We start from the raw sequence: 57,069 nt of genomic DNA on the forward strand, positions 1-57,069 counted from the left end.
CCCTGGTTCTTCGACGTGCTGCACGTCGACGGACGCGACCTCATCGACGAACCGTTGCGCGCGCGCCTCGCCGAACTCGAACGCGTGGCGGGCGAATGGCGCATGCCCGGCGTCGTGACCGCCGATGCGGACGAGGCCGAACAGCTCTCGCGGGAGGCGCTGGCAGCGGGGCATGAAGGGGTGCTCGTGAAGGCGATTGATTCGCCCTACACCGCCGGCCGCCGCGGCAAGTCGTGGATCAAGGTCAAGCCCGTGCTCACCTTCGACCTCGTGGTGCTCGGCGCCGAATGGGGCTCGGGGCGACGCAGCGGCATGCTGTCGAATCTGCATCTGGGGGCGCGCGACCCCGAGGGCGAGTTCGGCGACCCCGGCGGGCTGGTGATGGTGGGCAAGACCTTCAAGGGGCTCACCGATCAGCTCCTCCGCTGGCAGACCGACACCTTCCCGGGCGCCGAGACCCGGCGCACGCAGTCGACCGTGTTCGTGCGCCCCGAGTTCGTGGTCGAGATCGCGATCGACGGGGTGCAGCAGTCGCCGCGCTACCCGGGCGGGGTGGCGCTGCGGTTCGCCCGGGTGAAGGGCTACCGGCCCGACAAGACCCCGGCCGAGGCCGACACGATCCAGACCCTCCGCGGGTTGCTCCGAGGGTGACGGCACGGGGCGGATCGGCGGCGTTAGGCCGTCTCCGCACGCGCCGGGTCAGCGCATCCGCTCAGGCCGAGGGCGCGAGCCCGAGGTCCTCCTCGCGCACGGTGCCCTGGAACGACCACGGGAAGTTGATCCAGAGGTCGGTGTCCTTCCAGGCGTAGTCGGGCTGGATGATCGTCGACGGCTTGGTGTAGATCGTCACCGAGCGCACGTCGGCGCCCTTCTCCTTCAACATCTGCACGGCGAGGGCCAGGGTGCGCCCCGAGTCGGCGACGTCGTCGACCAGCAGCACCCGCCGACCGTCGAGGTAGGCCATGTCGAGCTCGGGAGGAAGCACCTCCGGGGCGTCGAGCACGGTGCCGATGCCGGTGTAGAACTCGACATTGATCGCGCCGCAGTTCTTCGCGCCCAGGCCGTAGGCGATGGCGCCCGCCGGCAGCAGTCCGCCGCGCGCGATCGCCACGACGACCTCCGGCTCGAAGCCGGAGTCGAGGATGTTCCGGGCCAGGTCGCGGGTGGCGGCACCGAAGCCGTCCCAGGTGAGCGTCTCGCGCTCGTTCGCTGCATCAGTCACCGCTCCATTGTGCGCCACGCCGGGCGATAGACTGCACTCGTCCGGTCCTCTGACGATCGGTGCCTGAAAAAGGGGCACGAAGCACCGCGCGACGACGCGGGTGCGAGACACATACGGAACGCATCTCTCCGTCCCTGTCTCGAAAGGCTTCGCCATGCCCTCCGTGTCCGCTCACGTCGCCCTCACGCTCGCCCAGCACATCGATGCCGTCTTCGGGGTGATGGGCAACGGCAACGCGTACTTCCTCGACGCGCTCGAGACGCAGACCGACGCCGTGTTCACAGCCGTGCGCCATGAGCAGGGAGCAGTGGTCGCCGCTGACGCGCACTACCGCGCCTCCGGCCGCATCGCCGCGGGCACGTCGACCTACGGCGCCGGGTTCACGAACACGCTCACGGCTCTGGCCGAGGCGGTCCAGGCGCACGTCCCCCTCGTGCTGGTGGTCGGCGACGAACCGACGTCGGGCCCGCGCCCCTGGGACGTCGATCAAATCGCGCTCGCCTCGGCCGTGGGCGCGCGCACGTACACGGTGGGCCGTGCGGATGCCGCCGCCACCACGGTCATCGCGATCGAGCACGCGCTGACGTACCGCGTCCCCGTGGTGCTCGCGATCCCCTACGACGTGGCGTCGCTCGACGCGGGTCCGGTGCCCGACGCCCCGGAGCCGCGGGTGCCCGCGCCTCTGGCCCCGCGCGGCGAGTTCGCCGAGGGCATGCTCGACGAGATCGCCGCGGCGCTGCGCGACGCCGAGCGCCCGTTCCTGCTCGCCGGCCGGGGTGCCTGGCTCGCCGGTGCGAGCGAGGCCCTGGGCGCGCTGGCGGAGGCGACCGGGGCTCTCACGGCGTCGACGGCGCTGGGACGCGGGGTGTTCCCCGACGCGCGATACGACCTGGGGGTGACCGGCGGGTTCGGCGCCGAGGGGGCGATGGAGGTGATCCGCGAGGCCGACGTCGCCGTCGTGTTCGGGGCGGGACTCAATCAGTTCACGATGCGTTTCGGCGCACTGTTCGCGCCGGGCACACGGGTGTTCCAGGTCGACATCTCCCCTGCCGCCACCCACGCCCACGTCGGCGGCTTCGTGCGCGCCGACGCCCGCCTCGCCGCCGAGGCCCTCGTCGCACGCCTCGCCCCTGCATCCGCCCCCGAAACGCGGCCGTGGCGAGAGGCCGTCGACGTGGTGGCCGCCCGCGCGTACGAGGCGGGCGACGAGCTCGCGCCCGACGGGCGGCTCGACCCGCGGTCCGCCGCGCGACGCATCGGCGAACTGCTGCCAGACGACCGCGTCGTCGTCTCCGACGGCGGCCACTTCATCGGCTGGGCGAACATGTACTGGCCGGTTGCCGCGCCCGATCGCATGATGATGGTCGGCACCGCGTTCCAGTCGATCGGTCAGGGGTGGCCGAGCATCGTGGGCGCAGCCCTCGCCCGGCGAGAGGCGACCATCGTGCTCACGTCGGGCGACGGTGGAGGGCTCATGGCCATCGCCGACCTCGAGTCGGCCGTCCGCGCGGCCGCAGGGCGGGGTATGGCCGTGATCTGGAACGACGCCGCCTATGGTGCGGAGGTCAACCTCTACGGTCTCAAGGGACTCGCCGAGGGCCCGATGCGCATCCCCGAGGTCGACTTCGCGGCGTTCGGCGCCGCGGTCGGCGCGGAGGGAGTCGTGGTGCGCACCCTCGCCGATCTCGACCGCCTCGCCGCGTGGGCGCAGGAAGACGCCCGCACTCGGCGTTTCCTGCTGCTCGACCTGCGCATCTCGGGCGACGTGATCGCGCCGTACCAGCAGGAGATCATCCGCGTGAACTCGTGACCGGAGCAGGCGATAGGCTCCGACTCATGACGGATTCGCCCGAGATCCTGCGCTACAGCGCGTTCGCCGCCGCACCGGACGGCGGCAACCCCGCCGGTGTCGTGCTCGACGCGTCGGGTCTCGACGAGGAGCGGATGCTCGCGATCGCGGCCGCGGTCGGATACTCCGAGACGGCCTTCGTGACGGCACGTTCCGCCGCCGATGGTGTGTCCCGCGCGCGCGTGCGGTACTTCTCCCCCGGCGCCGAGGTTCCGTTCTGCGGGCACGCCACCGTCGCGACCGCCGTCGCACTCGCCGAGCGCGACGGTGCGGGTGACGTGGTCTTCGACACTCCGGCCGGCGAGGTCGCTCTGCGTTCCACCGTGTCCCCCGACGGACGGATCACCGTCGCGTTCACGAGCATCGAACCGGAGGTGCGCGACCTCGACCCCGATGTGCGCGACCGGCTCCTGGCGCTGCTCGGACTCGACGGCTCCGACCTCGATCCGCGCTTCCCGGCGAAGGAGTCGTTCGCCGGCAACCGGCATCCGATCCTGGTGATCGCCGACCGTGAGCTCTTCCACCAGTTCCGCTTCGCACCGGCCGAGCTCGCCGCGCTCATGCGCGCGCAGGGGTGGCCCGGCACGGTGACGGTGCTGTTCGCCCACGAGGCGGCGCTCTTCGAGGCGCGCAACCTCTTCCCGGTGGGCCGCATCACCGAAGACCCGGCGACGGGGTCGGCGGCCGCGGCGACGGGCGCGTACCTGCGAGCGATCGGTTGGCCCGAGCGACGGCTCGTGATCCGGCAGGGCGCGCACGTGGGCCGGCCCAGCGAGCTGCACGTGCAGATCCCGGAGACCGGCGGCATCGTCGTCTCCGGCAGCGCGACGGCGATCGGCTGAGTCGTCCGATGGCCGGATTGCATCACGTCGAACTCTGGGTCTCTGACCAGGGCAGCGCACGAGACGACTGGGCCTGGCTGCTGGCGCGCGTGGGCTTCGAACGGACCGACCAGTGGGATCGCGGCGAGTCGTGGCATGCCGACGGCGCGTACCTCACCGTGACCACCTCACCGAACCTCGCGCACGACGAGCACGACCGCCGCCGCCCGGGCGTCAACCATCTCGCCTTCGAGGTGGCCACCGCCGACGACGTCGACGTCCTCATGGCCGAGGCACCGTCACACGGATGGTCCCCCCTGTACCACGACCGGTACCCGCACGCCGGTGACCCCGACCACTACGCCGGGTGGCTCGAGAACGCCGCCGGCTTCAAGGCCGAGGTCGTCGCCGCCCGCCGCGCCTGAGACAGCGACCGCGCCTCATCCCTGCGCGCCGTAGTCCGGTAGCTGTTGCAGCGTCCAGGTGTTGCCGTCTGGATCGGAGAATCGCACGAAGCGCCCCCAGTCCTGATCGTCGACCCCCTCGGCCTCGACGCCGAGACCCCGCAGATGCGCGAGCGCCTCGTCGGCATCGGGCACCACCACCTGGATGGTGTTCTGCTGCCCGGGCTCGAGGCCGATCCCCAGGCCGGTGCCGAAGGCGATCGAGCACGCGGAACCGGGCGGCGTCATCTGCACGAAGCGCAGGCCCTCGGTCACCGTGTGGTCGTGGTCGGCGTGGAATCCGACCCTCTGGTAGAACTCCTTGGCCCGGTCGACATCCGACACGGGCACGAAGATGAGTTCGATCTTCCAATCCATGACGTGCTCCTCCTGACGAGTGCGCGGCGGGCGTCGTCGCGCGTCCGCGTCCACGGTAGGACCGGCCACCGACATCCGCCAGACCGACGATCCATCGGGCTGCACGTCGCGCTCACGCCGCCGGCAGGAACGCCCCCGCCAGGAACTCCGCGAGCTCCGCCACCCCGTCCGCGTCCAACGGCAGCACCGCGGCCACGTACTGGTCCGGCCGCACCAGCACCACCGCACCGTCGTCCGAGATCTCCCGCGCCGCGAAGATGTCGACCTCCGTCCACTTGCTCGGCCCGGCAGCGTAGACCTTCTCCCAGTCCACGAGCCCCAGCGGTCCGCTCCGCGGCCGGAAGAGCGCCGGGGCCGTGGTCACCTCCAGCTCCTCGAACGGCTGGCGGAAGACGACCTTCGCATCGAACACGGCGTCCTGCGCGGCCTCCCCCGGCGTGAAGCGCGCCAGCACCGGCGCGACCGCTTCCGCCCAGGCATGCAGCCGCGCGCCGTCCGCGTCGCCGAACGCATACACCCGCCACCGGCCGTCCGCCCGCGCATGGTGCCCCAGATGCACGACGTTCCCGTCGCTCACCCGCACCACCTCGGCCGACTTGAATCGTTTGCCCACCGGGTAGCCGGCGGCGAGCGCCTGATGCTGCTCCGATGCGATGATCATCGACGGTGTGTACCGGGTCATGAACCCCGACGGAAACTCGGCGGTCGCGAGGTAATATGTCGCGAGGTCGTTCGGGTCGGAGATCTCCTCGGGCTTGCGGGCCATGAGGCTCGACCACTCGCGGTCGAAGTCGATGAGTTGCTGTGCGACCGGCTGCCGTTCGGCGCCGTAGGTGGCGAGCAGGCTCTCGGGCGCACGGCCGGTGAGCACCGACCCGAGCTTCCATCCGAGGTTGAACCCGTCCTGCATCGACACGTTCATGCCCTGTCCCGCTTTGGCGCTGTGGGTGTGACAGGCATCGCCGGTGAGGAACACGCGCGGCGACCGTCCCTCCTCGCCCGTCGCATCGTCGAAGCCGTCGGTCACCCGGTGCCCGACCTCGTACACGCTGTGCCAGGCCACCTCGCGCACGTCGAGCGTGTAGGGGTGGAGGATGTCGTTCGCGCGGCGGATGATCTCGTCGATCGGCGTCTGCCGCACGCGGTGGTCGTCGTCGTGAGCGACCTCGCCGAGGTCGATGTACATGCGGCTCAGGTAGCCGCCCTCGCGCGGGATGTGCAGGATGTTCCCCGCCCGCGAGTTGATCGCGCACTTGGTGCGCCAGTCGGGGAAGTCGGTGTCGACCAGCACGTCCATCACGCCCCAGGCGTGGGCGGCGCTCGCCCCGACGTGCGTGCGACCGATGGCCTGACGCACGCCGCTGCGCGCTCCGTCGCACCCGGCGACGTACTTCGCGTGCACGGTGCGCTCCTCCCCCGAGCGCGGCCCGGCGACGTGCCGCAATCGCACCTCGACGGGGTACTCGCCGTCGTCGTGCACGGTGAGCCCCACGAACTCGATGCCGTAGTCCGGCACGATGCGCGCGGGGCCGTCGACCGCCGCTTCGGCGAAGTAGTCGAGCACGCGCGCCTGGTTGACGATCAGATGCGGGAACTCGCAGATGTCGTAGGCGTAGTCGGCGGTGCGGGTCGTGCGCACGATCCCGGCGGGGTCGGCGGGGTCCGGTCCCCAGAAGTTCATCCACCCGATGTTGTAGGCCTCGGCCGTGATGCGCTCGGCGAACCCGAACGCCTGGAAGGTCTCGACGCTGCGCGGCTGAATGCCGTCGGCCTGCCCGAGCGCCAACCGCCCCTCGCGCTTCTCGACGAGGCGCGTGACGACGTCGGGGTACTGCGACATCTGCGCCGCGAGCAGCATGCCGGCGGGGCCGGACCCGACGATCAGCACGTCGATCTCGTCGGGGAGATCGGCGGGCCGGTCGAGGCCGGTGCCCGCGGCGTCCTGCACCCGCGGGTCTCCCGACACGTAGCCGTGGTGGTGGAACTGCATCGTCGTCGATCCCTTCCGAGATTCTCATTCTGCGCTCCCGTCGCACTTTCTGTCGCCGCGCCGAGGTGGAAGCGACAGAAAGTGCGACGGGAGCAGGCCGGCCGGGGCCGACCGAGGGGTCAGGCCTTGGCGAGGCCGTAGATGGGGCTCACAGACTGCTCGTCCTCGTGGTCCGGACCGAGGGGGATGCCGGAGCGGTCGCGCAGCAGCAGCGTGGCGACGAGGCCCAGCACGGTCATCCCGGAGAGGTACCAGGTCACGGCGCCCGTGGAACCCGTGGCCTTCACGATCGCCGCGGCGATGGTGGGCGCGAAGGCCCCGCCGGCGATCGCACCGATCGCGTACGAGATCGAGACGCCCGAGAAGCGGATGCTCGCCGGGAACAGCTCCGTGTACAGCGCTGCCTGCGGCCCGTAGGTGAAGCCGAGGCCGATCGTGAGGATCGCGAGGCCGGCGAACACGAGGCCGATCTCGCCCGTGTTGACGAGCGGGAACAGTGCGAACACGCCGCCGAGCTGCAGCACCCAGCCGATGATGTACGTGGTGCGACGGCCGATGCGGTCGCAGACCCATCCGGCGAGCAGCGTCGTGAGCAGCCAGGTGACCGCCGAACCGGCCACGGCCCACAGCACCGGTCCGCGCTCGAGACCGATCGGCCCCTCGGGGTCGGTGGTGTAGTTCTGGATGTACCCGCCGGTCGTCATGTAGCCGACCGCGTTGTTGCCGGCGAACACGAACGCCGCGATGATCACCAGCAGCAGGTGCTTGCGGAAGAGCTGCAGGATGGGCATCTTGGCCCGTTCCTTGCGCTCCGCCAGTTCGGCGAAGACGGGGCTCTCCTCGACCTTGCGGCGCACGTAGTAGCCCACGAGGATCAGCACGACGCTGAGCAGGAACGGCACGCGCCACCCCCAGGCGAGGAACTGGTCGCCGGGGGCGAGCGCGGTCATGAGCGCCATCACGCCCGAGGCGAGCAGCAGGCCGAGGGGCACGCCGATCTGCGGCGATGCGCCGAAGATGCCGCGACGGGTGCGGGGCGCGTGCTCGACGGCCATGAGCACCGCTCCTCCCCACTCGCCGCCGGCCGAGATGCCCTGCAGGATGCGCAGCAGCACGAGCAGGATGGGCGCCGTGACGCCGATCGTCTCGTAGGTCGGCAGCACGCCGATGAGTGCGGTGGCGAGCCCCATGAGGATCAGCGTCCACATGAGCACGGTCTTGCGGCCGAGCTTGTCACCGAAGTGTCCGGCCAGGAACGCCCCCAGCGGACGGAAGAGGAAGCTGACGCCGACGGTGGCGAACGCGATGATGGCGCTGTCGGCGCCGAGCGGCGCGAAGAACAGCTGGCCGAACACGAGTCCGACCGCCGTGGCGTAGATGAAGAAGTCGTACCACTCGACGGTGGTGCCGACCACCGTGGCGAAGACGACGCGACGGCGGTCCGCCGCGGTCGCGATGGTTCCCGTGGGTGTGAACCCTGTCTGTGACTGACCGCTCATGCGGTGTCTCCTTTGTTCGTGACTGCGTTGTCACGGCGTGCGTCCGAGTATCGGGTCGGGCTGCTTGCCGGGGGTAGTCAGGATGATATATGATTTCGGATACGACGCACAAGACGTCGTGACGACGACGAGCGCGAGGAGGCGCCCCCGTGACGGACACCACCCCCCGCCCCGGCAAGATCATCGCCATCCACCTCAGCTACGCCTCGCGCGCCGACCAGCGCGGCCGGCGCCCCGCCGCCCCCTCCTACTTCTTCAAGCCCGCGAGTTCCGTCGCGGCATCCGGCGGCACCGTCGAACGACCGGCGGGTACCGAGCTGCTCGCGTTCGAGGGCGAGATCGCCCTCGTCATCGGCACCGCCGCGCGGCGCGTGGGACTCGCGGATGCCTGGTCGCACGTCGCGGCGGTGACCGCGTCGAACGACCTGGGCCTCTACGACCTCCGCGCGAACGACAAGGGATCGAACGTACGCTCCAAGGGCGGCGACGGGTTCACCCCCCTCGGACCGCAGCTCATCGACGCGCGCACCGTCGACCCGACCGACCTGCGCGTGCGCGCATGGGTCAACGGCGAGCTCAGGCAGGACGACACGTCGGCCGGCATGATCTTCCCGCTGGCGCAGCTGGTCGCCGACCTGTCGCAGCACTTCACGCTCGAACCCGGAGACGTCATCCTGACCGGCACCCCGGCGGGTTCGTCGGTCATCGCGCCGGGCGACGTGGTCGAGGTCGAGGTCGATGCCCCGAACGCCCCCGGCTCCCCCACCTCCGGCCGACTGGTGACGACCGTCACGCAGGGCGAGATCCCGTTCGACGAGACGCTCGGGTCGCTTCCCGCCGTCGACGACCTCCAGCGCACCGAGGCGTGGGGGTCCCCCGAGGCTGCCGGACTCCCGGCCGCACCGGCGACGGCATCCGCCACCGCTCCCTCCACCTCGGCCGTCCTCTCTTCCGAGCTCCGCGCTCTGCTCGTCGAGGCGCCCACCGCCGGCCTCTCGGCGCAGTTGCGCAAGCGCGGCCACCTCGCCTGCTTCATCGACGGCGTCTCGGTCAACATCCCCGGAACGAAACTCGTCGGCACGGCCCGCACGCTCCGCTTCGTCCCCTTCCGTGAAGACCTGTTCGCGAGCCACGGCGGCGGGTTCAACGCACAGAAGCGCCTGTTCGACGCCGTGGGCGACGGCGAGGTCATCGTGATCGAGGCACGCGGCGACGCGACCAGCGGCACGCTCGGCGACATCCTCGCACTCCGCGCACGCACCCGCGGCGCGGCCGGCGTCGTCACCGACGGCGGCGTGCGCGACTTCGCTGCCGTCGCCGAGATCGGACTCCCCGTCTTCTCGCAGGGCGCGCACCCTTCCGTGCTCGGTCGCCGGCACGTGCCGTGGGAGGTCGATACGACCATCGCGTGCGGCGGGGCGACCGTCCAACCGGGAGACATCATCGTCGGCGACGACGACGGGGTGCTCGTCATCCCGCCCTCCCTCGCCGCCGAGGTGGCGGAGGCGACCCTCGCCCAGGAGCGCGAGGACGCTTGGATCGCGACGCAGGTCGCGGCCGGGCACGCGGTCGACGGACTGTTCCCGATGAACGCCGAATGGCGCGCACGCTACGACGCCGCCATCGGCGACGGCGAGCACGGGGGCGACGCGCGATGACCACGTCCGCTGCGAGCAAGTCCGAGGTCGCGTACGAGTGGATCCGCTCGCGCATCACCGGGCACATCTTCAGCCCCGGCTACCGCCTGGTGCTCGGCTCGATCGCCGACGACCTGCGCATGAGCGTCGTGCCGGTGCGGGAGGCCATCCGACGGCTCGAGGCCGAGGGCCTGGTCACGTTCGAGCGCAACGTCGGCGCGCGGGTCACGCTCGTCGACGAGAGCGAGTACGCCCACACCATGCAGACGCTGGGCATCGTCGAAGGGGCGGCCACGGCGCTCTCCGCCCCGCTGCTCGACGACGCGGCGCTCGATGAGGCCGCGCGCATCAACGACCGCATGGCGCGGATGCTCGACCACTTCGACGCCCACGCTTTCACCGAGCTCAACCGCCAGTTCCACTCGGTGCTGTTCGAACCCTGCCCGAACCCTCATCTGCTCGACCTCGTCCACCGCGGATGGTCGAGACTGGCCGGCATCCGCGACTCGACGTTCGCGTCGGTGCCCGGCCGCGCCCATCACTCCGTCGAGGAGCACGCCGAGATCCTGCGCCTGATCCGCGCGGGCGCCGATCCCCTCGAGATCGAGCTCGCCGCCCGCGACCACCGCTGGCGCACGATGGACGCGTTCCTCGACGCCCTGCACGCCCGTTCCGCACCCACGACCGGAGACCCGTCATGACCGATTCGCGCATCCCCGCAGACCTGCCCGACCACATCCAGCACTACATCGACGGCGCGTTCGTCGATTCCCTCGACGGCGGCACGTTCGACGTGCTCGACCCCGTCACCAACGAGACCTACACCACGGCATCCGCCGGCACGAAGGCCGACATCGACCGTGCCGTCGCCTCGGCGCGGAAGGCGTTCACCGAGGGCCCGTGGCCGCGCATGCTCGCCCGCGAGCGCTCGCGCATCCTGCACCGCATCGCCGACATCGTCGAGTCGCGCGACCAGCGCCTCGCCGAGCTCGAGTCGTTCGACTCGGGCCTTCCGATCACGCAGGCGCTCGGCCAGGCCCGCCGGGCGGCCGAGAACTTCCGATTTTTCGCCGACCTGATCGTCGCGCAGTCCGACGACGCCTTCCAGGTGCCCGGCAAGCAGATGAACTACGTCAACCGCAAGCCGATCGGCGTGGCGGGGCTCATCACGCCCTGGAACACCCCCTTCATGCTCGAGTCGTGGAAGCTCGGCCCCGCGCTCGCGACCGGCAACACGGTCGTGCTGAAGCCCGCCGAGTTCACGCCGCTCTCCGCGTCGCTGTGGGCGGGCATCTTCGAGGAGGCCGGCCTTCCGCAGGGCGTGTTCAACCTGGTCAACGGTCTCGGCGAGCAGGCCGGCGATGCGCTGGTGAAGCATCCGGACGTGCCCCTCATCTCGTTCACCGGCGAGAGCCGCACGGGGCAGATCATCTTCGGCAACGCCGCGCCCTTCCTGAAGGGGCTGTCGATGGAGCTGGGCGGCAAGTCGCCCGCCGTGGTCTTCGCCGACGCCGACCTCGACACGGCGATCGACGCCACGATCTTCGGCGTCTTCTCGCTCAACGGCGAGCGCTGCACCGCCGGCTCGCGCATCCTCGTCGAGCGCTCCGTGTACGACGAGTTCGTCGAGCGGTACGCCGCGCAGGCGAAGCGCGTCAAGGTCGGGTATCCGCACGACCCCTCCACCGAGGTGGGAGCGCTCGTGCACCCCGAGCACTACGACAAGGTGATGAGCTACATCGAGATCGGCAAGACGGAGGGACGCCTCGTCGCGGGCGGCGGTCGCGCCGAGGGCTTCGACGAGGGCAACTTCGTCGCCCCCACGGTGTTCGCCGACGTGCCGCACGACGCGCGCATCTTCCAGGAGGAGATCTTCGGGCCCGTCGTCGCGATCACTCCGTTCGACACCGAGGAGGAAGCGCGCACTCTCGCGAACGACACGAAGTACGGGCTGGCGGCCTATATCTGGACCAACGATCTGCGCCGGGCGCACACCTTCGCGCAGTCGGTGGAGGCGGGCATGGTGTGGCTGAACAGCAACAACGTGCGCGACCTGCGCACCCCGTTCGGCGGCGTGAAGGCGTCGGGCCTCGGCCACGAGGGCGGGTACCGGTCGATCGACTTCTACACCGACCAGCAGAGCGTGCACATCACCCTGGGCGCACCGCACAACCCCACCTTCGGCAAGCACTGACCCCCTCCATCCACACGCTCCCGTCGCACTTTCTGTCGCTCCGGCCGGCTCCAGCCGACAGAAAGTGCGACGGGAGCGGCAGAGCAGAGAACACCCACAGCAAGGACGCTGACATGACCGACAAGACCCAGAAGACCTTGACCTCCTCCGGCTACTACGTGTCGCAGGAGGCGCCAATCCACTCCGACAACCCGGTCGCGACGCCCTCGAGCACGCCGCCCGACATCCTGCGCTGCGCATACATGGAGCTCGTCGTCACCGATCTCGCCGCCTCGCGGCAGTTCTACGTCGACGTGCTGGGTCTCTACGTCACCGAGGAGGACGGCGAGGCGATCTACCTGCGCTCCACGGAGGAGTTCATCCACCACAACCTGGTGCTGCGCCGGGGGCCCATCGCCGCCGTCGCCGCATTCTCGTACCGCGTGCGCTCGGCCGACGACCTCGACAGGGCCGTCGCCTTCTACTCCGAACTGGGCTGCGACGTGCGCCGCGCACCCGAGGGGTTCGTGAAGGGCATCGGCGACTCGGTGCGCGTCGTCGACCCGCTCGGATTCCCCTACGAGTTCTTCTTCGAGACCACGCACGTCGAGCGGCTGTCGTGGCGCTACGACCTGCACACCCCCGGCGAGCTCGTGCGCCTCGATCACTTCAACCAGGTCACCCCCGACGTGCCGCGCGCGGTGCGCCACTACCAGGACCTCGGCTTCCGCGTCACGGAGGACATCCAGGACGACGCGGGCACGGTCTACGCCGCGTGGATGCGACGCAAGCCGACGGTGCACGACACCGCTGCGACGGGCGGTGACGGCCCGCGCATGCACCACGTCGCCTTCGCGACGCATGAGAAGCACAACATCCTCGCGATCTGCGACAAGCTCGGTGCCCTCCGCCGCTCCGACGCGATCGAGCGCGGCCCCGGCCGCCACGGCGTCTCCAACGCCTTCTACCTGTACCTGCGCGACCCCGACGGGCACCGCGTCGAGATCTACACGCAGGACTACTACACGGGAGACCCCGACAACCCGGTCATCACGTGGGACGTGCACGACAACCAGCGCCGTGACTGGTGGGGCAACCCCGTCGTGCCGTCGTGGTACACCGAGGCCTCGCTCGTGCTCGACCTCGACGGCAACCCGCAGCCGGTCGTCGCCCGCACCGACAGCTCCGAGATGGCGGTGACGATCGGTGCAGACGGATTCTCGTACACGCGTCCCGATGAGGGCGAGGCGTCTATGCCCGAGTACAAGCAGGGCGAGTACAAGCTCGGCCACCAGCTCTAGGAGGAGAGGATGCTCTCGCACGACGTCATCGCGCAGATCGCGGCCGAACTGGCCGAGGCCGACCGCACCCACGGGGTGATCCCCCGCATCACCGCGCGGTGGCCGGAGGCCACGGTCGAGGACTCGTACGCCATCCAGGGGGTGTGGCGCGACGCGCAGATCGCCGCCGGTCGGCAGCTCGTCGGCCGCAAGATCGGTCTGACGTCGAAGGCCATGCAGCAGGCGACGGGCATCACCGAGCCCGACTACGGGGTGATGTTCGACGACACCGTGTTCGCCTCTGGTGCCGAGATCCCGACCACGCACTTCTCGAACGTGCGCATCGAGGTCGAACTCGCGTTCGTGTTGAAGCACCCGCTCGCAGGCCCCGACTGCACGCTCGACGACGCCCTCGCGGCCATCGACTACGCCGTCCCCGCACTCGAGGTGCTGAACTCGCACATCGAGCTCGAGGGGCGGACGATCGTCGACACCATCAGCGACAACGCGGCGTATGGAGCCATGGTGCTGGGCACCGAACGCCGACGCCCCGACGAGATCGACCTGCGCTGGGTGCCCGGCGTGCTCTCGCGCAACGGCGAGATCGAGGAGACCGGCGTCGCGGCCGGGGTCCTCGGGCATCCGGCGACGGGCGTGGCCTGGTTGGCGAACAAGTTCCATCAGCACGGCGCGCGGCTCGAGGCCGGAGAGATCATCCTGGCAGGATCGTTCACACGCCCGATGTGGGTGTCGCGCGGCGACCAGGTGCTGTGCGACTACGGACCGATGGGAACCATCTCATGCCGCTTCGTCTAGACCCCTCCTTCCGCGAGGCGCTCTCCGGCTCCGACCGCGGACTCGTGGGCATGTGGGTGTGCTCGGGCAGCCCGCTCCTCGCCGAGGTCGCCGCAGGCTCCGGGCTCGATTGGTTGCTCATAGACATGGAGCACTCCGCCAACACCCTCGAGAGCGTGCTCGTGCAGCTGCAGGCCGTCGCGGCCTACCCGATCACCCCGCTGGTGCGGGTGCCGTCGAACGACGTCGTCTCGATCAAACAGGTGCTCGACCTCGGGGCGCAGAACCTCATCGTCCCGATGGTGTCGTCGGCCGAAGAGGCGCGCGCCGCCGTCGCCGCCACGCGCTACCCGCCTGCGGGCGTGCGCGGGGTGGGCAGCGCGCTCTCGCGCAGCGCCCGCTGGAACCGCGTCGACGGCTATCTGCAGGACGTGGATGCCCACGTCTCGCTGACCGTGCAGATCGAGACCGCGGCCGGGGTCGAGGCCGCCGCCGAGATCGCCGCCGTCGAGGGTGTCGATGCCGTGTTCGTCGGGCCGTCCGACCTCGCCGCCTCGCTCGGACTGCTCGGACAGCAGACGCATCCGGATGTCGTCGCCGCGGTCGAGCGGGTGTTCGCCGCCGTGCGGGCGGTCGGCAGACCGGTCGGTGTGAACGCCTTCGACCCGCCGGCCGCCGACGGGTATCTCGCCGCGGGCGCCGACTTCGTCGCGGTCGGGGCCGACGTCGCCCTGCTCGCACGCGCGTCGGAGGCCCTGGCGGCACGATTCATCGCCCCTGCGGCTACCCAGCGCGACAGCTACTGACCGGCGAGGAGATCGTGGTGCCGACTGGCGGATTCATAGCCGGGCGCACCACACTGGACGCATGACCTTCGCTGCCCTCCAGCCCCTCGCCGACCGCGCCGCCCTGTTCACCGCGCTCCGTCAGGACGCCCTCTCCGTCGCCGCCGACGCGCTCGGCGAGCACCGGTGGGACGTCGACATGACCGCCGGCACCCTGACCTTCAGCGCGAACGGCGACCCGTCGCGCCGTCTGGTCACCCGCGCGCACCTCGTCGCCACGATCGCGCCGGGCCCGCGCTCGCTGCTGTGGGCGTGGGCGCACCCCCAGGGCGACCCGCAGGGCGTCGCGACGCAGTTGCGCGCCTACGGGCAGGAGCACGGCCTGTCCGAGCTCGCGAACGCCGAGGTCCCCTTCCCGGCCGACGCTCCCGGCGACGAGGCCTGGATCGCGCAGGCCGCGCACACCGTCGGCGGCGTCGCGGTCGAGATCACCGGCCGCGCCCCCTACTACTCGGCACCGATCGGCGGCGGCACCCGCGCCGTGTTCCTCCTCGACGCGCCGCTCCCGCCGGTCACCGTGCGCGACGCGTCGATCGCACTGCCCCGTATCCTCGCCGGACTCGCGCTCTCCGACGCCCGCAGCGCGGTGTGGGACCTCGCCCGCCTCGCGGGGTGGACGCTCACCTGGACCGACCAGTCGTTCTCGGGCGCGAACCTCAGCGACGGCACGGGCGCGATGACGTTCTCGTTCGACGAGCACGCGCGCATCACGAACCTCCAGCCGCACATCGGCGGCTGAGTCCGCGGCAGCCGGCAGCCCCGAACGCGAGAAACCCCGCCCGATCAGCCGATTCGGGCGGGGTTTCTCGCGTCTGCGCAAGGAGCGACGAGCGGATGCCGTCAGACGATCCGCTCGGCCGCCTCGACGACGTTGGTCATGAGAAGGGCGACGGTCATCGGCCCCACGCCGCCCGGGTTGGGCGAGACGAAGCCGGCGACGTCGGCCACGTCGGGATGCACGTCGCCGAAGACGAGGTTCTTCCCCGTCTCGGGGTCGGTCTCGCGCGTCACACCGACGTCGAGCACCGCTGCACCGCGCTTCACGTCCTCGGCGCGGATGAGATGCTTCACGCCCGCCGCGGCGACGATGACGTCGGCCTCGCGCAGGTAGCGGGGCATGTCGACCGTACCGGTGTGCGTGAGGGTGACCGTCGCGTTGAGATCGCGACGGGTGAGCAGCAGTCCGATCGAACGGCCGATCGTCACCCCGCGCCCGACCACGACGACGTGCTTGCCGTTCAGGTCGTAGCCGTTGCGCACCAGCAGCTCGATGACCCCGCGCGGCGTGCAGGGCAGCGGCGTGTGGATCGGGCTGTTGACGTTCAGCACGAGACGACCGAGGTTCGTCGGGTGCAGACCGTCGGCATCCTTCGCCGGATCGATGCGCTCGAGGATCGCGTCGGTGTCGAGGTGCTTCGGCAGCGGGAGCTGCACGATGTACCCGTGGCACTCCGGATCGGCGTTGAGCTCGTCGATCAGCGCCTCGACGTCTTCCTGCGAGGCATCGGCGGGGAGCTCCCGCTGGATCGAGTTCATCCCGATCGCCTCGGACTGCCGGTGCTTCATGCCCACGTACAGCTGCGAGGCGGGATCGGCGCCGACGAGCACGGTCGCGATACCGGGCGTGATGCCGCGGGTGCGCAGGGCGGCGACGCGCTCGGTGAGCTCGGCCTTGATCGCCGCCGAGGCCGCCTTGCCGTCGAGAATGGTCGCGGTCATGTCGTCTCCTATCGAACGGACGCCGAGACACCACACGGCGCCTGAGACAGCACGGATGCCGTGGTGTCGCGTGGCCGTCGTGGTGTCTCGGCGGTCGAGTTACTGCTGCAGGTCCGGGTAGAGCGGGAACGCGGCGGCGAGGGCGTCGACGCGGGCGCGGAGGGCGTCGACGTCGGCACCGGGCTGCAGTGCGAGCGCGATGATGTCGGCGACCTCGGTGAACTCCGCGTCGCCGAAGCCACGCGTGGCGAGGGCGGGCGTGCCGATGCGCAGGCCCGAGGTCACCATCGGCGGACGCGGGTCGTTGGGCACCGCGTTGCGGTTCACCGTGATGTGGATGTCGTGCAGCAGGTCCTCCGCCTGCTTGCCGTCGATCTCGGCGTCGCGCAGGTCGACGAGCACGAGGTGCACGTCGGTGCCGCCCGACCGCACGGCGATGCCGGCGTCGGCGACGTCCTGCTGCGAGAGGCGCTCGGCGATGAGCGAGGCGCCGCGCAGCACGCGCTCCTGGCGCTCGGCGAACTCGGGCGTCGCGGCGAGCTTGAAGGCGGTCGCCTTGGCGGCGATCACGTGCATGAGCGGGCCGCCCTGCTGGCCCGGGAACACGGCCGTGTTGATCTTCTTGGCGATGTCGGCGTCGTTGGTGAGGATGAAGCCGGAGCGCGGGCCGCCGATCGTCTTGTGCACGGTCGACGAGACGACGTGGGCGTGGGGCACCGGGTTCGGGTGCAGGCCGGCGGCGACGAGACCGGCGAAGTGGGCCATGTCGACCCAGAGCAGCGCGCCCACCTCGTCGGCGATCGCACGGAAGGCCGCGAAGTCGAGGGTGCGCGGGTAGGCCGACCAGCCGGCGATGATGACCTTCGGCTTGTGCTCGAGGGCGAGGCGGCGCACCTCGTCCATGTCGATCGTCGACGTCTCGGGGTTCACCCCGTAGGCGACGATGTCGTAGAGACGGCCGGAGAAGTTGATCTTCATGCCGTGCGTGAGGTGCCCGCCCTGGTCGAGCGAGAGGCCGAGCAGCGTGTCGCCGGGGCGGGCGATCGCGTGCAGCACCGCCGCGTTCGCCGAGGCGCCGGAGTGCGGCTGGACGTTGGCGAACTCCGCACCGAACAGGCTCTTCGCGCGCGAGATCGCGAGTTCCTCTGCGACGTCGACCTCTTCGCAGCCGCCGTAGTAGCGGCGCCCGGGGTAGCCCTCGGCGTACTTGTTCGTGAGCACCGAACCCTGCGACTGCAGCACCGAGACGGGAACGAAGTTCTCGCTCGCGATCATCTCGAGGAAGGTCTGCTGACGCTTCAGCTCGCGGTCGAGGACCTCGGCGATCTCGGGGTCGACCTCGGCGAGCGAGGCGTTGAAGTAACGGTCGGTCATGATGACGGGCTCCTCTGACGACGGATTCGAAGGGGTGTTCTCATCGGCCCAGGCGCGCGGTCGAATTCCGTGGTCGGTCGCTCCCCGGTGGTACCCCACCCAGACGCCAGTCGCGACAGAACGAGCATAGCGGATGCGCCCTGGCCTGTTTGCCATGGGCGCGCTAGGTTTTGTTCATGGTCTTTCCAGATGCGCTCCCCCTGGTCCCGCTCCCCGTGGAGGCCGTCGAGGGCGATGGTCGGATGCCCGTGACCGCCGCGTCGCGCATCATCGGCGACACCCCCGCCGCCGACATCCTGCGCGCGGCATGGGGCCGCCGCGGTGCGCCCGTGCCCGATGTCGCCGACGACGGCACGGTGCCGGCGGCGGGCGACATCGTCCTGCGCCTCAAGCCCGGCACCGCCGCCGATCTCCCTGCCCCCGCGCCCCATGCTGGAGAGGGCTATCAGCTCCGCGTCGACGAGCATGTCGAGCTCACCGCTCCCACCGAGGCGGGGCTGTTCTACGGCGTGCAGACGCTGCTGCAGCTGCTCCGCCCGGATGCGCACGACGGCGGCTGGAGCATTCCCCGCGTCGTCATCCGCGACGCGCCGCGCTTCGCGCACCGCGGCGTCATGCTCGACGTCGTGCGGCACTTCTTCGACGTCGACGAGGTGCGCCGGTTCATCGACGCCACCAGCGCACTGAAGTTCAACCGTCTGCACCTGCACCTCACCGACGACCAGGGATGGCGCGTGCAGATCGACTCCTGGCCGCTGCTCACCGCGCGGGCCTCGGCGACCGCGGTGGACGGCGACCGCGGCGGCTTCTACACGAAGGACGACTACCGGGCGATCGTCGCGTACGCCGCCTCGCGGCACATGGTCGTCATCCCCGAGATCGACCTGCCCGGCCACACGCACGCCATCGGCGTCGCCTATCCCGACCTCGTCGAGGAGCCGGTGCTCAACGACGGCCTCGTGACGCAGGCCGCCGAACTCGATCAGGGCCTGCCGGTGAAGGGCGAGCCGTATCAGGGGTGGGGCGTCGGGCACTCCAGCGTCCGCATCCGCGACGAGCGCACCTACGGGTTCGTCGCCGACGTCGTGCGCGAGCTCGCGGAGATGACGCCCGGGCCCTACATCCATCTCGGCGGCGACGAATCGCTGGGCACCACGCAGGACGACTTCGACCACTTCGTCGAGCGTGCGACGCGCATCGTCGTCGAGGCGGGCAAGGTCCCGATGGGCTGGCACGAGATGGGCGCCGCCGCGGGCATCGCCGAGGGCACGGTCGGCCAGTACTGGGGGATGACCGAGCCTTCGACCTCGCACGCCGCCCACGCCGCGCACTTCGTGGAGCGCGGCGGTGCGCTCGTCATGTCGGCGGCCGACGCGACCTACCTCGACATGAAGTACGACGCCGACTTCCCGCTCGGCCTCTCGTGGGCGGGCTTCACCGACGTCCGCACGGCGTACGAGTGGGAGCCGACGGCGGTTCTCGACCTGCCGGACGACGCGATCCTCGGTACCGAGGCGCCGCTGTGGTCGGAGACGACGCGCACCCTGTCGGACGTCGAGCGACTCGTGTTCCCCCGGGCCGCCGCCGAAGCCGAGGTCGCCTGGTCGCCCCGCCACGCCGACGGGCGCACCTGGGAATCCTTCCGCGCCCGGGTCGGCCACATGGCGCCCCTGTGGAAGGCTGAGCGGATCGACTTCCACCCCGCCACGGAGATCACCTGGAGCGACCGATGACCTCGCCGACGTCCCCCCGTCCCGCTCTCGTGATCCACTCGGTGCGGATCGTCGACCGCGGCGCCGTCCACGACGACGCGTGGGTGCGGTTCGAGCACGGCCGGGTCGCCGCCCGCGGCACCGGAGACGGCTGGGCGCCCGCCGACGACGTGGTCGATGCGGCCGCCGTGGCCGGCCCGCGTGCGCTGCTCACCCCGGGATTCATCGACATCCACGGCCACGGTGGTGCAGGCGCCTCGTTCGACGACGGGGTGGAAGCCATCCGCACCGCGCGCGCCCTGCATCGCACCCACGGCACCACCCGCGCGGTCGTGTCGCTCGTGACCGCGCCGATCGACGAGCTCGCCCGCAGCGTCGCCGCGATCGCCGACCTCATGCAGACGGATGCCGACGTCCTCGGCTCCCACCTCGAGGGACCGTTCCTCGACCCCGGCCATCACGGCGCGCACGAGCCGTCGCTCCTGCGCGAGCCGCACGCCGACGACGTCGATCGACTGCTCCGCGCCGGGCGCGGCACCATCCGCCAGGTGACGATCGCCCCCGAGCTGCCGGGAGGGATCGGTGCGATCCGTCGGATCGTCGCCGCGGGTGCCGCCGCAGCGGTGGGCCACACCGACGCCGACGCCGCCATCGCGGCCGAGGCCTTCGCCGCCGGGGCCTCCCTGCTCACCCATGCCTTCAACGCGATGCCCGGCATCCACCACCGCGCACCGGGCCCCGTGCTCGCCGCCGCCGCCGATCATCGGGTGACGCTCGAGGCGATCGCCGACGACGTGCACCTCGACCCGCATGTCGTGAAGCTGCTGTTCGACACCGCCCCCGGCCGCGTGGCCCTCGTCACCGACGCCATGGCGGCGGCGGGCAGCGCCGACGGACGCTACGACCTGGGCGCGGTGCGCGTCGTCGTCGAGGACGGCATCGCCCGCACCGTCGACACGGGCGCGATCGCGGGTTCGACCCTCACTCAGGACGAGGCGCTGCGCCGCACGGTGGCCGCGGGAGTGCCGCTCGCCGATGCCGTGCGCGCCCTCACCGAGACCCCTGCGGCCGCGGTCGGCGTGGCGGACGAGGTCGGAGCCCTGCAGCCGGGAATGCTGGCCGACGCCGTGCTGCTCGACGCCGAGCTGCGCGTCGCGCGCGTGTGGACGGGTGCGGCCCTGCGGCGCGCGTGACTCCCCTCGACGAGGCGGGGCCGCCGATCCCCCCGGATCGGCGGCCCCGTTCCCCGCACGAGAGAAGGGGGCCGGGAACTCCTCCCCCGAGGCTCCCGAACCGCCCGACCGATGCGTGATACCCCCGCGCAACGGCGCCGGAACTCCGCCCCCCGGTGGAGTTCGTCATGGCTTTCTCACTGAAGAGACGCACGACGGGGCGTTTCATTACGCGGGTGGCGAGAAAAATCTGGAGCTTGGTTCGATGCCTCTCCGAATATCCACGCTGATCTGGGGTTCCTCACCATGGACGAGAAGCTCCGCAAGTTGTCCACACCCCTGGCCAACCTGGGAGATCCGGGAGAGAATGGATGATCCGCGTGATGAAATCAGCCATCACGCGTCTCACCGTGTGGATTCGCAACCGCGCTCCACGATCGAGGGACGACTGTGCACGAAGACAACACCGCTGCGGGCATCGACGACACGACCGCCGACGCCGATCTCATCCTCCGCACCCGCTCGGGTGACACGGAGGCGTTCGGCGAACTCTGGCGTCGCCACTACCCCGCCGGCGTCACGGTCGCGCGTTCGGTCACGAGTTCGATCGACGCCGACGACCTCGTGCAAGAGGCCTACACGCGTATCTACCAGGCCATCGTCAAGGGCGGCGGCCCCAACGGCTCCTTCCGCGCCTACCTCTTCACCAGCATCCGCAACACCGCGGCGGCCTGGGGCCGCTCCCGTCGCGAAGACGCCATGGACGAGCTCGACACCGTGGCTCACCCCGACAGCACGGAGCAGGCCTCGAACGAGGCCCTCGACCGCAGCCTCACCGCGCAAGCGTTCCGCAGCCTTCCGACGCGATGGCAGGAGGTGCTCTGGTACACCGAGATCGAGCAGATGCGCCCGAACGAGGTCGCGCCACTTCTCGGCATGAAGGCCGGCGCCGTCTCGCAGCTCGCCTTCCGCGCGCGCGAAGGTCTGCGCGAGGCCTGGATCCAGGCGCATCTGCGCAGCGCGACCCCCGGCTCCGAGTGCCAGTGGACGATCGAGCACCTGGGCGCCTACTCGCGCGGCAACCTCGGCACCCGCGATCACCGCCGCATCGAGGCGCACCTCGACGAGTGCGCGCGTTGCATGATCGTCGCCGCCGAGGCGAAGGACGTCTCGAAGCGCCTGGCGCTCGTGCTCCTCCCCCTGGTGCTCGGCGTCACCGGGGCGTCCGGCTACCTCGCCGCCCTGCAGGGGGGTGCCGCTCCGATCGCCGCTCTCGCCGCTATGCCGTCGAGCATCGCGAACGGTGTGGTCGTCGGCGACGGTGGAACGGGTACTGCGGCGGCGACCGGAACCGGCGGAACCGGTTCCGCCGGTGGTGCGGGCGCGGCGGGATCCTCGAACGGAGCAGGTGCCGGCGGGGCCGGGAGTGCCGGGGGCGCAGGCGGCTCAGCCGGGGCCTCCGGCGGGATCCTCTCGGGGATGGGAGCACTGGTCGGCGCCGGCTCCGCAGCCCTCGTCGTCGCCGGTGTTGTCGCCGCCGCCACGATCCTCCCGGGGCTGGCCGGCGGCGATGCGGCCACCTCGCTCCCCAGCGCCGGTGATTCCGACTCGTCCTCGATCTCGTCCAACGTCGAGCCCGACGACGCCATGAACGCGGATGCCGACGCCGACGAGCTCGACAAGACCGACGAGACCGAGAAGGATGCCGACGAGGTCGAGGTCGATCCGGAGGAGACCCCCGAGGACGAGCTCGAGCTGAGCGGCCCGGAGTCCGCGATCGAGGCACCCGACGTCGCGCCGGTGGGAGCGTCTCCCGCGGCGCCCGGTTCTGCGACGCCGACCGTCCCCACGACGCCGACGACGCCCGGCCAGGGCGAAGAAGGCCCCGGTACAGGCGAGCCCGGCACGGACGACCCCGGCACAGGCGAGCCCGGCACGGAGAACCCCGGCACCGGCGAGCCCGGCACCGAAGACCCCGACACCGGCACTCCCGACCCCGGCGCCCCCCAGGGAGCCCCCCGCATCGTCGCGGTCTCGGGCTGCACGTACCCCGCGACCGTCCGCGACGTCACCCTCACCCGGTACACCGTGCAGATGCAGGGGGTACCGGGCGCCACCGTCACCGCGTACATCGGCGGATTCCTCGACTACACGATGGGAGACCTGCTCGATGCGCAGGGCGACGGCACGGTCGAGTTGCTCCCCCAGCACTGGCAGCTCGTGAGCAACCTGCCGATCACGTTCTCGTACACCGTCGAGGGTCAGCCGGTGCCGGGCACCTACTCGCAGCCGGTCGTGCTGAGCGCTCTGCCCGTGCAGATGCTCGGCGAATGCGACCCGGGCACCGTCGATGAGGTCGACGAGACCACGACGCCGACCGAGCAGGCGCCGGTCGAGCAGGCACCGGTCGAGACTCCGGTCGATCCGGCCGCCGACCCGTCGCCCGCGGCACGCCCCGAAGGTGACGACGAGGCCACCGACATCGAGGCGCAGCAGGCGCCGCAGAGCACGGCGCCGGTCGCGACGTCGGAGCCCCTCGCCCCGGTCACGACCCCGGTCGACGAGACCGTGCCCGCCGATGCGCCGGCCGGAGAGCCCGTTCCCGCCGAATAGACTGGGGATCATGCCGCAGGATCCCGCTTCCGTCCCCGGCGTCGAACGGCCGGTCATCACCGTGCTCGACGTCATCCGCGCCGTCGTGCTGGTCGTGGCCGTCGCCTCGCTCGCCCTGTGGGGCTTCGCCACCTGGGACCTGCCGTGGAACGTGGTGTTCGGCATCGGCGCCCCGGTGCTCGTCATCCTCGTCTGGGCGCTGTTCCTCTCGCCGCGCCCCGTCCTGCGCGTGCACCCGTTCCTCCGCGCCGCGGTCGAACTCCTCATCTACGTCGGCGTGACCATCGCGTGGTGGTCGATGGATCAGGCGCTCATCGGCTCGGCCTTCGCTCTGGTCGCAGTGGTCGCCGGTGTGATCAGCGGGCGGCGCGCACTCGGATGACCGTCGTCGAGCAGCTGACGGCCGTGCTCGGCGATCTCGTCGACACCGATGCCGCAGCGCTCGACGCCGCCCGTGCCGACCGCTCAGGCCACGCGGCGCCCGGTCGACCTCTCGCCATCGTGCACGCCGAGACCGTCGGACACGTACAGCAGACGCTGCGCATCGCGACCGCCACCCGCACTCCCGTCGTCGTACGCGGCGCCGGGACCGGCCTCGCCGGTGCGGCGAACGCGGGCGAGGGCACCATCGTCCTCTCCACCCTGCGCATGACCGCGATCCTCGACGTGCGCGCCGACGACCTGATCGCCGTCGTCGAGCCCGGAATCCTGAACGCCGACCTCGACCGCGCACTCGCCCCGCACGGAGTGTGGTGGGCGCCCGACCCTGCGAGCCGCGAGATCTCGACCGTGGGCGGCAACATCGCGACGGGCGCCGGCGGCCTGCTGTGCGCGAAGTACGGGGTCGTGCGCGACGCGGTCCTCGGCGTCGACATCGTGCTCGCCGACGGGCGCCTGCTGCACCTCGGCCACCGCAGCGTCAAGGGCGTGACGGGTCTCGATCTGACCTCTCTCGTCATCGGCTCCGAAGGCACCCTCGGGGTCATCGTCGGAGCCACCCTCAAGCTGCGGCGCCGCACGCCCGGGGCCGTCTGCACTCTCGCCGCGACATTCCCCGACGTGCGCGCCGCGGCCGCCGCATCCGCCGGGGTCACCGCCGCCGGCATCCAACCGGCCATCATGGAGCTCATGGATGCGGCGAGCCTTCATGCCGTCCACGCTCTGCTGCGCCTGCCCGCCCCCGCGCCCGGCACCGCCCAGCTGACGATCCAGACCGATGGTCCCGCGGCAGCCGCCGACGCCGATGCCATCGCGGGCGTTCTCCGCACGTACGGCGGGTCCACGACCGTCACCCAGGATGCCGACGAGGGAGAACGCCTGCTGGCGATCCGCCGTTCCATGCACGCCGCGATGGCGTCGCTCGGCACGACCCTGATCGAAGACGTCGCGGTGCCGCGCAGCGCGATGCCCGCGATGTTCGACGAGATCGCGCGGATCGAGCGCCGCTACGGACTGTCGATCCCCACGGTGGCGCACGCCGGCGACGGCAACCTGCACCCGAACTTCATCTTCGAGGGGCCAGACACCCCCGAGATCGTATGGCGCGCCGCCGACGATCTGTTCCGCGCCGCGATCGCTCTCGGCGGCACCCTGACCGGCGAGCACGGCATCGGCACCCTGAAGAGCCGGTGGCTCGCCGAAGAGCTCGGCGACGATCAGTGGGAGCTGCAACGGCAGATCACCCGGGTCTTCGATCCGCTCGGCCTGCTCAACCCCGGAAAGGTGTTCGCCGACCGTGCCTGACATCCTCGTGAGCGCCGCCATCCTCACCGACGCCGACGGCCGCGTACTCGTCGTGCGCAAGCAGGGCACGACCCGGTTCATGCAGCCGGGCGGCAAGCCGGAGAGCGGTGAGACGCCGTCGCAGACGCTGCGTCGCGAGCTGCACGAGGAGCTGGGCCTCGTGCTCGGCGACGACGACCTCCGGCCGCTCGGTCGCTTCGTGTCGGCCGCCGCCAACGAGCCCGGCCACCGAGTGGTCGCCGACGCGTTCGCGGCGACCATCGACCCGCGCACGGTGCGCGTGCAGGCCGAGCTCGCGGAGTTGCGGTGGATCACCCCGTCGGATATCGACGGTCTGCCGCTCGCTCCCCTGAGCGTCGAGCACCTGCTGCCGCTCGCGTGGCCCCGGGCGTCCGCCTGACCCTGCGCAGCTCCCGTGCGGCCCGACGACGGGCTGTCGTCAGATGCCCTGCCAGGTCGGCTTGTTCGCGAAGGTGTACCGGTAGTAGTCGGCCTGGGTGAGCTGTGACGCCGCCGCCTCGTCGACGACGACCGTCGCGTGGGGGTGCAGCTGGATCGCCGAGCCGGGGAGCGAAGCCGTGAGCGGGCCCTCGACAGCCGCAGCGACGGCGGCGGCCTTGCTCTCCCCGAAGGCGAGGAGCACGAGATGCCGCGCCGCGAGGATCGTTCCCAGCCCCTGCGTGATGCAGTGCATGGGCACGTCGTCGATCGAGTCGAAGAACCGTGCATTGTCGACGCGCGTCTGCTCGGTGAGGGTCTTCACGCGGGTGCGCGACGCGAACGACGAGCCGGGCTCGTTGAAACCGATGTGACCGTCGGTGCCGATGCCGAGGATCTGCAGGTCGACGCCGCCGGCCGCCGCGATGGCCTGCTCGTAGTCCTCGCCCGCGTGCGAGATGGTCTCCTCCGCGCCGTTCGGCACGTGGATGCGCTGGGGGTCGAGACCCAGCGGTTCCACGACCTCGCGCGTGATCACCGATCGGTAGCTCTCGGGGTGAGCCGGGTCGATGCCCACGTACTCGTCGAGCGCGAAGCCGCGCACCTGTGCGACGTCGCGGCCGGCGAGGAGCGGCCGCAGGGCCTCGTACACCGGAAGGGGGGTCGACCCCGTGGCGAGGCCGAGCACCGCGTCTGGCCGCCCGTCGATCAGCGCCACGATCTCGGCGGCCACCAGGGCGCCGGCGGCTTCCTTGTTCTCGACGATGATGACCTCAGCCATGGAACACGATCTCCTTCTCGGGAACGGCGGCGCCGACGAGTGCGGCGCCGAAGGCGGCGGCGGGCGAACCCGTGGCCAGGATCTCGATGCGCTCGTCGAGGTGCAGCGACCGCATGAACGGCGACGCCTCGGCCTCGGTGCGCAGCGCAGCGCGGATGCCCTCCTCGAGCCGCGCGCCGAGCGCGGTCAACCCGCCGCCGATGACGACGGTCTCGACATCGGCCGAGAGCACGAGCACGCGCACGGCGGCGGCAGCTCCGTGGTGGAGGTCGGCGCGCAGGGCGGTCGCCGTGGGGTCGCCGGCATCCGCGGCGTCGAGGATGTCGGCCACCGGCAGCTCGCCGGGGCGCCCCCACGCTTTGGCGAGCGCTCCCCCACCGCACAACGTCTCGATGCATCCGCGCTGTCCGCAACCGCACAGGCGTCCGTTCGGGTCGACCGAGATGTGACCGACCTCGCCGGCCGTCCCCCGGGCGCCGCGGCGGATGCGTCCGTCGAGCACGATGCCCGCGGCGACGCCGGTCCCGAGGTTGAGATAGGCCATCGACCCCGTCGCGCCGCGCAGCACGGCGGCGCCGAGCGCCGCGGCCTTGACGTCGTTCTCGACGCGGAAGGGGATGCCGAGGACGGTCGAGGCGCGACCCGCGAGGTCGAGCGACTCGACTCCCAGATTCACGGCATGCAGCACCCGGCCCGTCTCGACGTCGACGACACCGGGGATGCCCACGCCCGCCGAGCCGATCGAGGCGAGGGAGAGGTTGTTCTCCGCGGCCAGCGCGGTGACCGCCTGGGCGATGCTGTCGACGACGGCGTCGTCGCCCCACCCGGTCGGCCGGCGGTGGCGACCGACGATGTCTCCGGAGCGGTCGACCGCGACGGCGTCGATCTTGGTACCCCCGACGTCGAGGCCGACGCGGATCGCGCGACCAGCGGGCTCGTCGACAGCGACCGTCTGCTGCGAACGGAGCTCCGCGCCGTCAGGGCTCGGGGCGGTGAAGGTCACGAGACTCCCAGCTGAGCGGACAGCACCATCACCGCAGCACCGCGGAGGACGATGTCCTCCTGCCGGGTGAGTCTGATCAGGGCGTCTTCGAACACGCCCTCCAGCGTCCGCGCGTGCAGCGTCTCGACCGCGGCGTCGATCAGCACGCCGTCGAGCAGTTCGCCCGGGCCGGAGAGCACCACCTCGGACAGATCGAGGGCGGCGACGATCGGGGCGATCGCGATGGCCATGCGGGTCCCCGCGTCACGCAGAAGCGTCTCGCGCTGGTCGGGCTGCGCGGCGAGCGCCTCGGTGAGCCGGGTCTCGCTCAGCCAGGCTTCGAGGCATCCGTCCTTGCCGCAGGCGCAACGCGGACCGCCGTCGGTGCCGACGGTCACGTGGCCGATCTCGCCCGCCGCGAACCGGCTGCCGAGCAGGGGCTGGCTGCCGGTGATCACGCCGGCACCGACACCGCGGCCGATCTTGACGAGCATGAAGTCGGCGCGTGCGTCGCCAAAGGTGTACTCCGCCAGCACGGCGGCGTTGGCGTCGTTGCGCACCAGGACCGGCAGGTCGAGGGCGGCGCCGAGCTTCTCCTCGAGCGGCAATCCGCTCCAGCCGAGGTTGGGCGAGCTCAGCACGACGCCGTCGGGGCGCACCACACCGGGGGTGCCGATGCCCACACCGAGCAGCGGACGCGTCGATGCCTCGACCAGCGCGCGGGCCAGTTCGAGCGTCGCGGCGTATGCGGCATCGCCGTCGGGGCTCTGCGGCCGGGCGACCTCGCGGCGGTCGATCACGTCTCCGTCGAGGGTGAGCACCGCTCCCGCGAAGGAGGTCGGTCCAGACAGATCGAGGCCGATGATCTGATGGCCGCCCCGGTCGATGTCGATGAGGATCGGCGGCTTGCCGGGTCCGGCGGTCTCGCGCACACCCATCTCGATGACGATGCCGTCGGCGATGAACTCGGCGACGAGGTCGGAGATGGTCACGCGGGTGAGTCCCGTCTCGCGCGAGAGGTCGGCGCGGGACATCGCTCCGGCGTGGTAGAGCGTCTGGAGCACGAGGGCGCGGTTGTGGCCGCGGGCGTGCTCCGGCAGGACCTTCGTGCGGGAGCGAAGGTGTCGACCGGGGCCGAAGGCGTGCGCGTTGGCGTCGACGAACGAGGACGTCGACGCGGAGCGCGATTCATCGGACACGGACATGTTTGTTAGTGAACCTTACGAACATGATTTGCGCAACCCCGCACGCGGGGCCGCCGGAGGCCGGTTACCGAAATGTTACGTGCGTGCATCCGTCTCGCCCACCCCCTCCGATCGATCGCGCAGACGGGCCACCAGCCCCTGCACGATCTGCTCGCGCGCCTCGCGCGTCATCGGCTTCCCCGGCACCCCCGGACGCCGCTGGCCGGGCGTCGGACCGTCAGGGGAACGGTAGCGCACACCCGCGGCCCGCAGCCGGCGCAGATGCGTCGGCAGGCGGAGCGCGAAGTCCGAGAAGGGCGGCGGGTCTCCCCCGTCCCACAGCCGCTCGGCCACGGCGGCGAGGCGCGGGAACAGAGCGAAGTCGACGCGGTCGCGCGTGGGCAGATGCTCGGTCCACACGTTGGCCTGCCCGCCGACCGCCCCCTGCTCGACGCGCAGCGCGTACACGCGCTCGAGGTCGAGCGGCGGCCCCACACGGATCGGCTCCTCGGGCGACTCCGACTGCGGGTAGTCGAGGTACACGTGCAGGTCGGGGCACGCGACCACGGGGATGCCCCGTCGCACGGCCTCTCGCATCGCGACGGGTCCGCGCCATGCGAGGATCCGCACCCCGTCCGGCACGTCACCCTCGAGCACCTCGTCCCAGGCGAGCGCCGTACGTCCACGCGCGCGCACGTGCCCGACGAAATGCCGGGTGAACCAGGGCTGCACGTCGTGCGGCGTCGCCAGGCCGAGTTCGCGCATCCGCGCCGCCGCAGCGGCGCTCTCGGCCCATTCGGTCACCGGCACCTCGTCGCCGCCGATGCCGATCCACGGCGAGTCGAACACGTCGCACAGCGCGTCGATCGCTGCCCGCCCGAAGGCGAGCGACTCCTCGGTCGGGGCGAGGGTGCGGGGGTTAACCCCGAAGCGCTCCCACGGCCCCGTCACGGGATCGCCGACGTCGGTGTTGCCGAGCGCCGGGTACGCGGCGAGCGCGGCCTGGATGTGCCCGGGAAGCTCGACCTCCGGCACCAGCGTGACGAACCGCTCCGACGCGTGGGCCACCAGGTCGCGCAGCTCGTCGGCGGTGTAGAAGCCCTCGTGCACGCCGGATTCGACGGTCGCCTCGGGGCCGTGACCGCGCTGCGTCGCCGCGCGACGAGCGCCGACATCGGTCAGACGGGGGTAGCCGGGCACCTCGAACCGCCACCCCTGGTCGTCGGTGAGGTGCAGGTGCACGACGTTCAGATGATGGTCGGCGGCCAAGTCGATCAGCCGGCGCACATCGGCGGCGGGGCGGAAGTGGCGGGCCACGTCGAGCATCACTCCGCGCCAGGCATGCGCGGGCGACCCGCTCCAGGTGCCGGCGGGGATGACGACGTCGGCCGCCCCCGGCTCGCGGAGCTGACGCAGCACGGTCGCGCCGCGGAAGACGCCCGCGACCCCGCCGCCGCGGATCTCCGCTCCCCGCGCATCGACGGTCAGGCGGAAGGCCTCCTCGCCGATGCGCCCGCTGGCCTCGATCTCGGCCGCCAGATCGGCGTCGACGACCAGGCGGATCGCGGGAACGCCGGCGTGGGCGGCATGCGGCGCACGGATGCCGTCCGCACCGAGACGACGCGCAGACGCCGCGAGCGCCTCGTCTTCTGCGACGACGGGCGTATCGGGAACCCAGCGGAATCCCGGCGCGTCGATGTCGAGGTCGGCGCGCACCCGCGGGACGGTCGCCCGGTGCGGGGGCGGCGGCATCCGCAGCGCTCCCCCGGGCGTCGCACCCGTCACGACGCCGTCGCGCACGACGACGGCACCGGAGACCACCACTTCGCGGATGCCGGTGGGCGGGGTGCGCGGTGCGTCGAACGTCGCCCCGGCTGCCACCGTGCGCGGGTCGAAGAGCACGAGGTCGGCCATGGCGCCCGCCCGCACCGCTCCGCGCGGCGCATCGCCGCGGTCGAGACCGAGTCGTCTGGCCGGCGCCCCGGCGAGGTGGTGCACCGCCTGCTCCAGGGTGAGCACTCCCTCGTCGCGGACGTAGTGGCCGAGGTAGCGCGCGAAGGTGCCGTGACCGCGCGGGTGCGGACGCGCCCCGATGAGGATGCCGTCGCTGCCGCCGGTGTGACGGGGATGCCGCATGATCTCGCGCACGTTGGCCTCGTCGCCGATGTGCATGAGGATGCCGGTCGCGCCGCCGTCGGCGACGATGGTGTCGAGGACGACATCGACCGGGCGTCGCGCCTCGGTGACGGCGATCTCGGCGATCGTGCGCCCCACCAGATGCGCCAGACCAGGGTTCGCCGTGCCCGAGATCTGGATCTGCTCCCAGTCGGCGCGCTCACCGTGGAACCCGTCGCAGCCGATGTCCTCGAGCTCCGCCCGCACGGCCTCGCGACCGGCGGCGTCGAGCGCGGCGAGGGTGCCGATGAGGTCTCCGCCTTCGGCGAGCCTGCTGGGCAGCAGCGCCGCGAGCGTCGTGGCGCCGGGGAGGTAGGGGTAGGTGTCGAGCGTCACGTCGACGCCGTCGGCGACGGCCTCATCGACGAGCGCGAGGAGCTCCGAGGCGCGGCCTCGGTTGGGCGCGAAGTTCATGGTGGCGTGCGTGAGGTGGACGGGGCATCCCGTGCGACGCCCGATGTCGAGCGCCTCGCGATAGGCGTCGAGCGCCGCCGCTCCGTAGCTGCGGGTGTGCGGGGCCCAGTACCCGCCGCGCTCGGCCACCACCCGGCAGAGCGCTTCGAGCTCCGCGGTGTCGGCGTACATGCCCGGCGTGTACGTGAGCCCGCTCGACATACCGAAGGCACCGTCGTCGAGCGCGTCCGCCAGGAGCCGCTGCATGCGGGCGATCTCGCCCGTCGACGCGGGCCGGTTCTCGTGTCCGACCACCATCATCCGCAGGTTCCCCTGCGGGACGAGCACGGCGGCGTTCGCGACGGCGGTCGCGTCGATCGCCGAGAGCAGGTCGTCCACGCTCCGCCACGGCGCGGTCGTCGGACCGTTCCACCCCGCGATCTGCGCGGCGACGACCGGTGCGGTGGCGTCGTCGAGCGGTGCGTAGCCGAGGCCGTCCTGTCCGATCACCTCGGTCGTGACGCCCTGCAGGATCTTGGCGTCGTGCGCCGCGCCCGAGAGCACGGCGAGGTCGCTGTGGGCGTGCATGTCGATGAAGCCGGGCGCGAGCACAAGGCCCCGCGCGTCGACCTCCGCCCCTCCCTCGGGGATCACGACCTCCGGCTGGGGCCGACCCTCCGGAAGCACCGCGACGATCCTGGCCCCTTCGACCGCCACGTCGGCGACGTAGCGATCCGCCCCCGTCCCGTCGACCACCGTCGCGCCGCGATACACGCGCACTCGACCCTCGGCGGCTCGTTCCGCGCTGAGGAGAAGCGGTTCCGTCACGCTTCCGACGACGTCATCCGGAATTTGTTGAGGCATCTAACAAGGCTACTAGTCTGGTCCCATGACCGCGAAGACCCGTATCTCCACCGACCTCGCCCCCGCTCCCGCTCACACCTTCTCGCAGGGCGTGCGCAAGGGCCCGTTCGTCCAGGTATCCGGACAGGGCCCCGTCGACCCCGACACGAACGAGTACCTCTTCCCCGGCGACGTCGCCGCGCAGACCACCCGCACGCTCGAGAACGTGAAGGCGATCGTCGAGGCATCCGGCGCCACCTTCGACGACGTCGTGATGCTGCGCGTCTACCTCACCAAGCGCGAGGACTTCCCGATCATGAACGACGCGTACGGCGCTTTCGTCGAGGCGCACACCACCAGCGGCGTCCTGCCGTCACGCACCACCGTCTTCACGGGTCTGCCGCGCGAGGAGATGCTCGTCGAGATCGACGGGATCGCCATCGTCGAGTGATCCACCGGGGAGGCGACGACGGACCGTTGCCTCCCCGTTACATGCTTTCCCGTACGATTGTCAAAAGCCGACACGTTTGATGACCGGGGGGTGAAGTTCGTGACGGATGTGATCTCGACTCACGATGCTGCGACAGAAGAGCGCGACAGCGCGCCCGACAGCGGCACCGATATGCCGCCGACGGGCGACCAGCCGCTCGCCTGGGCGCCCCGCGACCCCGAGCCCAAGAAGCGCCGTCTCGGCCTCTGGATCGGGCTCTCGCTCGGCGTCGTCGCCCTGGGCGCCGGAGCCGCATCGATGGTGCTCATCGCCCCGGGCACGAGCGTCGCCGGTATCAACGTCGGGTGGATGACTCCCGGGGCCGCGGCCTCGACGATCGAGTCGCACCTCGCCGAGACGACCGTGACCCTGACGGGAGCGGGTGGCGACACCGAGCTCACCGGATCCGACCTCGGCATGAACATGGACGCCGAGGCTCTCGCAGACGAGGCCTTCGCCTCGCGCCCCATGTGGAACCTCGGATCGTGGATGGGCGAGCCGCTCGCGGGCGAGATCACGGTCGACGCCGCCACGGCCACCGCCGTGCTCCGCGGCGCCGTCCCCTCCAGCTTCAGCGACCCCGTCGACGCGGGCGTCGTCTTCGATGCGGCGAGCAACGCCTTCGTCATCACCCCGTCCACGCCCGGCACCGCCATCGATGTGAACGCCCTCACCGCGGCCGTCTCCGACGCCGTCGCCGAGGGGCGCGACAGCGTCGAGTTCTCCGGCGAGCCCGTGCCCGCCGCCCCCGCCGTCTCCGACGACGACGCCACGGCCACGATGACCACGCTCAACACCATGCTGGGCACCATCGGCTTCTACGTCGGCGAGGAGCGCACGGTCCCCGTCGAGCCGGCCGTCGCCGCGACCTGGCTGAGCGTCGTGAACGACGACGGCACGCTGCGCATCCAGACCGACCAGGCCGCGATCCAGGCCACCGTCGACACCCTCCCGGGTCTCGTCGACAGGGCGCCCGAGAACGCGACGAACATCGTCGACTCCGCCGGCAAGGTCCTGCGCGAGGAGAAGGTGGGCGTGAACGGCCGCACCGTGGGCGACACCACGGGCGTCGCCGCCGGTTTCGCCGAGCAACTCGCCGAGGGCAACGGCGTGTACGCCCTGCCGGTCACCGAGGTGCCGTTCGAGTCGGTCAACCTGTTCCGTCGCATCGACATCAACCTCAGCTCCCAGCGGGCGACGCTCTACGAGAACGGCGCTGTCGTCAACAGCTGGGCCGTCTCGACCGGGCTTCCCGGTACACCGACACCCACCGGCAACTTCAAGGTCTTCGCCCACACCGCGAAGCAGGACATGGGCTGCTACCCCGGCGCGCCGTACTGCACCGAAGATGTGCCGTGGATCACCTGGTTCACGACCAACATCGGATTCCACGGCACCTACTGGCACAACAACTACGGCCAGCGCATGAGCCACGGCTGCGTGAACCTGCCGATCAACCTCGCGAAGTACGTGTACGACTGGTCGCCGGTCGGCCTCGAGGTCTCGGTCCACAACTGACCCGGCAACCCTCCGGTACGACCGGGGGTACGAAGAAGGGCGGATGCCGAAGCATCCGCCCTTCTTCGTACCCTGGGCTCAGCGCAGGGCGTCGACGATCCCGTTGAACGTGGCCGACGGGCGCATGACCGCCGAGACGAGCGCGTCATCCGGACGGTAGTAGCCGGCGATCTCGACGGGCGACCCCTGCACGGCGTTCAGCTCCTCGACGATCTTCTGCTCGTTCGCCGACAGCGCCTCGGCGACCGGGGCGAACGCCGCGGCGAGCTCCGCGTCCTTCGTCTGCTTCGCCAGCTCCTGCGCCCAGTACAGGCCGAGGTAGAAGTGGCTGCCGCGGTTGTCGATCGTGCCCAGCGCGCGGCCCGGCGAACGGTCCTCCTCGAGGAAGGTCCCGGTCGCGGCGTCGAGCGTCTCGGCGAGCACGCGCGCCTTCTCGTTGCCGGTGCGGTCGGCGAAGTGCTCGAGCGAGGCCGCCAGCGCGAAGAACTCGCCCAGCGAGTCCCACCGCAGGTAGTTCTCCTCGACGAGCTGCTGCACGTGCTTCGGCGCCGAACCGCCCGCACCGGTCTCGAAGAGCCCGCCACCCGCGAGCAGCGGGACGATCGAGAGCATCTTGGCGCTCGTGCCCACCTCGAGGATCGGGAACAGGTCGGTGAGGTAGTCGCGCAGCACATTGCCGGTGACCGAGATCGTGTCGAGGCCGTGACGCATGCGCGCGAGCGTGTAGCGCGTGGCCTCCTCCGGCGCGAGGATCGTGAGGGTCAGGCCGTGGGTGTCGAGCAGGGCGAGACCCTGGTGCACCTTCGCGATGATCTGCGCGTCGTGCGAGCGGTTCGCGTCGAGCCAGAACACGGCGGGGGCACCGGTCGCACGGGCGCGCGAGACGGCGAGCTTGACCCAGTCCATCACCGCGATGTGCTTGGTCTGCGTGGCGCGCCAGATGTCGCCCGCGGCGACCTCGTGCTCGATGAGCGCGTTGCCCTCGCTGTCGAGGATCTGCACGACACCCGCCGAGGCGATCTCGAACGTCTTGTCGTGGCTGCCGTACTCCTCGGCCGCCTGCGCCATCAGGCCGACGTTCGGGACCGTGCCGATGGTGGCGGGGTCGAGCGGACCGTTGGCGATGACGTCGTCGATCACGGCCTGGTAGACGCCCGCGTACGACGAGTCGGGGATGACCGCGATCGTGTCGTCCTCACCGCCGTCCTGACCCCAGAGCTTCCCACCGTTGCGCACGAGCGCGGGCATCGAGGCGTCGACGATCACGTCGCTCGGCACGTGCAGGTTCGTGATGCCCTTGTCGGAGTTGACGTACGACAGGCGCGGCCCCTCGGCCACGGCCTTGTCGAACGCGGCGGCGATGGCCTCGCCGTCGGCGAGCTGCGACAGACCGGCGAGGATCGACCCCAGACCGTCGTTGGGGCTGAGGCCGGCGGCGGCGAGCTGGTCGCCATAGGTGGCGAACACGTCGGCGAAGAACGTCTTCACCACGTGACCGAAGATGATCGGGTCGCTGACCTTCATCATGGTCGCCTTGAGGTGCACCGAGTACAGCACGTCGTCGGCCTTCGCCTGCTCCAGCGTCTCGGCGAGGAAGGCGTCGAGCGCTGCGGCCGAGAGGAACGTCGCGTCGATGATCTCGCGCGGCAGGACCTTGAGCCCCTCCTTCAGCACGGTGACGGTGCCGTCGGCGGCGGTGTGGCGGATGCTCAGCACGTCGTCGGACGCGGCGACCCAGGACTTCTCGTTGGACTTGAAGTCGTCGTGGCCCATCGTGGCGACGCGCGTCTTCGATCCATCGGCGAAGGCCTTGTTGCGGTGCGGGTGCTTCTTCGCGTAGTTCTTCACGGCGAGCGGAGCACGGCGGTCGCTGTTGCCCTCGCGCAGCACGGGGTTCACGGCCGAGCCCTTGATGCGGTCGTAGCGGGCACGCACGTCCTTCTCCTCGAGCGAGGAGGGGTCGTCGGGGAAGTCCGGGATGTCGTACCCGGCCTTCTGCAGCTCTGCGATGGCCGCCTTCAGCTGCGGGATGGATGCCGAGATGTTCGGCAGCTTGATGATGTTCGCCTCGGGCAGGGTCGCGAGACCGCCGAGTTCGGCGAGGGCGTCCCCCACCTGCTGCTCGGGCGTGAGCTTCTGCGGGAAGGCCGCGAGGATGCGGCCACCCAGCGAGATGTCGCGGGTTTCGATGTCGATCCCCGCCTGGCCGGTGAAGGCCTGCACGATCGGCAGCAGGGAAGCGGTCGCGAGAGCGGGTGCCTCGTCGGTGTAGGTGTAGATGATGGCGTCGTCAGTCACCGGATGATCTCCGTTCACGAGGGCGATTTGTCTCGATACCAAGATACCTGAGCGCTTCTCCGCGAGAAATCTGGCGACGAGCGCGTGTGCCCCCGCAGACGAAGGGCTAGCCTGGGGTCATGTCCGAACTGCGCATGGTCGAACTCTCCGCCGCGACGATCGTCGCCGTGAACAACCTGTCGCTCAAGCCCGGGCAGGAACAGTTCCTCGCCCCGGTCTCGTACGGGATCGCGGCGACCGTGATCAACCCGGCGACGTCGTGGCAGCGCGTCGTGCTCGACGGCGATGCCGTCGTGGGCTTCGTCAGCGCCAACTTCGACGCCGAGGCCCCCGAGGAGCACTTCCGCTCGGTGCTCTGGCGCATCAACGTCGACGCCGACGATCAGGGCCGCGGTGTCGGCCGGTTCGCCGTCGAGCAGCTGGTCGACGAGGCCCGCGAGCGCGGCTTCGACCACGTGAACGTCATCTACGAGGCCGGAGACGACGGCCCCGAGGCGTTCTTCCTGCGCGTCGGCTTCACCCCCGTCGGCGAGACGGAGTACGGCGAGGTCATCGCCTCCATCCGCGTCGCCGCCTGAGACCGGCGGCGGGGTCTCGAATCCCCTCCCCCATCGAGACCCCGTCGCCCTCGGCGCGCGATCGCGATGGGTCCCGATGGGCCCGTTGGGCGTACCGAGACCTGCACCGTCGACCTCGAGGAGATCACGCATGACCGCCCCGTCCGCGCCGCACGACGACTACCGGGGCTCCGGCCTCGTCTTCCCCGACGGGTTCACGTTCGGGTCGGCCACCGCGGCCTTCCAGATCGAGGGCGCCGCCACCGAAGACGGCCGCACGCCGTCGATCTGGGACACGTTCAGCCGCACGCCCGGCAAGGTCTGGAACGGCGACACGGGCGATGTGGCCTGCGACCACTACCACCGCGTCGAGCAGGACCTCGACCTGATGGCCGACCTCGGGCTGCAGGCGTACCGCTTCTCGATCGCCTGGCCGCGCATCGTGCCGACGGCATCGGGCGATGTCAACCGCGCGGGCGTCGACTTCTACTCGCGGCTCGTCGACGGGCTGCTCGACCGCGGCATCCGCCCCGTCGCCACGCTGTACCACTGGGACCTGCCGCAGTACCTCGAAGACGCGGGCGGCTGGACCGCGCGCGCGACCACCGACGCGTTCGAGCGCTACGCCGAGGTGATGGGCGCGGCGCTCGGCGATCGCGTGCACACCTGGACCACCCTCAACGAACCGTGGTGCTCGGCCTACCTCGGCTACGGCCAGGGCGGGCACGCTCCGGGTCGCCACGAGCCCGCCTCGGCGCTGGCTGCGGTGCATCATCTGAATCTCGCGCACGGACGCGCCGTGCAGGCGCTACGCGCCACGTCGACGGGTGACCCGGACTACTCGGTGACGCTGAACTTCCACGTGCTGCGCGGTCAGGGCGACGGGGCGGACGAGGCGATGCGCCGCATCGACGGGCTCGCCAACCGGGTCTTCACCCAGCCGATGCTGCGCGGCGAGTACCCCACCGACGTGATCGCCGACACCGCGGCGGTGACCGACTGGGCCTTCGTGCAGGACGGCGATCTCGACGCCATCCGTCAGCCCATCGACGTGCTCGGGGTCAACTACTACTCCACCGCGACCGTGCGGCTGTGGGACGGCGTCTCGCCGAAGCAGCAGCACGACGGACACAAGGGCGCCGAGGGCGGCACGGCCTGGCCGGGCAGCGATGAGGTGGTCGAGTTCGTCGCGCAGCCGGGCCCGTACACCGCGATGGGGTGGAACATCGCCCCCGAGGGCCTGGAGGAGCTGCTCGTGTCGCTGTCGGAGCAGTTCCCCGAGCAGCCGCTCGTGGTCACCGAGAACGGCGCCGCATTCGATGACACGGTCGCCGACGACGGCAGCGTGCCCGACCCCGAGCGCACCGACTACCTGCGCCGGCACTTCACCGCCGCGCACCGCGCCCTGGAGCGGGGGGTCGACCTGCGCGGCTACTTCGTGTGGTCGCTGCTCGACAACTTCGAATGGGGATACGGCTACGCCAAGCGGTTCGGCATCGTGCGCGTCGACTTCGAGACCCTCGAGCGCACGGTCAAGGACTCGGGCCTCTGGTACCGCGAGCTCGTGCGCACGCGAACGGTCACCGGCTGACCGCTACCGGCGCGGCGGACGAGGGCCGTCGGAGTCGCGCGGGCGACGCCGGGCGTTCCACGCCGCGAGGGCCGACGCCGCCGCCCGCGCGGTGCGATCGATCGCCTCGCTCGATCGCGCGAACGCCTCCTGGGCCGCGTCCTGCCAGCCCGCCGCCGTACCGGATGCACCGTCGGGATGGCGCGCGGCGTACTCGGCGACGTCGAGCGCCCTGGCCAACCGTGCCACGGCATCGCGATACGCGGAGTACTCCGCCGGCGTCGGCGCGTCTCCGGCGTACCGCCGGGCCTCCGCCGCCTCCCCCGCAGCGCGCAGATAGGCGGCGGTCGCGGGTTGCCGCGCATCCGACATCGCCGGATAGGCGATCTGCAGTGCGGCGTCGGTCTCGTATTGCATCCATCGCGCGACCACGGCGTCGTGCTGCGCCCGCAGGCGCTCGAGCGGCCGTGGGGCGGATGCCGGGGGCACGGACGCTCTGGCGGCGCTGAGCTGTGCGCTCCGGGCGCGCACGTCGGCGACAGCGGCCTTCGCCGCGCGCTCGGCATCGCGGAGCATCCGCTTCGCACTCGCCACCTGCTCCGGCGATGCCCGTCGCGCCCCGCGCTCCGCGGCGATGTGCGCGTGCTCCGCCCGCGCGACGCGCACCACCGAACGGCGCTCGATCACCGTCGCCCGCGCCGCGCGCAGGTCATGGCGCGCCGCGTCGACCGCGATGCGGCGTCCGCTGCGCGTGCTGCGCCGCCGCACCGCCAGCGCACCGGCGGTGAAGCCGCCCGCGCCGACGGCAGCGGTCCACCACCATTCGCCGAGGAGCAGCAACGGGTCCATGATCCGATGCTATCGACCCCGGCGAACGGTGCGCGCCGGTCAGACGAGCGTCTCCTGCCAGGCGGCGTGCAGCTGCGCGAACTTGCCCGCGCCGCCGATCAACGCGTCGGGGGTGTCGTCCTCGATGATGCGGCCGTGCTCCATCACGAGCACGCGGTCGGCGATCGCCACGGTCGAGAGACGGTGGGCGATGATGATCGCCGTCCGATCGGCGAGCAGCGTCTGCAGCGCCTCCTGGATGAGGCGCTCCGACGGGATGTCGAGCGACGCCGTCGCCTCGTCGAGGATCAGCACAGACGGGTCGGCGAGGAACGCGCGAGCGAAAGAGATCAGCTGACGCTGGCCCGCCGAGACGCGACCACCGCGCTTGTTCACATCGGTGTCGTAGCCGTCGGGCAGCGCCTCGATGAAGGCATCCGCGCCGACCGCCTTCGCCGCGGCGCGGATCTCGTCGAGCGTCGCGTCGGGCTTGCCGAGCGCGATGTTGTCGGCGACGGTGCCGCTGAACAGGTAGGCCTCCTGCGTGACCATGACGATCGCGCGCCGCAGATCCTTGGGGTGCAGTGCCCGCAGGTCGACGCCGTCGAGCGTGACGGTGCCGGCGGTCGGGTCGTAGAACCGCGAGATGAGCTTCGCGAGCGTCGACTTGCCCGCCCCGGTGGTGCCGACCAGCGCGATCGTCTGCCCGGCCGGGATGTCGAGCGAGAAGTCCGGCAGGATCGTCGTCTCGTCGTTGTAGCCGAACGTCACACCGTCGAAGCGCACGTGCCCGCGCGACTCCCACAGGTCGACCGGCTTCTCGGGGTCGGGAACCGTCGGCACCTCCTCGAGCACGCCGGAGACCTTCTCGAGCGCGGCGGTGGCCGACTGGTACGAGTTCAGGAACATCGCGATCTCCTGCATGGGAGCGAAGAAGTTCCGCACGTACAGCACGGCCGACAGCAGCACGCCGACGGTCAGTGCTCCCTCGGCGACGCGCACGCCGCCCCACAGCACGACGATCCCGAGGGTGAGCGCGGCGACGCCCATGAGGCCGGGCTCGAACGTGCCGAAGAGCATGAGCGAGCGACGGTTGACGTCGCGGTACTCGCCTGCGACCTTCTGGAACGCGACGTCGTTGCGGGGCTCCTTGCGGAACGCCTTGACAGCGCGGATGCCGGTCATCGTCTCGACGAACTGCACGATCACCTGGGCGCTGATCACGCGGGACTCGCGGAAGACGAGCTGGGAACGGGAGTAGAACCACCGCATCAGGAAGAAGAGCGGCACGCCCGCGATCGCGAGGATCAGCCCGGACTGCCAGTCCCAGATGCACAGCGCGATGAAGGTGAACAGGCCGAACAGCACGCCCGAGACGAGCTCGTTCAGTCCGCCGTCGAGCAACTCCTTGATCGAATCGAGGTCGCTGGTCTGTCGCGAGATGATGCGGCCGGACGTGTACGACTCGTGGAACTCCAGGCTCAGGCGCTGGGTGTGCAGGAAGATGCGCTTGCGCAGGTCGAGGAGCACCGCCTGGGTGAGCTTGGCGGCGATGATGACGTACCAGGCGATCAACACGGCGGCGAGCACGCCCGCGAGCAGGTAGATGCCGCCGATCAGGACCGTCGGCATCCAGTCGGCGCGCTCGAGCACGGCCGGAAGAGCCCGGTCGAGTCCGACGCTGATGAGGATGGGGCCGGCGACCTGCAGCCCGGTCGAGAGCACGAGCACGACGGCGGCCAGCACGATCCGCGCCTTCAGCGGGCGCACCAGCGACCCCAGCAGGCGCAGCGAACGGCGGCGGATGGCCCGGCTCTCCTCCTTCGTGTACCGGGAACGGTCCTCGTCCTGGGTTCCGGTGAGAGCGGTGCTCATGGGCGCACCTCCTTCTCGGTGATCAGTTCTTCGCCGGCGTGATCGCCGTCGGCGCGATGGATGCCCTCGTCGATCACGACGCCCGGGTCTTCGGTGCCGCCGTCCTCGTCCGCTGCCGCGGGCGGCGTGCCGACGATCGGGATGGCGCCCGTGCGGGCGGCCTCCTCGGCCTCGAGGCTCGAGATGACGTGCCGGTAGTGGCGGCTCGAGCGCAGCAGCTCGCTGTGAGTGCCGACGGCGGTCACGCGACCGTCCTGCAGCAGGGCCACGCGATCCGCGAGCGCCACGGTCGAGGGGCGATGCGCGACGATCAACGCGGTGGTGTCGGCGAGCACGTGGCGCAGCGCCTCCTCGACGAGCGCCTCGGTGTCGACATCGAGCGCCGACAGCGGATCGTCGAGCACGAGCACCCGCGGCTTCGCGGCGACCGCACGGGCAAGGGCGAGACGCTGGCGCTGGCCGCCGGAGAGGCTCAGACCCTCCTCGCCGATCACCGTCTCGGTGCCCTCGGGCAACGTGTCGACGAAGGACGCCTGAGCCACGTCGAGGGCCTCGCGCATCACGCGCTCCCCCTCCTCGCTGTGCGGGTCGAGCTCGGCGCGGCCGAGCAGCACGTTCTCGCGGACCGACGCCGAGAACAGCGTCGCGTCCTCGAACGCCATCGCGACGTGCCGACGCAGCTCGGCCAGCGGGAGATCGCGCACGTCGACGCCGTCGAGGGTCACCCGTCCGCCGGTCACGTCGTACAGGCGCGTGGGGAGCGTGGTGAGCGTGGTCTTACCGCTGCCGGTGAGACCCACGAGCGCCATCGTCTCGCCCGGACGCAGCACCAGGTCGATGCCGTCGAGCAGGTCGCGTTCGTGCGCGGCGGCGTCCTGGTAACGGAAGTGCGCACCCTCGAACGCCAGCTCGCCACGGGGTTCGGCGAGGTGCACGGGATGCTCGGGGTCGGCGATCGTGTTCGTCTCGGAGAAGATCTCGAACACGCGGTCGGTCGCGGTGCGGGCGTCGAGCATGAACGAGAACAGGAACCCGATCGACTCGATCGGCCACCGCAGCACCGTCGCCATGGCGAAGAAGGCGAACAGCTCCGGCAGCTCGATCGCACCCTGCGAGATGAGCCAGATGCCCGACATGAGGCTGAGCCCGAAGGCGATCTGCGGCATGAGGTCGAGCCAGAACCAGATCGAAGCGATCGCCGAGGCCTTGCTCATCTCGGTCTCGCGCAGCGTCTCGGCCTGTCGGCTGAAGCGTCGGAGCGCATGCGTACCCCGGCCGAACGCCTTCAGCACGCGGATGCCGTGCACGCTCTCCTCGACGCTCGTCGCGAGGTCGCCCGCCTGATCCTGCGAGCGACGGGTGAGCGCGCCGTACCGCTTCTCGAACAGGTACCCGCGGATCCACAGCGGGATCGCCGTGACGATGAAGATCGTGCCCAGCAGCCAGTGCCACCGGAACAGCAGCGCGGCGCCGATGATGATGGTGAGCACGTTGACGACGAGCAGCACGAGGCCGAACGCCAGCCAGCGGCGGATGAGGCTGATGTCCTGCATCATGCGGCTGAGCAGCTGACCCGACTGCCAGCGGTCGTGGAACGCCACCGGCAGCGTCTGCAGGCGCGCGTACAGCTCGGTGCGCATGCGGTACTCGACCTCGGTCGACGGCTTCAGCACGAACTGACGGCGGAGGAACACCATGAACGCCTCGCCCAGGGCGAGGCCGAGGACGGCCACGGCGCCCCAGACGATCGCGCCGAGCTCGCCGGACTGCACCGGTCCGCGGATGATCTGCTCGAGAACGATCGGGATCATCAGAGCGATCACGGCGGCGGCGAGCGCGCTGGCCGCTCCCCCGGCCAGACGCCAGATGACAGGGCGCACGAAAGGCTTCAGACGCCACAGTGCGGCGACGGTGGAGAGCGAGGAGGACGGCGGGGGATTCTGCGGAGACGAGGAGGACATGACTCTCAGATGCGTGGGGCGGGGCGGGAGGCGATCACACGGCCGGGACGGTCGTGATCGCGGGGAGGGAGCGGGAGCGGTGGCAGAGGACCGCTGGGGACGACGGGGCGCGGTGCGACGCTAGTGCCGCGGCGTTGCGGAGGCGGGCACCCGGGCCGTGCCGAGAGCGGCGTGCCGTGCGACGGAGATCGTGATCATGGTGTCCTCCTCAGGCTCGGCCGTGCCGCCCGGTCGGTGCGACAGCCCTCCAGCCTATTGCTGTGAACACGCTGAATGCAACAGGAATTCCCGGCTCAGGCGCGCGCGGCCTCGCGGTCCAGAAGGCTGCGCTTCACGTCGAGACCCCACGCGAACCCGCCGAGCGTGCCGTCGCTGCGCAGCACCCGGTGGCAGGGCACGAACAGAGCCGGCGCGTTGCGGGCGCAGATGGAGGCGGCCGCCCGCACGGCACGGGGCGAACCGAGCGCCGCCGCGAACGACGTATAGGTGAGCGGGGCACCCGGGTCGATGCCGCGCAGAGCCGCCCAGCCGGCGTGCTGCAGGGCCGTGCCCTGCTGCGCGACCGGCACGGTGTCGATCGCAGCGAGATCGCCGGCGTAGTAGGCGGCGACGGCATCCGCGGCGTCGGTGCGTCCTGCACGGACCAGGGAGGGTCGGGCGGCGGCGGCGACCCGCGCGACGACGACGTCGCGGTCGCCGGTCCACCCGGACGCGAGCACCCGCTGCTGCTCGTCGACGAGGATCGTGAAGGGGCCGTCCGGGGTGGCGACGGTCTGGACGATGGCGTTCATGAGGTCTTCTCCTGAGGATCGGGGACGGTGTTCGGCGAGATCGAGCGATCGGCGCGGGTCACGCGCCGCGCGGGCCGCACGGGTGCCGCGCGCCAGAGGTGGGCGGTGAGGTAGCTCCGCCACGGCGCTGCCCGCTCTGCCCACACCGTGAGGGCGCGCGGCTCCCCCGGCAGCCCGGACGCGACCGCGCCCGCCCGCATCGCGACGTCACCGGGCAGCAGCACGTCGGGGTCGCCGAGCACGCGCATCCGCACGTAGTCGGCCGTCCAGGGACCGATGCCGGGCATCGCGAGCAGAGCGGCGCGCTGCTCCGCCCCGTCGTCGCCGACCGTCAGACGCAGCGAACCGTCGGCGAGTGCCGCGGCGGCACCCGTGACGGCCCGGATGCGCGCGGCGGGCCCGCGCAGCACCTCGGCGCCGCGCTCGGCGATGGCCGCCATGGTCGGGAAGAGCAGACCGGTGTCTGTGCGTTCGCCCAGCGCTTCGGCGAGGCCGCTCAAAGCGGTGCGGGCGGCCACGACCGTGATCTGCTGGCCCACCATCGCCCGGATGAGCATCTCGTGGGGATCGGCGGCGCCGGGAACACGTATGCCGGGGGTGCGGGCGACGAGAGGGGCGATCTCGGGGTGGGCGCGCAGCGCACCGTCGATCGCATCCGGGTCGGCGTCGAGGTCGAACAATCGGCGGGCGGTCGCGACCAGCGGCGAGAGATCGCCGAGCTGCGTCACTCGGGCGCGCAGATGCAGGCGGTCGGCCCGCTCCTGCCGCACCTCGAACCACGCCGGCCCGCCGCCCAGGCGCAGATGCCGCGCGAACGACGTCGTCGTGGCTTCCTCCACCCCGGGCAGCGCGCGCGCCGCCATCCAGTCGAAGACGCCGGCCGCATCGAGAGGACCCCGGTAGGGGAGCACGAGGTCGATCGCCCCGGGAACGGCGCCCGACGGCATCCGGCGTCGTGCGCGCAACGCGGTCGGAGTGAGGCCGAACACCTCGCGGATCGTGTCGTTGCACTGGCGGATGCTCGCGAATCCGGCCGAGAACGCCACGTCGGCGACCGGCAGGTCGGTGCCCACCAGCAGCATGCGGGCGGTGTGGGCGCGGTGCGCGCGCGCCAGGGCGAGCGGGCCCGCGCCGAGTTCGGCGACCAGCAGCCGGGTGAGATGCCGGCTCGAGTACCCGAGGCGGTGCGCGAGCCCGGACACGCCCTCGCGTTCGACGACTCCGGTGCCGATCAGGCGCATCGCCCTCGCCACGACGTCACCGCGCACGTCCCAGGCGGGCGAACCGGGTGCCGCCTCGGGAAGGCACCGCTTGCACGCGCGGTAACCGGCCTCGTGGGCCGCTGCGCTGGTGGCGTAGAACGTCACGTTCTCGCGCTTGGGGGTGCGGGCCGGGCAGCTGGGTCGGCAGTAGATTCCGGTGGAGCGCACCGCCGTGACGAACTGCCCGTCGAAGCGCGTGTCGCGGGCGTCGATCGCCCGGTAGCGCTCGTCGAAGTCGGTCGGCGGGAGGCTCATGCCTCCATGCTGCCACGCCCCCTCCCCCGCCACTGGCGGTTTTCGGACACCGCAGTTCCCCTCCCCGACCACATCGCTCCCGTCGCATTTTCTGTCGCCCGCCGAGCGGCGAGGCGACAGAAAATGCGACGGGAGCGGATGGAGGAGGAGGAAGAACCCGGGGGTCAGTGGAAGAAGTGGCGCTCTCCGGTGAAGAACATCGTCACGCCGGCCTTGCGGGCGGCGTCGACGACCTCCTCGTCGCGCACCGAGCCGCCGGGCTGGACGATCGCCGTGACCCCGGCGTCGATCAGCACCTGGGCGCCGTCGGCGAACGGGAAGAACGCGTCGGATGCCGCCACCGAACCGGCCGCGCGCTCCCCCGCCCGCTCGACCGCGAGGCGGCACGAGTCGACACGATTGACCTGGCCCATGCCGACACCGACCGTCGCGTTGCCCTTGGCCAGCACGATGGCGTTCGACTTCACGGCGCGACAGGCCTTCCACGCGAAGATGAGGTTCTCCATCTCCTCGTCGCTCGGACGCTCGCCCGACACGAGCTCCCAGTTTTTCGCGACCGAGACGATGTCGTCGGGGAACCGGTCCGCGTCCTGCAGCAGCAGACCGCCCGACACCAGCCGCACGTCCATGCGCTCCTGCTGCCAATCCTCGGGGAGCTGCAGCAGGCGCAGGTTCTTCTTGCTCTTGAAGACCTCGAGAGCCGCGGGCTCGAACGACGGCGCCACGATGACCTCGGTGAAGATGTCCTTCAGGTTCTCGGCCATCTTCAGCGTGACCGTGCCGTTGGCCGCGATCACGCCGCCATACGCCGACACCGGGTCGCACTCGTGAGCACGCAGGTGGGCGCTCGCGATCGGGTCGAGCGCGTTGGGTGCGGTGGTGGCGATACCGCAGGGGTTCGCGTGCTTGATGATCGCGACGGCCGGCTTGATCATGTCGTACGCGGCGCGGAGGGCGGCGTCGGCGTCGACGTAGTTGTTGTACGACATCTCCTTGCCCTGCAGCTGCGTGGCCTGTGCGATGCCGTGGCCGCCGGCGCGGGTGTAGATGGCTCCGCGCTGGTGCGAGTTCTCGCCGTAGCGCAGGGTGGCGAGGCGCTCGGCCTGGATCGTCAGGTGCGCCGGCAGGTCGCCCTCGTCCTGCAGCGTGCCCTCGGCGAACCACGAGGCGACAGCCGTGTCGTACGCCGCGGTGTGGGCGAAGGCACGGGCGGCGAGTTCACGACGCTGCGACAGCGTGGTCCCGCCGTCGGCGATCGCCGAGATGATTCCGGGGTACGACTGCGGCGACACGACGATCGCCACATTCGCGTGGTTCTTGGCGGCGGCGCGCACCATCGCCGGGCCGCCGATGTCGATCTGCTCGACGACGTCGTCGCCCTCGGCGCCCGAGGCCACCGTCTCGACGAACGGGTACAGGTTCACCACGACGAGCTCGAACGGCGAGATCTCGAGGTCGGCGAGCTGGCGTTCGTGGTCTTCGAGGCGCAGGTCGGCGAGCAGGCCGCCGTGGATCTTCGGGTGCAGCGTCTTCACGCGCCCGTCGAGCATCTCGGCGACGCCCGTGACCGCGGCGACGTCGGTGACCTCGAAGCCGGCCTCTCGGATGGTGCTCGCGGTCGAGCCGGTCGACACGATCTGCACGCCGGCGCCCGCGAGGGCCTCGGCCAGCTCGATCAGGCCGGTCTTATCGCTCACCGAGACCAGGGCGCGGCGGATGGGCACCGTGTCGCGATCGCGGTACAGCGAGGGGTCGTGGCGGGGGCCGGCCATGGTGATGCTCCTTCGTGCGTCGGGCGTGGAGGGTGGGAAGGTCAGGAGGCGGGTTCGAGGCTGAGCTCGCCGGTCGCGATGCGCCGCACCACGTCGATCAGCAGTCGCCGCTCGACGGGCTTGATCCGCTCGTGCAGCGCGTGCTCGGTGTCGCCCGCCAGGATCGGCACGCGTTCCTGCGCGAGGATCGGCCCGGTGTCGACGCCGTCGTCGACGACGATCACGCTGGCGCCGGTCTGCGAGACCCCGGCGGCGAGGGCGTCGCGCACGCCGTGCGCGCCCGGGAACTCCGGCAGATACGCCGGATGCGTGTTGATGAGCCGCGGCGAGAACTGTGCGACGACCGAGGGAGGCAGCAGGCGCATCAGGCCGCTCAGAACGACGAGGTCGGGTTCCCACACCGCCAGTTGACGGCCGAGCTCCTCGCCCCAGGCCTCGCGACTGTCGTGCTCGTGCCAGGGAACCGTGAACGAGGGGATGCCGAACTCCTCGGCGTGGGCCAGACCGTCGGCCTCGCGGTCGGCGCCGACGACGACCACCCGCGCCGGGAAATCGGGGTGACGAGCAGCCTCGAGGAGGGCACGAAGGTTCGAGCCGGCGCCCGAGATGAGAACGGCGACCGTGAGCACGCGGCCAGTCTACCGGGGGTCGCTCGACCCGCCGTGCCCGGTGACGTCGTCGAGTGGCGCGGTGTCGGCGTACGACGGGAGCACGGCGGCGCGCGGGCCGGCTGCGCCGTCGTCGTCCTCCGGTCCGGATGCCCCGTCCCGCCCGGTCTCCGTGCGCCAGGTCGTCGCGACGACCGGATCGACGGACGACGTCGGCGAGATCCCGGATGCCGTCATCTCGGCCACCCAGCGGTCGGTGCGCTCCTCGGCCAACTCCTCGCGGTTGCGCGGCGAGAGCAGGAGGATGGCGGCGCCGATCAGCACTTCTCCTCCGAGCGCGAGCGCGAACGGAGCGGCGGACGGTCCGACGTCGGCGAGACGCCCCGGCCCGATCGATCCGCTCGTGAGCACCGCGGCGAGCGCGGCCATGCCCGCACTCACGGCGGCGATGCCGACGGCGATCGCGGCTCTCGGCAGCATCCCGAGCGGGGTGCCTTCCCAGACCAGGCGCGACCGCACGGCCCACCCGGCGAAGGCTCCGGCGCCGATGGGCAGCAGCACGACGATGAGCGTCCAGAACGAGGCGTTCTCGGGCAGCAGTCCGAACACCGGCAGCCCGGGCACGACACCGAGCGACGTGCCGGCAGGCGACACCGCCGTGCCGGCACCGACGGCGAATCCCGGACCGGCGATCCATGCGGCCGCCCAGACCACGAGGGTGGGCAGGTAGACGAGCTGGGCGAGCGCGAGCATGCTCGCGCCGAGTCCGTCGACCCGCGCCGCCTGGAAGAGCGCGACGACCTCTCCTCCGCGCAGCAGGGTCGCGACGGCGACCCCGAGTGCGCCGGCGCCCATGATCGCGACGAGCGCGAAGGCGGCTCCCCGCACGATCGCCGCGGGAACGGGCGTCCAGTCGCCCCAGGCATCCGTCACGTCGTGGATCATGTCGAGCAGCCCGCCGTCGCCGTCCTCCCACGCCGTCCGCACCGCGCCGGCGACACCGCCGCACAGGTAGACGGCGGGCGGCAGCAACGTGGCGAGCGGGAGCGGGGTCTCCAGTCCGGCGAGACGCGAAGAGAGCGCGACGCCCGCCGCGATCGCGCCGAAGGCGACGGTGCCGGACAGCACCCCGGTGATCCAGGCCCCCGCGCGCGCCGCGCGGCCTCCCGATCGCGCCGCGAAGAGGGCGGTGAACACGAGCAGGGCCAACGGCGTCACCGAGAGGGTGAATCGTGCGGCCTCCGCCGGCACGCCGACGGCGACCAGCACGGTGTCGGCGATCGTCACGTCGAGCGGCGCACCGTGCCCGAAGGCCCAGAGGGTGCCGGTCAGCGGCCACAGCGCGCCCCAATCGGCCGTGGCGCCGAAGGCCAGGGTCCAGAGGAGAGTGAGGGGTGCGAGGAGCACGGCGAGTCCGACGGCGGCCGCGATGGCGGCGTCGAACGCGGCGAGGAGCGCGACGAGGAGGCGTTGCATAGCGCTTCGAGACTACGACGAGAACAGGGGTGCGCCCGGGCGGGCGCGCGCGGCTCGGGCGACACGATATCGTCTCATCCGGAGGTTCACCCGAATGACAACTGCCCCGTCCCCCGCCCCTGCGACCGCGAGCGCCGAGCCGAAGAACGGCCTGGACCGCTTCTTCGAGATCACGAAGCGCGGTTCCACCTTCGGCACCGAGATCCGAGGGGGCCTGGTGACGTTCGTCACGATGGCGTACATCGTGATCCTCAACCCGATCATCCTGTCGACTCCCGACGTCGACGGCAACACCCTCGCCGGCCCCGCCGTCGCCGCGGCGACCGCCCTGACCGCCGGCGTCATGACCATCCTGTTCGGCCTGATCACGCGCCTGCCCTTCGCCTTCGCGGCGGGACTCGGCATCAACGCGTTCATCGCCTTCTCCGTCGTCGGCTCGGTGACGTGGCCCGAGGCCATGGCCCTCGTCATGATCAACGGACTCATCATCGTGCTGCTCGCGGCCACCGGCCTGCGCAAGATGATCTTCGACGCCGTGCCCGTGCAGCTCAAGCTCGCCATCACGGTCGGCATCGGCCTCTTCATCGCGTTCATCGGCTTCGTGAACGCCGGCTTCGTGACCGCGACGAACAACGCCTCTCCCCCGGTCGATCTCGGCATCGGCGGCTCGGTCGCTTCGATCCCGACGCTGCTGTTCGTCATCACGCTGCTCATCGGCGGCGTGCTCACGGCCCTGCGCGTCAAGGGCGCGATCCTGATCGCCCTGGTCGGCGGCACGGTGCTCGGCGGCATCGTCAACCTGATCTGGCCGTTCGGCCTCGACTTCGGCTTCACGGGTTCGATCGTCGGCCTTCCCGACCTCAGCCTCGTCGGACAGGTCGACTTCGGCTTCGACCTGGGCAAGGTCAGCATCGTGGCCCTGGTGATGTTCGTCTTCACGCTGCTCTTCTCGAACTTCTTCGACGCGATGGGCACCATGACCGGCCTCGCGAAGGAGGCCGACCTCGCCGACGAGAAGGGCGACTTCCCGCGCATCAAGTCGGCGCTCGTCGTCGAGGGCATCGGCGCGATCGCCGGTGGCGGCACGTCGTCGTCGTCGGCCACCGTGTTCGTCGAGTCGGGCGCCGGTATCGGCGAGGGCGCGCGCACGGGGTTCGCGACCCTCATCACCGGCGCGATGTTCCTCGTCGCGATGTTCTTCACCCCGCTCACCTCGCTCGTCCCGGGTGCCGTCGCGGCGGCCGCTCTCGTGCTGGTGGGCGCGCTGATGCTCGCGCAGATCAAGAACATCGATCTCAGCGACTTCCGCGTGCTGCTCCCGGTGTTCCTCACGGCCACCGTCATGCCGATGACCTACTCGATCGCCAACGGCATCGGCGCGGGCTTCGTCAGCTGGATCGTCGTGAACGCGTTCTCCGGTCGCGCCAAGACCATCCACCCGCTGCTCTGGGCGGTGGGAGTCGGGTTCGTGATCTTCTTCGCTCGCGGCCCGATCGAGGCGCTCTTCGGCGTCTGACACGCAACGACGAAGGGGACGGATGCCACGGCATCCGTCCCCTTCTCCGTCCCGCCGCGCATCCGCTCGCGGTTCCCGTCGCACGAACGGCTCTTCTCCGCCTCCAGAGCGACCATTCGCGCGACGGGAGCGAATCACCGCACACCAGCGGGCATGAGAAAGGCCCCGGGGTGGAGCCCGGGGCCTTCCTCTCCAGCTTAGCGCTTAGAGCGACTCGACGATCTCGCGCATCAGTGCGGCGGTCTCGGACGGCGTCTTGCCGACCTTGACGCCGGCGGCCTCGAGGGCCTCCTTCTTCGCCTGCGCGGTGCCGGCGGAGCCCGAGACGATGGCGCCGGCGTGGCCCATGGTCTTGCCCTCCGGTGCCGTGAAGCCCGCGACGTAGCCGACGACCGGCTTGGTGACGTGCGCCTTGATGTACTCGGCTGCACGCTCCTCGGCGTCGCCGCCGATCTCGCCGATCATGACGATCGCCTTCGTCTCGGGGTCGGCCTCGAACGCGGCGAGCGCATCGATGTGGGTCGTGCCGATGACCGGGTCGCCGCCGATGCCGATGGCGGTCGAGAAGCCCAGGTCGCGCAGCTCGAACATCATCTGGTACGTCAGGGTTCCCGACTTCGACACGAGGCCGATCGGTCCTTTGCCGGTGATGTTCGCCGGGGTGATGCCGACGAGCGCCTCGCCCGGGGTGATGATGCCGGGGCAGTTCGGCCCGATGATGCGGGTCTTGTTGCCCTTGCTCTGCGCGTAGGCCCACGCCTCGGCCGAGTCGCCGACGGGCACGCCCTCGGTGATCACGACGAGCAGGGGGATCTCGGCGTCGATGGCCTCGACCATCGCGTCCTTCGTGAAGGCGCCGGGCACGAAGGCGATCGACACGTCGGCGCCGGTCTCCTTCATGGCTTCGGCGACCGAGCCGAAGACGGGCAGCTCGACGGCGTTGCCGTCCTTGTCGGTGTGCGACACGGTCGTGCCGGCCTTGCGGGCGTTGACGCCGCCCACGACCTGGGTGCCGGCCTTCAGCATGAGAGCGGTGTGCTTGGTGCCCTCGCCGCCCGTGATGCCCTGGACGATGACCTTGGAGTCCTTGTTGAGGTAGATCGACATTTCTCTAGTCCTTGTGTCTCTGGCGATCAGGCGTTGGCGAGCTCGGCGGCCTTGTCGGCGCCCTCGTCCATGGTGCTGGCGAGCGTGACGAGCGGGTGCGCGTACTCGGCGAGGATCGCGCGACCCTCGTCGACGCGGTTGCCGTCGAGGCGCACGACGAGGGGCTTCGAGGCCGTGGCGCCGAGCGTCTCGAGGGCGCCCTTGATGCCGTTGGCCACCGCGTCGCACGCCGTGATGCCGCCGAAGACGTTGACGAACACGCTCTTGACCTGCGGGTCGCCGAGGATCACGTCGAGACCGTTGGCCATGACCTCGGCCGAGGCGCCGCCGCCGATGTCGAGGAAGTTGGCGGGCTTCACGCCGCCGTGCTTCTCGCCTGCGTAGGCGACGACGTCGAGGGTCGACATGACCAGACCCGCGCCGTTGCCGATGATGCCGACCTCGCCGTCGAGCTTGACGTAGTTGAGGCCCGACTTCTTCGCCTTCGCCTCGAGCGGGTCGGCGGCGTCCTTGTCCTCGAGCTCCTCGTGCTCGGGGTGGCGGATCTCGGAGGCGTTGTCGTCGAGCGTGACCTTGCCGTCGAGGGCGATGATGTCGCCGTCTTCGGTGCGCACGAGCGGGTTGACCTCGACGAGCGTGGCGTCCTCGCCCTTGTAGACCTCGAAGAGCTTCACGAAGACGTCGGAGACCTTCTCGACGAGGTCCTCGGGGAAGTTCGCGGCGCGCGCGATCTCGACGGCCTTCTCCTTGTCGATGCCCGTCAGCGGGTTGACCTCGACGCGGGCGAGGGCCTCGGGCTTCTCGACGGCGAGCTGCTCGATCTCCATGCCGCCCTCGACCGAGCACAGCGACAGGTACGAGCGGTTGGCGCGGTCGAGCAGCACCGAGAAGTAGAACTCCTCGGCGATGCGGGCTCCCTGGGCGACCATGACGCGCTTGACGACGTGGCCCTTGATGTCGAGGCCGAGGATGGCCTTCGCGGCCTCGTAGGCCTCATCGGGGGTCTTTGCGACCTTGACGCCGCCGGCCTTGCCGCGGCCTCCGGTCTTCACCTGCGCCTTGACGACGACCACACCGCCGATCTTCTCGGCGGCCGCCTTCACCTCCTCGGGGGTGTCGGCGACGATGCCGGCGAGGACCGGCACTCCGTACTTCTCGAAAACGTCTCGTGCCTGGTACTCGTACAGATCCACTGTGGTTCCTTCACTGGGCTGCTGGTCTGGTAATTCTCTCGATGTCGAGACATCGACCAGTCCCACAGCCTACTACCTCGACCTGGGCGCCCCCGCGGCCCGCGCGGCCCCGCGCGCGCGAGGTCTAGGCTCATGCCATGCACGAATCCGCAGAACTGCGCACCGGCGTCGTGGCCGCTGCGCTGGAGCTCTTCGCGTCGCAGGGGTTCGATCAGACGTCGGTGGAGCAGATCGCCAAAGCGGCCGGCGTCTCGCGCTCGACCTTCTTCCGGCAGTTCGGGGGCAAGGAAGACGTCGTGTTCGCCGACCACGAGGCTCTTCTCGAGCGGCTGCGGGCGTTCCTCGGCGAGGGACACGACGATCCGTGGGGCGCCGTGTGCGCGGCATCCGAATCGGTCTTCGCGCACTTCGCCCGCGACCCGGAGATGGCGCGCCGGCGGTACCAGATCGTGCGTCAGGTGCCGGTGCTGCGCGAGCGCGAGATCATCACGGTGTTCCGGTACGAGCGGCTGTTCGACGATTACCTGCGCAGCGCGCTGCCGGGCGTCGACCCGCTCGACGCGGTGGGCTTCGCGGCACTCGTCACGGCGGTGCACAATCACGTGCTCCGGCAGCTGCTCCGCGGCACCAAGAAGGTGCCGGTCGCGACGCTGCAGGCGGCGCTGGCTGATGTGCGCCGGCGGTACGGCGTGCCCGCCGATGCCTCGGACCAGGCGCCGGACGACCTCGTCGTGGCGGTGTTCCCGCGCTCCATGCCGGTGGCCGAGGTGACGCGCCGACTGCGGTCGCAGCTCGACTGACCCTCGCCAGCCCCCGGGCGAAGTGCGCCCCGCCCGCAGCGTTTGCCGTACCCACGGTCGTGGAACCGAGTATCTCGGCGTACGATACCAAGTGCCACGAAGGGACTTCCATGAGCACCGACGCCACCCCCCTCCCCGGCGAGCGCACCTCGTCGTACGACATCACCGGCCGACAGGGCACCGACTACTACGCCGTCTTCTCCGACATCCCCGCCGACGACCGTGCCGCCTGGGAACGTGCGCAGGCGTACGTCGACGAGGTCGCCCCGCAGATGGCGGATGCCTGGGACAGGGCAGAGTACCCCCTCACCGCCGCCCGACGGATGGGCGAGATGGACCTCGTCGTCGATGGCGTCGAGCACCCCGCACTCACGCGCCTCTCGCCGCTCGCGGCGGGCCTGGTGAACATGGAGATCTCGCGGGGCGACGGCTCGCTCGGCACGATCCTCGCCGTCCAGGGCGGCTTGGCCCTGCGCACCCTCGCACTCTTCGGCTCCCCCGCCCAGCAGGACCGCTGGCTCACTTCCCTGGCCGACGCCTCCGTGCTCGGATCCTTCGCGCTCACCGAACCCGACCACGGCTCCGACTCCGTCTCCCTCGAGACCGTGGCCCGTCGCGACGGCGACGACTGGGTGATCCGAGGCACCAAGAAGTGGATCGGCAACGGGGCCTCGGGCGGCATCACCTTCGTCTGGGCGCGCGTCGACGACCCGGACGCCCCCGAGCACGGCGCGGTGCGCTGCTTCCTCGTCGAGCAGAGCACCCCCGGGTACACCGGCACCGTCATCCCGGGCAAGGCCTCGCTGCGGGCCATCCATCAGGCGCACATTCGCCTCGACGACGTGCGCGTGCCGCACGACGCGGTGCTCCCCGGTACCCGCAGCTTCAAGGACGCATCGATCGTGCTGTACGCCACACGCTCGGGCGTGGCCTGGTCGGCGCTCGGCCATGCCACCGCCTGCTACGAGGCGGCCCTGGCCTACGCCACGCAGCGGGAGCAGTTCGGCAAGCCGCTCGCGAAGTTCCAGATGGTGCAGGAGCGGCTCGCCCACATGCTCGAAGACCTCACCGCGATGCAGCTCTACTGCCGCCGGCTCGCCGACCTCGAATCCGCCGGCGGTCTGCGCCCCACGCAGGCGTCTCTCGCGAAGTTCCACAACACGCGCGCCGCCCGGCGCATCGCATCCGTGGCCCGCGACCTGCTCGGCGGCAACGGCATCCTGCTCGAGAACGGCGTCATGCAGCACCTCGCCGACATCGAGGCGATCCACACCTACGAGGGCACCGAGAGCGTGCAGGCGCTCCTGCTCGGGCGCGACATCACGGGGATGAGCGCCTTCGTGTGACTGGACTCCGGCGCGGGATCAGTCGCAGCCGCAGCCGCCGGACGGCGTCTTCACCATGAAGCACACGTCGCACACGCCGTACTCGCGCTCGGTGACGGGCGTCGCGGCCGGGGTGCGGGGCGCGGCGGGGGTGCGGGGCGTCGCGGCACGGCGCGCAGGAGCCTTCGCCGGGGCGCTGGGCGCGAACTCGCTCGGGTGATCGACGTAGTAGTACGGCGGGCGCCCCTCGCTCGGCTGCAGTCGCACGCGGGTCGAGCCCCGCACGATCACGTCGTCCTCGGCGAAGCCGTTGGTGTACGTGCGCCCGATGTGCAGCGGGGCGCGGTCCCCGCGACGGATGGCCTCGATGTAGCGACCCCGGTCGATGAGCGACGTCACGTCGGACCCCTCGACGATCGCTCGGATGAACTCGTGGTTGACAGGGTCGATGCGGTGATGGCGCAGCGCCTCGGCGAGCGTGCGGTACGGACGGGAGGTGCCTGCGGGGGTGGGGCCCTGAACTTCTTTCATCCCTTCCAGGATCGCATGTCCGCACGGCACTGCGGACCGCCGGCGCCCGTCGCCCGCCCCGCACGGCGTGACAGACTGGGCGGCATGGCACGGGCGACGATCATCGGCAGTGGGCCCAACGGACTCGCGGCGGCGGTATCGCTCGCGCGCGCCGGCTACGAGGTGCGCGTGCTCGAAGCGGCCGACACGATCGGCGGCGGCATCCGCACCGTCGAGAACACGCTGCCGGGGTTCCGGCACGACGTGTGCTCGGCCGTGCATCCTGCGGCGTTCTCCTCGCCGTTCTTCCGCGCCTTCGGCATCGCCGAGCGCGTCGAGTGGATCCGCCCCGAGATCTCCTACGCGCATCCCCTCGACGGCGGCAGGGCCGCGGTCGCCTGGCGCGACATCGACCGAACGGCGGCGGACCTCGGCGAGGATCGCGATGCGTGGCTCGCGCGTCTCCGACCGCTCGCGCGTCATATCGACGGCGTCGTCGACTTCACCGGGCACCAGATCCCGCGCATCCCGCGGGATCCGATCACGGCGGCGCGTTACGCCGTGCGGATGCTCGATCAGGGCACGCCCCTGTCGTCCCGCGCGTTCCGCACCGAGGAGGCCGCGGCGCTCCTCACCGGTGTCCTCGCGCACGCGAGCACTCCGCTCCCCTCCTTGGCCGGCGCGGCCGCCGGGCTGCTGCTCGCCGCCCTCGGGCACGCCGAGGGGTGGATGTACCCGCGCGGCGGCGCCCAGCGCATCGCCGACGCGCTCGTCGCCGATCTCGAGGCGCACGGCGGCACGGTCGAGGCCGGAGCGCACGTGCGCGACCTCGGCTCCCTCGACTGGGGCGACCCCCGCCGCGGCGACCTGCTGCTGCTGAACACCTCCCCGCGCCTCGCGCTCACGCACCCCGGCATCCCGTCGCGCTACGCGCGGGCGCTCCGGCGCTACCGCTACGGACCGGGCGCCGCGAAGGTCGACTTCGCCCTCGACGGCCCGGTGCCGTGGGCGAACGCCGACGTCGCGCAGTCGCCGACCGTGCACGTGGGCGGCACCCGCGACGAGGTGCGCGCGAGCGAGAACGCGGTGGCACGCGGCCGGGTGAGCGAACGCCCCTACGTGCTCACGGTGCAGCCGTCGGTGTTCGACCCGACCAGGGCGCCGCAGGGCAAGGCGGTGCTGTGGGCGTACATCCACGTGCCCTCCGGCTCCGATCTCGACGCGACCGAGCTCATCACGCGCCAGATCGAACGGTTCGCCCCGGGCTTCCGCGACCGCATCCTCGCCCACGATTCG

General features: G+C 71.1%; 47 protein-coding genes and 1 riboswitch (2 of these 48 cut by a window edge). Of the genes, 25 read left to right on the forward strand and 22 right to left on the reverse strand.

The features are described 5' to 3' along the window. Positions 1–651, forward strand: the final stretch of a protein-coding gene (locus tag AC3A3J_RS13590; protein WP_487672775.1) for an ATP-dependent DNA ligase. The gene continues 873 nt to the left of window position 1, outside the view; 651 of the gene's 1,524 nt are visible here — the last part of the coding sequence; its start codon lies off the left edge, out of view; it ends in the stop codon at positions 649–651. Positions 652–712: 61 nt separating this feature from the next. On the opposite strand, the gene AC3A3J_RS13595 is transcribed toward AC3A3J_RS13590, so the two are convergent. Then, positions 713–1,222 carry a phosphoribosyltransferase gene (locus tag AC3A3J_RS13595; protein ID WP_487672776.1) on the reverse strand — a complete coding sequence of 170 codons (510 nt, stop codon included), beginning with the start codon at positions 1,220–1,222 and terminating at the stop codon, positions 713–715. Between the two features lie 154 nt (positions 1,223–1,376). Between AC3A3J_RS13595 and AC3A3J_RS13600 the strand changes: the two genes are divergently transcribed. Genes AC3A3J_RS13600 through AC3A3J_RS13610 form a run of 3 tightly spaced genes read left to right on the forward strand, consistent with a single transcriptional unit; the run spans position 1,377 to position 4,317 of the window. Further along, a complete protein-coding gene (locus AC3A3J_RS13600; RefSeq protein WP_487672777.1) occupies positions 1,377–3,032 on the forward strand; it encodes a thiamine pyrophosphate-binding protein in 1,656 nt (551 codons plus the stop codon). A gap of 26 nt (positions 3,033–3,058) precedes the next feature. Beyond that, positions 3,059–3,913, forward strand: coding sequence for a PhzF family phenazine biosynthesis protein (locus tag AC3A3J_RS13605; protein ID WP_487672778.1), 855 nt, complete (start codon positions 3,059–3,061; stop codon positions 3,911–3,913). Between the two features lie 8 nt (positions 3,914–3,921). Then, positions 3,922–4,317: a VOC family protein gene (locus AC3A3J_RS13610; RefSeq protein WP_487672779.1), complete on the forward strand. Its 396-nt coding sequence runs from the start codon at positions 3,922–3,924 to the stop codon at positions 4,315–4,317. Positions 4,318–4,332: 15 nt separating this feature from the next. Here the strand turns inward: AC3A3J_RS13610 and AC3A3J_RS13615 are convergent, their stop codons facing one another. The 3 genes from AC3A3J_RS13615 to AC3A3J_RS13625 form a co-directional block, all read right to left on the reverse strand. After that, complete coding sequence (locus tag AC3A3J_RS13615) at positions 4,333–4,713, reverse strand: VOC family protein (protein ID WP_487672780.1); 381 nt, start codon at positions 4,711–4,713, stop codon at positions 4,333–4,335. A gap of 112 nt (positions 4,714–4,825) precedes the next feature. After that, positions 4,826–6,703, reverse strand: coding sequence for an FAD-dependent monooxygenase (locus tag AC3A3J_RS13620; protein WP_487672781.1), 1,878 nt, complete (start codon positions 6,701–6,703; stop codon positions 4,826–4,828). A gap of 119 nt (positions 6,704–6,822) precedes the next feature. Beyond that, positions 6,823–8,202, reverse strand: a complete 1,380-nt coding sequence (locus tag AC3A3J_RS13625) for an MFS transporter (RefSeq protein WP_487672782.1) — start codon at positions 8,200–8,202, stop codon at positions 6,823–6,825. A 149-nt stretch (positions 8,203–8,351) separates the two neighbouring features. On the opposite strand from AC3A3J_RS13625, the gene AC3A3J_RS13630 reads away from it, so the two are divergent. From AC3A3J_RS13630 to AC3A3J_RS13660, 7 genes are all read left to right on the forward strand, one after another. Continuing rightward, positions 8,352–9,860, forward strand: coding sequence for a fumarylacetoacetate hydrolase family protein (locus tag AC3A3J_RS13630; RefSeq protein ID WP_487672783.1), 1,509 nt, complete (start codon positions 8,352–8,354; stop codon positions 9,858–9,860). Next, the gene (locus tag AC3A3J_RS13635; protein WP_487672784.1) at positions 9,857–10,540 is read left to right on the forward strand and encodes a GntR family transcriptional regulator; all 684 of its coding nucleotides are present in this window, start codon (positions 9,857–9,859) and stop codon (positions 10,538–10,540) included. Before AC3A3J_RS13630 ends, AC3A3J_RS13635 begins: the two co-directional genes overlap by 4 nt. Beyond that, positions 10,537–12,033, forward strand: a complete 1,497-nt coding sequence (gene hpaE, locus AC3A3J_RS13640; protein WP_487672785.1) for a 5-carboxymethyl-2-hydroxymuconate semialdehyde dehydrogenase — start codon at positions 10,537–10,539, stop codon at positions 12,031–12,033. Before AC3A3J_RS13635 ends, hpaE begins: the two co-directional genes overlap by 4 nt. A 113-nt stretch (positions 12,034–12,146) precedes the next feature. Beyond that, positions 12,147–13,313, forward strand: a complete 1,167-nt coding sequence (hpaD, locus tag AC3A3J_RS13645; RefSeq protein ID WP_487672786.1) for a 3,4-dihydroxyphenylacetate 2,3-dioxygenase — start codon at positions 12,147–12,149, stop codon at positions 13,311–13,313. Between the two features lie 9 nt (positions 13,314–13,322). Continuing rightward, a complete protein-coding gene (locus tag AC3A3J_RS13650) occupies positions 13,323–14,108 on the forward strand; it encodes a fumarylacetoacetate hydrolase family protein (protein ID WP_487672787.1) in 786 nt (261 codons plus the stop codon). Continuing rightward, positions 14,093–14,893: an HpcH/HpaI aldolase family protein gene (locus AC3A3J_RS13655; RefSeq protein ID WP_487672788.1), complete on the forward strand. Its 801-nt coding sequence runs from the start codon at positions 14,093–14,095 to the stop codon at positions 14,891–14,893. Before AC3A3J_RS13650 ends, AC3A3J_RS13655 begins: the two co-directional genes overlap by 16 nt. Positions 14,894–14,954: 61 nt before the next feature. Beyond that, positions 14,955–15,671, forward strand: coding sequence for a DUF6882 domain-containing protein (locus AC3A3J_RS13660; protein ID WP_487672789.1), 717 nt, complete (start codon positions 14,955–14,957; stop codon positions 15,669–15,671). Between the two features lie 101 nt (positions 15,672–15,772). Here AC3A3J_RS13660 and AC3A3J_RS13665 read toward each other — a convergent pair whose 3' ends face one another. After that, positions 15,773–16,651, reverse strand: a complete 879-nt coding sequence (locus tag AC3A3J_RS13665; protein ID WP_487672790.1) for a bifunctional methylenetetrahydrofolate dehydrogenase/methenyltetrahydrofolate cyclohydrolase — start codon at positions 16,649–16,651, stop codon at positions 15,773–15,775. A gap of 99 nt (positions 16,652–16,750) precedes the next feature. Continuing rightward, the gene (glyA, locus tag AC3A3J_RS13670) at positions 16,751–18,025 is read right to left on the reverse strand and encodes a serine hydroxymethyltransferase (protein ID WP_487672791.1); all 1,275 of its coding nucleotides are present in this window, start codon (positions 18,023–18,025) and stop codon (positions 16,751–16,753) included. Positions 18,026–18,064: 39 nt separating this feature from the next. Further along, positions 18,065–18,149: riboswitch (ZMP/ZTP riboswitch) on the reverse strand. Positions 18,150–18,201: 52 nt separating this feature from the next. Here glyA and AC3A3J_RS13675 point away from each other — a divergent pair. The 6 genes from AC3A3J_RS13675 (at position 18,202) to AC3A3J_RS13700 (ending at position 25,665) form a co-directional block, all read left to right on the forward strand. Continuing rightward, positions 18,202–19,758, forward strand: coding sequence for a beta-N-acetylhexosaminidase (locus AC3A3J_RS13675; RefSeq protein ID WP_487672792.1), 1,557 nt, complete (start codon positions 18,202–18,204; stop codon positions 19,756–19,758). Beyond that, positions 19,755–20,930, forward strand: a complete 1,176-nt coding sequence (gene nagA, locus AC3A3J_RS13680) for an N-acetylglucosamine-6-phosphate deacetylase (RefSeq protein ID WP_487672793.1) — start codon at positions 19,755–19,757, stop codon at positions 20,928–20,930. The genes AC3A3J_RS13675 and nagA overlap by 4 nt, the downstream gene beginning before the upstream one ends. A gap of 429 nt (positions 20,931–21,359) precedes the next feature. Continuing rightward, positions 21,360–23,522, forward strand: a complete 2,163-nt coding sequence (locus tag AC3A3J_RS13685) for a sigma-70 family RNA polymerase sigma factor (protein ID WP_487672794.1) — start codon at positions 21,360–21,362, stop codon at positions 23,520–23,522. A 10-nt stretch (positions 23,523–23,532) separates the two neighbouring features. Further along, a complete protein-coding gene (locus tag AC3A3J_RS13690; RefSeq protein ID WP_487672795.1) occupies positions 23,533–23,904 on the forward strand; it encodes a YrdB family protein in 372 nt (123 codons plus the stop codon). Continuing rightward, complete coding sequence (locus tag AC3A3J_RS13695) at positions 23,901–25,265, forward strand: FAD-binding oxidoreductase (protein WP_487672796.1); 1,365 nt, start codon at positions 23,901–23,903, stop codon at positions 25,263–25,265. Before AC3A3J_RS13690 ends, AC3A3J_RS13695 begins: the two co-directional genes overlap by 4 nt. Next, entirely contained in the window at positions 25,258–25,665 is a 408-nt protein-coding gene (locus AC3A3J_RS13700; protein ID WP_487672797.1) for an NUDIX hydrolase, read from the forward strand. Before AC3A3J_RS13695 ends, AC3A3J_RS13700 begins: the two co-directional genes overlap by 8 nt. 39 nt (positions 25,666–25,704) lie before the next feature. Here the strand turns inward: AC3A3J_RS13700 and nagB are convergent, their stop codons facing one another. The 4 genes from nagB to AC3A3J_RS13720 all read right to left on the reverse strand — a co-directional run bounded on the left by nagB (position 25,705) and on the right by AC3A3J_RS13720 (position 32,082). Continuing rightward, a complete protein-coding gene (nagB, locus tag AC3A3J_RS13705) occupies positions 25,705–26,484 on the reverse strand; it encodes a glucosamine-6-phosphate deaminase (protein WP_487672798.1) in 780 nt (259 codons plus the stop codon). Beyond that, positions 26,477–27,403, reverse strand: coding sequence for an ROK family protein (locus tag AC3A3J_RS13710; protein ID WP_487673119.1), 927 nt, complete (start codon positions 27,401–27,403; stop codon positions 26,477–26,479). Before AC3A3J_RS13710 ends, nagB begins: the two co-directional genes overlap by 8 nt. 80 nt (positions 27,404–27,483) lie before the next feature. After that, positions 27,484–28,671: an ROK family transcriptional regulator gene (locus AC3A3J_RS13715; protein ID WP_487672799.1), complete on the reverse strand. Its 1,188-nt coding sequence runs from the start codon at positions 28,669–28,671 to the stop codon at positions 27,484–27,486. Positions 28,672–28,746: 75 nt separating this feature from the next. Next, the gene (locus tag AC3A3J_RS13720; protein WP_487672800.1) at positions 28,747–32,082 is read right to left on the reverse strand and encodes a family 20 glycosylhydrolase; all 3,336 of its coding nucleotides are present in this window, start codon (positions 32,080–32,082) and stop codon (positions 28,747–28,749) included. 25 nt (positions 32,083–32,107) lie between these two features. Here AC3A3J_RS13720 and AC3A3J_RS13725 point away from each other — a divergent pair, with 25 nt between their 5' ends. Then, positions 32,108–32,512 carry a RidA family protein gene (locus AC3A3J_RS13725; RefSeq protein WP_314646097.1) on the forward strand — a complete coding sequence of 135 codons (405 nt, stop codon included), beginning with the start codon at positions 32,108–32,110 and terminating at the stop codon, positions 32,510–32,512. Positions 32,513–32,602: 90 nt separating this feature from the next. Continuing rightward, the gene (locus AC3A3J_RS13730) at positions 32,603–34,069 is read left to right on the forward strand and encodes a L,D-transpeptidase (protein ID WP_487672801.1); all 1,467 of its coding nucleotides are present in this window, start codon (positions 32,603–32,605) and stop codon (positions 34,067–34,069) included. Between the two features lie 78 nt (positions 34,070–34,147). Here the strand turns inward: AC3A3J_RS13730 and AC3A3J_RS13735 are convergent, their stop codons facing one another. Further along, a complete protein-coding gene (locus AC3A3J_RS13735) occupies positions 34,148–36,367 on the reverse strand; it encodes an NADP-dependent isocitrate dehydrogenase (protein ID WP_487672802.1) in 2,220 nt (739 codons plus the stop codon). A gap of 119 nt (positions 36,368–36,486) precedes the next feature. Between AC3A3J_RS13735 and AC3A3J_RS13740 the strand changes: the two genes are divergently transcribed. Further along, positions 36,487–36,945, forward strand: coding sequence for a GNAT family N-acetyltransferase (locus AC3A3J_RS13740; protein WP_487672803.1), 459 nt, complete (start codon positions 36,487–36,489; stop codon positions 36,943–36,945). 130 nt (positions 36,946–37,075) lie between these two features. Then, complete coding sequence (locus tag AC3A3J_RS13745) at positions 37,076–38,515, forward strand: GH1 family beta-glucosidase (RefSeq protein WP_487672804.1); 1,440 nt, start codon at positions 37,076–37,078, stop codon at positions 38,513–38,515. Positions 38,516–38,518: 3 nt separating this feature from the next. Here AC3A3J_RS13745 and AC3A3J_RS13750 read toward each other — a convergent pair whose 3' ends face one another. The 8 genes from AC3A3J_RS13750 to AC3A3J_RS13785 all read right to left on the reverse strand — a co-directional run bounded on the left by AC3A3J_RS13750 (position 38,519) and on the right by AC3A3J_RS13785 (position 49,322). After that, a complete protein-coding gene (locus tag AC3A3J_RS13750; RefSeq protein WP_487672805.1) occupies positions 38,519–39,343 on the reverse strand; it encodes a hypothetical protein in 825 nt (274 codons plus the stop codon). Positions 39,344–39,382: 39 nt separating this feature from the next. Continuing rightward, positions 39,383–41,197, reverse strand: coding sequence for an ABC transporter ATP-binding protein (locus tag AC3A3J_RS13755; protein ID WP_487672806.1), 1,815 nt, complete (start codon positions 41,195–41,197; stop codon positions 39,383–39,385). Further along, positions 41,194–43,158, reverse strand: coding sequence for an ABC transporter ATP-binding protein (locus AC3A3J_RS13760; protein WP_487672807.1), 1,965 nt, complete (start codon positions 43,156–43,158; stop codon positions 41,194–41,196). Before AC3A3J_RS13760 ends, AC3A3J_RS13755 begins: the two co-directional genes overlap by 4 nt. 293 nt (positions 43,159–43,451) lie before the next feature. Continuing rightward, positions 43,452–43,949 carry a methylated-DNA--[protein]-cysteine S-methyltransferase gene (locus AC3A3J_RS13765; protein ID WP_487672808.1) on the reverse strand — a complete coding sequence of 166 codons (498 nt, stop codon included), beginning with the start codon at positions 43,947–43,949 and terminating at the stop codon, positions 43,452–43,454. Continuing rightward, positions 43,946–45,466, reverse strand: coding sequence for a DNA-3-methyladenine glycosylase 2 family protein (locus AC3A3J_RS13770; protein WP_487672809.1), 1,521 nt, complete (start codon positions 45,464–45,466; stop codon positions 43,946–43,948). Before AC3A3J_RS13770 ends, AC3A3J_RS13765 begins: the two co-directional genes overlap by 4 nt. Positions 45,467–45,630: 164 nt before the next feature. Further along, entirely contained in the window at positions 45,631–47,238 is a 1,608-nt protein-coding gene (purH, locus tag AC3A3J_RS13775; RefSeq protein ID WP_487672810.1) for a bifunctional phosphoribosylaminoimidazolecarboxamide formyltransferase/IMP cyclohydrolase, read from the reverse strand. A gap of 41 nt (positions 47,239–47,279) precedes the next feature. Then, positions 47,280–47,867, reverse strand: coding sequence for a phosphoribosylglycinamide formyltransferase (purN, locus tag AC3A3J_RS13780; protein WP_487672811.1), 588 nt, complete (start codon positions 47,865–47,867; stop codon positions 47,280–47,282). Between the two features lie 9 nt (positions 47,868–47,876). Continuing rightward, the gene (locus AC3A3J_RS13785) at positions 47,877–49,322 is read right to left on the reverse strand and encodes a cell division protein PerM (RefSeq protein ID WP_487672812.1); all 1,446 of its coding nucleotides are present in this window, start codon (positions 49,320–49,322) and stop codon (positions 47,877–47,879) included. 94 nt (positions 49,323–49,416) lie between these two features. Between AC3A3J_RS13785 and AC3A3J_RS13790 the strand changes: the two genes are divergently transcribed. Then, entirely contained in the window at positions 49,417–50,838 is a 1,422-nt protein-coding gene (locus AC3A3J_RS13790; RefSeq protein WP_314646069.1) for an NCS2 family permease, read from the forward strand. A gap of 204 nt (positions 50,839–51,042) precedes the next feature. On the opposite strand, the gene sucD is transcribed toward AC3A3J_RS13790, so the two are convergent. Together sucD and sucC are read right to left on the reverse strand one after the other, a co-directional pair. Further along, positions 51,043–51,945 carry a succinate--CoA ligase subunit alpha gene (gene sucD, locus AC3A3J_RS13795; RefSeq protein WP_314646066.1) on the reverse strand — a complete coding sequence of 301 codons (903 nt, stop codon included), beginning with the start codon at positions 51,943–51,945 and terminating at the stop codon, positions 51,043–51,045. 26 nt (positions 51,946–51,971) lie between these two features. After that, positions 51,972–53,138: an ADP-forming succinate--CoA ligase subunit beta gene (gene sucC, locus AC3A3J_RS13800; protein ID WP_314646065.1), complete on the reverse strand. Its 1,167-nt coding sequence runs from the start codon at positions 53,136–53,138 to the stop codon at positions 51,972–51,974. Positions 53,139–53,275: 137 nt separating this feature from the next. Here sucC and AC3A3J_RS13805 point away from each other — a divergent pair, with 137 nt between their 5' ends. Next, a complete protein-coding gene (locus AC3A3J_RS13805) occupies positions 53,276–53,938 on the forward strand; it encodes a TetR/AcrR family transcriptional regulator (RefSeq protein WP_487672813.1) in 663 nt (220 codons plus the stop codon). A gap of 110 nt (positions 53,939–54,048) precedes the next feature. Beyond that, positions 54,049–55,284: an acyl-CoA dehydrogenase family protein gene (locus tag AC3A3J_RS13810; protein ID WP_487672814.1), complete on the forward strand. Its 1,236-nt coding sequence runs from the start codon at positions 54,049–54,051 to the stop codon at positions 55,282–55,284. An 18-nt stretch (positions 55,285–55,302) separates the two neighbouring features. Here the strand turns inward: AC3A3J_RS13810 and AC3A3J_RS13815 are convergent, their stop codons facing one another. After that, positions 55,303–55,794 carry a hypothetical protein gene (locus AC3A3J_RS13815; RefSeq protein ID WP_487672815.1) on the reverse strand — a complete coding sequence of 164 codons (492 nt, stop codon included), beginning with the start codon at positions 55,792–55,794 and terminating at the stop codon, positions 55,303–55,305. Positions 55,795–55,878: 84 nt separating this feature from the next. On the opposite strand from AC3A3J_RS13815, the gene AC3A3J_RS13820 reads away from it, so the two are divergent. Further along, on the forward strand, positions 55,879–57,069 hold the 5' portion of the coding sequence (locus AC3A3J_RS13820; RefSeq protein ID WP_487672816.1) for a phytoene desaturase family protein. 261 nt of this gene lie beyond the right edge of the window; only the first 1,191 of its 1,452 coding nucleotides appear in the window; its start codon is at positions 55,879–55,881; its stop codon lies off the right edge, out of view.

It is taken from the genome of Microbacterium sp. Soil_N32 (assembly GCF_057655505.1).

What these genes read in the sequence shown, in the direction of transcription:
- nagA (WP_487672793.1), top strand. Translation starts at nt 19,755, where the DNA reads ATGACCTCGCCGACGTCCCCCCGTCCCGCTCTCGTGATCCACTCGGTG.
- AC3A3J_RS13660 (WP_487672789.1), top strand. Translation starts at nt 14,955, where the DNA reads ATGACCTTCGCTGCCCTCCAGCCCCTCGCCGACCGCGCCGCCCTGTTC.
- AC3A3J_RS13770 (WP_487672809.1), bottom strand. Translation starts at nt 45,466, where the DNA reads ATGAGCCTCCCGCCGACCGACTTCGACGAGCGCTACCGGGCGATCGAC.
- AC3A3J_RS13785 (WP_487672812.1), bottom strand. Translation starts at nt 49,322, where the DNA reads ATGCAACGCCTCCTCGTCGCGCTCCTCGCCGCGTTCGACGCCGCCATC.
- AC3A3J_RS13615 (WP_487672780.1), bottom strand. Translation starts at nt 4,713, where the DNA reads ATGGATTGGAAGATCGAACTCATCTTCGTGCCCGTGTCGGATGTCGAC.
- AC3A3J_RS13695 (WP_487672796.1), top strand. Translation starts at nt 23,901, where the DNA reads ATGACCGTCGTCGAGCAGCTGACGGCCGTGCTCGGCGATCTCGTCGAC.
- AC3A3J_RS13745 (WP_487672804.1), top strand. Translation starts at nt 37,076, where the DNA reads ATGACCGCCCCGTCCGCGCCGCACGACGACTACCGGGGCTCCGGCCTC.
- AC3A3J_RS13625 (WP_487672782.1), bottom strand. Translation starts at nt 8,202, where the DNA reads ATGAGCGGTCAGTCACAGACAGGGTTCACACCCACGGGAACCATCGCG.
- AC3A3J_RS13655 (WP_487672788.1), top strand. Translation starts at nt 14,093, where the DNA reads ATGCCGCTTCGTCTAGACCCCTCCTTCCGCGAGGCGCTCTCCGGCTCC.
- AC3A3J_RS13740 (WP_487672803.1), top strand. Translation starts at nt 36,487, where the DNA reads ATGTCCGAACTGCGCATGGTCGAACTCTCCGCCGCGACGATCGTCGCC.
- AC3A3J_RS13750 (WP_487672805.1), bottom strand. Translation starts at nt 39,343, where the DNA reads ATGGACCCGTTGCTGCTCCTCGGCGAATGGTGGTGGACCGCTGCCGTC.
- purH (WP_487672810.1), bottom strand. Translation starts at nt 47,238, where the DNA reads ATGGCCGGCCCCCGCCACGACCCCTCGCTGTACCGCGATCGCGACACG.
- sucD (WP_314646066.1), bottom strand. Translation starts at nt 51,945, where the DNA reads ATGTCGATCTACCTCAACAAGGACTCCAAGGTCATCGTCCAGGGCATC.
- AC3A3J_RS13815 (WP_487672815.1), bottom strand. Translation starts at nt 55,794, where the DNA reads ATGAAAGAAGTTCAGGGCCCCACCCCCGCAGGCACCTCCCGTCCGTAC.
- hpaE (WP_487672785.1), top strand. Translation starts at nt 10,537, where the DNA reads ATGACCGATTCGCGCATCCCCGCAGACCTGCCCGACCACATCCAGCAC.
- AC3A3J_RS13755 (WP_487672806.1), bottom strand. Translation starts at nt 41,197, where the DNA reads ATGAGCACCGCTCTCACCGGAACCCAGGACGAGGACCGTTCCCGGTAC.
- hpaD (WP_487672786.1), top strand. Translation starts at nt 12,147, where the DNA reads ATGACCGACAAGACCCAGAAGACCTTGACCTCCTCCGGCTACTACGTG.
- glyA (WP_487672791.1), bottom strand. Translation starts at nt 18,025, where the DNA reads ATGACCGACCGTTACTTCAACGCCTCGCTCGCCGAGGTCGACCCCGAG.
- nagB (WP_487672798.1), bottom strand. Translation starts at nt 26,484, where the DNA reads ATGGCTGAGGTCATCATCGTCGAGAACAAGGAAGCCGCCGGCGCCCTG.
- AC3A3J_RS13610 (WP_487672779.1), top strand. Translation starts at nt 3,922, where the DNA reads ATGGCCGGATTGCATCACGTCGAACTCTGGGTCTCTGACCAGGGCAGC.
- AC3A3J_RS13790 (WP_314646069.1), top strand. Translation starts at nt 49,417, where the DNA reads ATGACAACTGCCCCGTCCCCCGCCCCTGCGACCGCGAGCGCCGAGCCG.
- AC3A3J_RS13805 (WP_487672813.1), top strand. Translation starts at nt 53,276, where the DNA reads ATGCACGAATCCGCAGAACTGCGCACCGGCGTCGTGGCCGCTGCGCTG.
- AC3A3J_RS13665 (WP_487672790.1), bottom strand. Translation starts at nt 16,651, where the DNA reads ATGACCGCGACCATTCTCGACGGCAAGGCGGCCTCGGCGGCGATCAAG.
- AC3A3J_RS13600 (WP_487672777.1), top strand. Translation starts at nt 1,377, where the DNA reads ATGCCCTCCGTGTCCGCTCACGTCGCCCTCACGCTCGCCCAGCACATC.
- AC3A3J_RS13605 (WP_487672778.1), top strand. Translation starts at nt 3,059, where the DNA reads ATGACGGATTCGCCCGAGATCCTGCGCTACAGCGCGTTCGCCGCCGCA.
- AC3A3J_RS13675 (WP_487672792.1), top strand. Translation starts at nt 18,202, where the DNA reads ATGGTCTTTCCAGATGCGCTCCCCCTGGTCCCGCTCCCCGTGGAGGCC.
- AC3A3J_RS13620 (WP_487672781.1), bottom strand. Translation starts at nt 6,703, where the DNA reads ATGCAGTTCCACCACCACGGCTACGTGTCGGGAGACCCGCGGGTGCAG.
- AC3A3J_RS13765 (WP_487672808.1), bottom strand. Translation starts at nt 43,949, where the DNA reads ATGAACGCCATCGTCCAGACCGTCGCCACCCCGGACGGCCCCTTCACG.
- AC3A3J_RS13725 (WP_314646097.1), top strand. Translation starts at nt 32,108, where the DNA reads ATGACCGCGAAGACCCGTATCTCCACCGACCTCGCCCCCGCTCCCGCT.
- AC3A3J_RS13650 (WP_487672787.1), top strand. Translation starts at nt 13,323, where the DNA reads ATGCTCTCGCACGACGTCATCGCGCAGATCGCGGCCGAACTGGCCGAG.
- AC3A3J_RS13810 (WP_487672814.1), top strand. Translation starts at nt 54,049, where the DNA reads ATGAGCACCGACGCCACCCCCCTCCCCGGCGAGCGCACCTCGTCGTAC.
- AC3A3J_RS13635 (WP_487672784.1), top strand. Translation starts at nt 9,857, where the DNA reads ATGACCACGTCCGCTGCGAGCAAGTCCGAGGTCGCGTACGAGTGGATC.
- AC3A3J_RS13720 (WP_487672800.1), bottom strand. Translation starts at nt 32,082, where the DNA reads ATGCCTCAACAAATTCCGGATGACGTCGTCGGAAGCGTGACGGAACCG.
- AC3A3J_RS13760 (WP_487672807.1), bottom strand. Translation starts at nt 43,158, where the DNA reads ATGTCCTCCTCGTCTCCGCAGAATCCCCCGCCGTCCTCCTCGCTCTCC.
- AC3A3J_RS13690 (WP_487672795.1), top strand. Translation starts at nt 23,533, where the DNA reads ATGCCGCAGGATCCCGCTTCCGTCCCCGGCGTCGAACGGCCGGTCATC.
- AC3A3J_RS13715 (WP_487672799.1), bottom strand. Translation starts at nt 28,671, where the DNA reads ATGTCCGTGTCCGATGAATCGCGCTCCGCGTCGACGTCCTCGTTCGTC.